This is a genomic window from Bradyrhizobium sp. CCBAU 51753 (genome assembly GCF_015291565.1).
In the GTDB taxonomy this organism is placed as follows: Bacteria; Pseudomonadota; Alphaproteobacteria; order Rhizobiales; family Xanthobacteraceae; genus Bradyrhizobium; species Bradyrhizobium ivorense.
Genome location: NZ_CP030037.1, coordinates 2,167,601 through 2,225,271, shown reverse-complemented (window position 1 = coordinate 2,225,271; position 57,671 = coordinate 2,167,601). Strand labels below are relative to the sequence as shown.

Genomic DNA, 57,671 nt, shown 5'->3' with positions numbered 1-57,671 from the left:
CGCAGGACCAATGCAGTGACCGATGCGCCTCGATCGCCTCGATCGCCCCAGTGACTATCGCCGGATGATTATCGAGCCCCAGGTAGGAACATCGCACAAAATCGATCATCTGCGGTCGATTATCAATGGAGCCGGCGCCCAAAGCAAAGGCACGTCCGGCCGTTGAGCGTCCTTGGATGCCCATGAGACCAGCCGCGTGAGCTGCATCAAAATGCGGCCTACTCTCGTTGATCACGTAGGCGGTGTTCCGAAAGTGACCAGTCGGCCGTCCATCATCCGAAAGAGCGATCTGCTGTTGCATTTCATTCTCCATTCTGACCTGGAAAAAATTACGCACGCGACCGCAGGGACGAGCCCCGGCCGACTGGACGCTTTGTACAAAGATTGCGGGCAGCTTGATCCCTGGTTCGACGAGCTAAACCATTGTTCTCGCTTGCGCAGCTACCAAATCGGAGAGGGATAGAGCGGGCCGGCGTCCGCAGTAACAAAGCCGCCCAGGCGGCAGCAGCCACCCGGCAGATAGCCGTCCGATTCGCGGCGGCCGCTGTTCTCAAGTATGCTCGTGGACAACTGCCTCGATCGAGTCGTTTGGCGACGCCGCGATGATACGGTCTGCAGCGGAGCGCGCGTATCTGGCTCGCCCGGCGGCGGCCAAATGTCCGCTGATCCACGCCAGCAGACCACCATTGTTATGTTTGGTCCCGGCATTTGCTGGAGCGGATTGAGCTTGAATCGTTCTGGCTGGGAAGTCTAGCATTTGCAGATGTATTTGTAAGGCGTGAGGCCCTTCAGGGTCTTCAGCCGCCGGGCGTAATTGTAGGCGGTGATGAAGTCGGCAGGTGAGCTTCGAGCTGATCGTGTCGATCGTAATGGTAGCGTTGGACGGTCGCTTCCTTGATCGTGCGGTTCATGCGCTCGAGCTGGCCATTGATCCAGGGATGCTTGATCTTGGTCAGCCGATGTTCGATCCCGTTCTCTTGGCAGCGCATATCGAACATATGTGTCACATATCTTGCCGTCGGGCCGTCCGCATAGCGCGGCGGGAACGTGAACAGGATCCCATTGTCGCTGAGAACCGTGTGGATCTTGTAGGGGACAGCCGCGGTCAGAGCTTCGAGGAAGGCCGACGCGGAGGTCCTTCCCATCTTCCTGACCAGTTGCACGATGGCGAACTTGCTGGTGCGATCGATGGCGACGTAGAGGTGGAGCTCGCCTTGAACTTTTTCTTCGAAGGCTTGCCGCCTTTGACCTCCGGCAATCGGCTGATGCCGTGGCGCTGGAGGCTGCGATGCAGGGATGACCGCGTCAGATGCGGGATGGTCGGCTGCAGCGCATAGAGGCAATCGTCGAGTGGCAGCAGCGTATGTCGCCGGAAAGCGACGATGATCGCATCTCCTCGATGGAAGGATGGTCGACTTGGCTTCCTTGGGGCCTGTCGAACGATCGGCGACGGTCTCGCACACCTTCCACTTCGCGACGGTCTTCTGGTTGATCCTCTAGGTGGTGTGGACACTTACCGCAGCCAGAGAATGATGGCTGCGAGGGTGACGACCGCCCGATAATTTCGAGCGGTCTTTTCGAAGCGGGTTGCGACGCGGCGGAATTGCTTGAGCTTTGAGAAGCAGCATTCGACGAGGTGGCGCTGGGCATAGAGATACTTGTCGAGCGGATGCTTGAGCGCTCGTGACGGGTTGTTGGGGATGACGGCGAGCGCGCCCTTGGCAGCGATGGCTTGGCGCAAGTGATCGGCGTCATAGGCCGTGTCGCCCATGACCACCTCGGCAGGCAACCCCTCGATCAATTCGGCAGCTTGCGGTGCATCGCCCTTCTGACCCGCGGTGATGGTGAACCGTACGGGACATCCCAAGCCGCGAACGGCCATATGTATCTTGGTGCTCAGACCGCCGCGCGAACGGCCAATCGCCTGATCTTCAGACCCCCTTTTTTGGCCCCGGCAGCATGCTGATGGGCTCGGACGATGGTGGAATCGACAATCAGATATTCGAAGTCCGGATCGTCGGACATCGCCTCGAAGATGCGGCACCAGACCCCTTTGGCGCTCCATCGACTGAAGCGCCGGAACACACTGTTCCAGTCTCCGAACGCCTCCGGAAGATCACGCCAGGGAGCGCCCGTACGCACAATCCAAAGCACACCCTCCACGAACATCCGATTGTCGCGGCCGGTCGAGCCCTTCTGGTCAGGCCGCCCTATGATCAGCGGCGCCATCCGCTCCCACGCCGCGTCGCTCAACACCAGCCGATCCATCACACCCAAGACTGCCTCCCCAAAAGCAGTCTTGAATCTGATTTGCCCCTAAAAGGGAATCCCTAGAGTCCACGCCACCTAGTGCTTGGCGAGCGTTCTCAGGCTCTCTTGACTATTTCGTATTGCTCGACGGACTGCCTCGGTCGTGGTGGCGCAGCCGTGTAAAACTTGTCCCATAGCGCATCCTTCGAATCGTGCGACAAGAATGCACCATCAAAGCTCGGGACTAAACGCCTAGACCAGGTCCTCATTTTGGACCGAATAGCGAACTGCAGGACATGACGACATAGGCGTCGCGCTGGGAAGTACATTGACGTGTTGCGCCTTGTCCATCGCCTAAAGCCGGATCGTCATGCCTTCATCGAGGATGGCAAGGCAGGCACGCGAAAAGTTGCGATGGTCGGCGGCAGTAGTCACGGCCGTCGGGGACCATGCAGAAAGAAAGGAGGCCGCTTTACCGTGATGCCGCCTTGCGTTTCACCCGCTTGATAGTGCCTGAGAAAGTAAACAATGTGCGCTCTCCGTCGGTCAATTGACCTCGTACGAAGATCAGCGAACCGCCGGCTCGGGTAATTTCGCCTGTTCCTACAATCAGATCGCCTTCGCGCCCGGTATCAATAAACTCGCCGGCGAAACTGACAGTCACGGCGGCCCCTTCCAGCACCGGCGAGGCGATCGCAAACAGGCAGTAGTCGGCAAAAGTCATTAAGCAGCCGCCATGGACGTTTCGGGAGCCATTGAGGTGCCTTTTCTGGATCCGGAAGGCGCAGCGGATACTGCCGTCCGGCTCCTGTCGGTGCCAGAAGGGACCGGTATGAGTAAAGAAGAATTCATGGCTCCAGGTCCGCCACCCCATGAACTCGCCCTCGGCGCCAACACGCAGGTGGGGGCGGTGAGAAGCTGCTGTTTTCGTAGCGTCGTGCAAGGAAAAAGGCCTTCAATTGCCGATCATTTTGCTCTCAAATCTGACATCGCGAAGGACAGCATCAACGGGTCTGGATCCAGTGTACCCCTAACCAGCTAAACGCACGCAAACTGCGATTTAGACTTCGGCCAGATAGCAGGATCGGCACCTATGCTACCTCGCCCTCATTTGATACCGCGTTTTGGGATTTGATGCAACAAAAATCAATGACCGGCGAGTGCCCGCTTCGTGCTGTCGGGACACAATGGACTTGCTAGACGACGCTATGCATGGAGTAGGTTATTTTCGATCGCCGCCGTACGGTTTGTAGCGTGCCGGTCCTTCGGTCTGCTAATAGCCCGTCGGTGGTTCGCGCCGATTAACTGCAAAACTTGGGATTGAGGTCGTCAAGCGGTGGTCCGATGCACAACCAGAGCAATTCGATGAGGGATCAGGCGAGGCGCTTCGGACGCCGGATAGAGCTGGAAGTGGGAGGCTTTGTTAAGGCGAGCGCCATGTCCATCGCCTGATCGATACGACTTTGCGTCTCCTCAAGAAATCCAGATGTCCCATTCCCAATATGCGTCGTAGCTTCGAAGGCCGCCTTCCAGTGCAACTTCATCTAGAATCGAAATCGTGAGTACTGAGACGACCACCGCTTTCAATCCCAGATTGACCAAGCCGCTCTTGCCGATCGGACGATGGCGTCTCGGATAGGCGTGGTATTCAGACCGAGTTCCTGCGCCACCGATCGCACGGTCAGTTTGCCCCCTGGCACCGTAGTCTCCCTCATCCCAAACGAATGTTCGGCTCCCACTTCCGCGCGCCCGACATATGCCGCGACCACGCGAAACTCGCGCCTTCGGCATCGCCAGCGCATTTCATGTCTGTGACTTTCAGGTCTGTGAATGTGACGGGATAGAGCGCGGACTCGCTCTGACAATCCGAAGCGATGGGCAGACCGAGTCGAGTCTCTGGAACGCATGGGCGTTAGATCTGGTCCCGCGAGACCTGTCGAAAGCAGCTCTTCAGGTCTTTCGCAAGCAATTAGCGGAGGCCCCAGCGCCAAACGGTTTTATCGTGAGCCCTCAGGCTCCGTGAACGCACCTACCAATTCTCATAATAGATGTCGTCATCGTTGACAAGTTCTCCAAATAGATGCAGACACTTATCCTCGAATTCCAGGTGTCGAGGCAGTGAGCGAGCCGCGACTTGGCAATGCGAGCGACTGATTGGAAACTGGATGGCCATTCTACAAACGGAAGCTCGAGGCGCGGTTCTAGTCGCGCAGTTCAATCACGCTAACACTCATAATCCAATGAGCATGGAACTGGAGAACGCGATTCGCTCCATATGTGGAGAGACAGAGGATAATCCTGCCATACGAGCTTTGGTATTGACAGGAGGGAATGACCGATCTTTTTGTGCCGGTGGTGATTTTAATGAGGTGGCCCAGATTTCCGGAGGCGGGGCGATCGAAGCATTAATCGACAGGTTGATTGATTTCTATTCTGCTATACTCAAAGTCACAAAGCCGACTGTTGCCGCAGTCGGCGGATACGCCATAGGCGTTGGCTTTCAGGTCGCGCTATCCTGCGATTGGCGCGTCGGATCGCCAGCAACCAAGCTACTCATGTGGGAACTGAAGCATGGGATCGCCTGTACAATCGGCGGCTATATGCTCGAGAGTTTCGTGGGCCGAGCGGCGATGTCTGATCTCATTTATGGGTGCGAGGCTGCTCCGATTTCGTGGGCGGCCGACCAAAAATTGCTTCACGAGGTGGTCGACTCGAGTAACCTTGTGGAGAAGGCTATCACGCGAGCGCAGATCCTCAGTGAATTTCCCGAAATCACTTTTCGGCGAACGAAGGAGACGGTAAATAGGCGGTTTGTCGCTGGTTTGCACGCTATCGCGCCTGAGGCGAAGGAAGCACATGTTGCGAGCACCGCGACTAGCGCCGTCCAACAACACTTAAAGCGCGTGCTAAGGCATTAACCAAAGCAGCACAACACGGTCGCAACGCATGTTGTTGGCATTCGGGTCGGAAGCTGACCGCGGCTCTACCGCCTAGCGTTCAACTTCGATAGTTTTGCGACCAACGAGACAATATCCGCTCGAGCATCCTCGTCCTTGATCTTTGTGAAAGCCGCGACAAGCTCGAGCACTTGCTTTGCCAGCTTACCCTTTTGCGCACCCACTATTGCAGAAACGCCCGAGAGTGGCGACGCTCGCCCGAGTGGTTTGTGTTGGTCGACATCGAAGAAATGTGAAATGGGCGTGTTCAGCGCCCGGGCAATTTCGTAAAGCCGACTGGCCGGCACTCTACTTGTTCCATTCTCGTGCTTCTGCAACTGCTGAAAAACTATGTCCAGTCGATTCGCGAGTTCCTTCTGGCTGAGGCCGACCCGCTTTCGCTGGCTTCGAATGCGCTCACCAATTCTCGCATCAAGATCGTTGTACGTCACGTTTAAGTCCGACCTTTGGTTTGATACATATTATCACATTTTCACGTAGGTCATTCAACTGAGCCTTTTCTGTTGCTTTATGCTGCGATGGGGAAGCATTCGCCGGACCAACTTCGGCAACACCCCGCAGATGCCACCTGCTTTCTGTCGCGAGTGACGAACCTGACGGGACCATCCTTGAAACGCCGTGGCCTCTGACAGAGCAGCCCGAAGCGTGCGAGACTGAAGGGCGCGAATATGTCTTCAGCGCCGAAAACTTTGGTGCACTACCCGCTTCAAGGCGAACACGACAGGCTACACACCAAAATGCCCGGCCTCCGAGAGTGATGCGGGCCTGGACAAGTGACGTGAACAGCCCTCTTCAACATTTCATCCCAGCCGACAATTGATGGGGAAGACGGCCCCGCTCCCTCGGCGCCGGCGATATACCGGCGATGTACGGAACCGCGAACAGGATCAGTGGATCAGTTACCAGCTGTTCTTGTGAACCAACTGAAGGGATTGGACCGGCAGGTCGATGCCATCGAGTGGGAACTGGCTCACATCCAGAGAGCAAATCCGACGGCGAAGTCGCTTTCCTCGATTCCCGGAATACTGGAGGGTTCAAATAGGTCCCACGTCGCAGATTTCGCCGCAAGCCCAGCGGGGGGAGCTATTTGAAGCCGGATTGAACGAAGCGGTGTCTTGTGAGCGCGGACCTATGGAGGCTCGATCCAGGCGCCGGTAGGTGCAATTGACCCGATATCGGGCCCGCGAGCGAGTGTGGCCACAGACGGTCGCTGGTGTTGGCAGCAAAGGATGTCGCCGTCGATAGCGTCGAACGGAGCGTCAAGCCCAGGCGGTTGACTATCGCCCGTTCGCCGGGCGTTGTGAGCGTGGGAACGTCGGTATGGCGATGCGTGCAATGGGAGCGAACAAGTCGAGGTCGTCGGTCATGATGTATCGCAGTGAGGTGCTGCGCGTCGCTGCGTTGGCGCATGCGGCACAGGCCCAATCTCGACCATGCGGCCTCCGCAGATGGGACACAAGTCGAGGCGGTGACCAAAGAGGATGGCGCAGCGTTCACGATAGTCGACAGCTTCGGCAGGCGGAGGTGGCTGCGGCGCCTCAAGCGCCGCTCGGATGCGCGTGAGTTTGGCGGCGCGGCAGGCGCTCGCCAGGAAGCTGAAATGACGGATGCGGCGGAACCCCTTCCGCAATATGTGGAGCAGAAAGCGACGAATGAACTCCTCAGTCTTGAGCGTCATTACTTTGGGTTTGTTGCCGGCGCGATAATCGTTCCACCGGAAGCGGACGCGGCCGTGCTCACAGCTAAGGAGCCGGCCGTTGACGATCGCAACGCGCTGGGTGTACAGCCCGAGATAGGCCAGAACCTGTTCTGGTCCGCCGAAGGGACACTTGGCGTAGACGACCCCCTCGATCTTGCGGAGGGCGTTCGGATGGCAGCCGAATGCTGCCGGTTCGACGAAGTGCGCGAGGTGGCCGAAGAACCGGAGCTTGCCGCTATCGAACGCCGCCTGCAGGCGCTCCAGGAATAGCCGACGGTACAGCCGTGAAGGACGCGAACGGGAAGAGGAAGAAGCCAGGGCGACGATGAACCCGGCTTCCATCAGGGGTGATCCCGCCGCCCGGCACGAGGCAATTGGCATGCGGGTGATGCGCCAGGGCCTGATCCCATATGTGGAACGGCCTGCGTGGCAAGAGTTTTTTCAGTCGATTTCACACATTGGAACGGTGCGGTCGTATGTCCGGCCTTTGCGCGCGGCACATGGCCGCGGGCCTCGATGAGATCCGCGACACGAGAAGCCAAATCAGGTATGCGCGCTTGATCGCATTGGGGCCAGCAGCTTCACTCGTCTCGGGATTTCGTCCCATGGGTTCATCGCCTGTTGTTGCACCTTGCCCTCTGCCGGCCTGCGCCGGTCAGCTCGTTTTGGCGGTCACTGCATCCATCAGACGGCGACCGCGGTGATCACCAGTGGGTCGGGACGCTGGTACGTGCCGCACTTGTTCAGAAGCGCCCAGATGATCCGCGCTGTCTTGTTGGCCTGCGCGACCGCTGCAACCTTGAACGGCCGCCTGGCGAGAAGCGCCTTCAACCACGGCCGCGTCCGAGCGTCGTTTCGGGCAACCCGCAAGACGGCTGTTGCCCCGACGACCAGGAGAGTGCCGAGTTCCGGATTTCCCATCTTCGATATTCGTCCCAGCCGGTGCTTGCCTCCGCTTGAATGAGACCGCGGCATCAATCCCAGCCAGCAGCAAAGTGGCGAGTTGACTTGAACCCGCCCGGATCCGGCCCAAGCGCCTTGATGGTTGCCGCCGTAATGGCGCCGACACCGGGGATCGTGGTCAACCGATGCATGTCCCCGTCGCGCTTGACCTCCACGACGATGGCGCGCTCGAGCCTGTCAATCTGGTCGGCTGACTCTTCGATCTCATCGGCAATAGCCATCAGGGCGAAGCGCGCTGCTGCGGGCAGGCGAGCATCTGTCTCGTCCCGCACGACCGCGACGAGCGCCTCAATCTTTACCAGGCCGCGTCGTTCGGTACCCAAAGGCACGCTCACGGATTGGAGGCGGGCTGAATCGAGGCCCTGCTCGAACGACGTCGCTATCGCCGTTGCAAACAAATTGGCTCGGATCATCTGGGCATCGTGACGATGGGAGATTTCTATCGCCCTAAGCTCGCGCTTGAGCTGCCGTTCATACTAGCCACCTTAAGGTGTGAGGCAACTGACAGCATAATGGAAACTGGCAGAGCCGGGGATCGAGCAAGCCCGACGAGCTTTAAGCGCAACTGCGCGCCACGTCGATGAGGCCTCGGTCCGCGATCTCCATCAGGGCCAGCACCATGGCTTCGGCCGCACGGAGCCGGAAGAGCCCCTTCTGATTGATCAGATGACACTGCGGCTTGAGCGGAACATGCAGGCGCCGATGGCCGAAGCGACGACGCTTCCGGGCGATCTCGGTCATCGTCTAAGCAGGCGGCAGCGTTAGCCCATCTCTGATGGTCATGCGACATTAGCCGCTGGGCTTTACACGCCGGCCGATCGCTCATCCCGAGAGCATCAACATGCTCAGGCTCTTGTCTTGGGAGAGCAAGTGTCAACCTGGGTTAGCTGCGCGTGGCACGGCCATCCTCCACGAGCCGAGGAGTCGCCGGACGTGACGAGTTTGACTGTCAGGACGAGATAGGCTTGCTCAAGTTTCTAACGAACGGAGCGCTTCGCGTTTTGTAACTGACTTACCCGATCTGGAAACGAGCATTAAACCAGGTGAAAAAATGCACTCACCCACAGCTAAATGCGCTCACCCACAACTACTGAGGGCGCGCTCACTCAGTCGAGCAATATGATTGCGCGCAGCAATCGAGATGGCGGAGCGCCTTGACACGTCATGCCATCGCACTCAACGACCAAGAGCTGTTATGAGCCCGGGTCTCCAAGACTCTGCGTCGTGATTCTTTGGATGTAGGATCGAGCGAATATGTACAGCGAGAGCGATGAGTCTCCTTCCAGAATTGGTAGGGGACTCTCTTTCTCGGTTACTGTATTCTTCGCCATTGAGCCTGACAAACGGCTCCCGATTAGAGCGCCGCAATTTGTAGCTGGCGGTGAAACCCGGAATAGGATGGTTCGAGACATGAGAGGTACTGCGAGTTCTCTGGAAGCCTACGTTAACGCGGGGACCCGAATATTGGAAATTCGCATGGAGAGCGGGGTAGGAAATGATACGACCGAGAATCAATTCACGCCGGTCAAAAGCGTTCCGAGAACCGCGGCCCATTACTACCCGGCGGCTCAGTTTCCGTTGACCGTCATTTGTCGGCAGAACACCGAATGCCGGTGGCACTAGTAGTTGCCGCAAAACTCTACTTGAGAGATTTGTGGCAAGCCCTCGATCAATCCGGGATTCATGTTGTTGCGGCGGAATTCGAGCGCAGCGTGTCTTTGGCCATCGAACATCAGCCGGATATCATCCTCGTAGCATCGCCGCCTATCGGAGACGCAGTGAACGCCTGCCAACGTCTTCTCGAGAACCCCTCAACAATAAACATTCCAATTTTTCTTAGCTCGCTGGGCGACAAGATAATCAATGATGCTTGTTCAATTTTTTTCAATACACCTACTCAAGCGAGACTTGACGACTTCCCGTCTCGGCAAACCGCAAGAGGCAAAAAAGGCGGGACTGCAGGGGACGCCGAATCTGCAGTTGACGTCAAAAGGCGCAGGCAACTGCTGAGCATGCTTGACCTGCTTCGCTACGCTGAAACTGAGATATCAAAGCTGGGTCTTGAAACATCGAGCGTGCTTTTGGGAGCGACCATCGCCGATGTCGCTGAGAATTTGGAATAGTGCACGGCAGATGTAGGGCTCTGCATGCGATTCTAGCTGCGGTTTGCCGCCAGCAGCTCATTCTGGACGATTTGGTAAAGCTCATGGCAAAGCAATGCAGATACAATTTCGAGCCTGGGCGGCCGAGGTACGAAACTAAGTATATGGGTTGCCGGCCTCATTAGCTGAGAGCAGGCACGCACGAGCTTAGCTGCTTTTCGCGATTCAATTTTGCCGAACTGATGGGTTTCATCGGGGTCCTGCACACTACATAGCTGTGCAAGTCATCATTTCGAATGTGAAACGCCCCGCGCGGCCGCTGCTCTTCTAGAACACTTGAAGCTATCGGATTCTCGAATTCTTATAATGAATGTTTTCTTTGATTGACCGATCTTATTATGGATGTACAGTCCCCGACCGTAGGCTCAAGTCGCTCACTTCGATCTGATCATACAAAGCTTCATGAGACTGCAAAGGAGCATGCGATGCCACCCAAAATCGGAGAAAGGAGGTTCCGGATGCCCGAAGAAATACTCAGAGTCGCACCGTTAGGCGCTTGGAAGCGCTCGGCAAGAAGAGAGCTTGGCTCACATTGCACGCGTCGCCGATCGCCTCAGGCTCAAGATCGGTTGCTGCGGTCTTTCGCCGATAATGCTGGACTTTGGAGTCCTATCGATGCTCATTGAGCAACTGCCACCCGAGCTGTGAAATATGCTCCGGCGAGCACCGCGCCGCTGTCTTCACCTCCCGAGCTAAAGTAAAGCGATCTCACTAAGAGACTGCAAGTGCTCCGGGGAACTGGCCTGATCATATAACCATCGCGTAGCGCCGGAGGCGCACGCCTGATGTCCGCACGACGAAGACCGTCATTGGCCCGACTCGTCGGTGCGATCCTTCCGATTTACATCGAGGTACACATGATTGCATTCAATCACCCGGGCGGCCACCATCCTTCCGTAGCGAAGCAGGGTCAGGCTGTTGCGAAGGATCTTTATGAGATCGGGGAAATGCCGCCAGTGGGTCATGTACCAAAGCATATGTACGCTTGGGTGATACGCCGGGAACGGCATGGTGATCCAGAGTGTGCGATGCAAGTGGAGGTCGTTGAGATCCCCTCAATAGGACCGCAGGACGCCTTGGTCATGATCATGGCGACTGGGATCGGCTACAATTCTATTTGGGCATCCCTTGGGAAGCCAATCTCACCCTTGGACATGCATCGGCACTCCTATCACATCTGCGGCGGAGAAGCCGCGGGAATCGTGTGGGCGGTCGGAGATCGCGTGAAGAAATGGAAGGTGGGTGACGAGGTGGTCATTCATTCCCATCAGGACGACGGCGATGATATCGAGTGCAATGGCGGAGACCCCATGTTCTCGCCTTCTCAGAGAATTTGGGGTTATGAGACTCCGGACGGATCGTTTGCGCAATTCGCGCGCGTTCAGCCGCGTCAGCTACTACCACGCCCAACACACCTGAGCTGGGAGGAGAGCGCGTGCTATACGGGCACGCTGTCGCCCGCGTATAGGATGTTGTTTGGTCATCCCCCACACGCCGTGCGACCAGGTCAGAACGTTCTAGTGTGGGGTGCGGCTGGCGGGCTTGGCTCGATGGCAGTCCAACTCGTAGCTGTGACCGGAGCGAACGCTATTGGCATCATATCTGACGAGTCGAAGCGTGACTATGTGATGTCATTGGGAGCCAAGGGCGTAATAAACCGAAAGGAATTCAACTGTTGGGGCCGGCTTCCGGATGTCCATGACACCGCTTACAGCGACTACATGAAGGAGGCGCGCCGTTTCGGCAGAGCCATTTGGGAGATTACAGGAAAGGGCACCGACGTCGACATCGTCTTCGAACACCCGGGAGAAATGACGTTCCCAGTCAGCTGCTACGTCGTGAAACGAGGCGGAATGGTTGTCTTCTGTGGTGGGACCTCAGGTTACAATTTGACGATGGACGCGCGGTTTGTCTGGATGCGACAGAAAAGAGTCCAGGGCAGCCACTTCGCCAATCCACATCAGGTATGGGAAGCCAATCGGCTTGTTGTGGAACAGCGGATAGATCCCTGTCTGTCCGAAGCCTTCCCATGGGCCGAGCTTCCGCGCGCGCACATGAAAATGTGGAGAAATCAGCATCAGCCTGGAAACATGGCGGTACTCGTCCAAGCAAGCGCGGCGCAGTCTATTGGCTGAATGAAGCAGGTTGGAACTAGCTAGGGGGACAGAGATGGCATGACTTCGAGATGTTCCAGCCGCTGGATTGGAGCCTCAGTAGGTCCAAGCGCCGGCCCCAGCGCACCGATTCAATTCGCTAAGAATTTCCGGCTAAACGTGGCCAGCGCCGTCTCCACCACGAGCGCGGTGAGTCCAACTTGCGGTTGGCACGGTCTGTAAGCCTGCCGGCAACAGAAGCTGTGCTTGGTTTGCATCTCACCGCCCGAGAGATCGCGGCCGAGCGCCAGTTGGTCGGCGACAATTACTGCAAGCCGCTCCGAGCGCTTCCCGAAGATTATATCCTTCAGCGTCTGCATCGCCACGCGCAGCTTCTCGTTCTCGGCGCAAGTGCGAGCAGCATCTCGGTCAAAGCCGTCGGATCGGTCGGGAGAGCATCACGGCGAATCGGCATATTCAGACGATGCATGCGCGCTCCATGCTCCAGCGAAATCCTCACCTCTCAGCCAACAACAACCGGCTGCTCCACGCAGCTTCGGCGAGAACCGCGTCCACTCAAGACCGCCTGAGCAGCATCGCGAGCTGCGTCGCACTGAGATGCACAACGCCATCGCGGCGCCACCTCGGAGATGTTCGCACCTCTCTCAAAGCTCTCCGCGACGATCCGAGCCTTCTCCTCGCCCGTCCATCGCCGTCGCCGGCGCTGCCCGGTGATCACCTCGACGCGACGATAGGAATCGCCGTCCTGCCCGGTATCAAACATGGCATTTACCATGGTCGTACCTCCACCGATCCGCTCATGCCAGGCTGTATCGCACCTAGCCGAGGGATAGCTAGTGGCGGCCTAACGTCGGTTACGATCATCGGGCGTCGCGATCTCATTTAGGCTCAAGTAGGTTCATGGTTCTGTTGGATGTTGCGGAGGTCGTGAGCGAATTGGGAGCGTTTAATCAAGACTCTTTGCATCGGGCTATGTGGCTCGCAAATCCGGTTCCGACGGTTGTCGGCTACGTAACGTCCATCTTTCGTACAACGACCGCTGATCCTTGTCGGGTTTCTGACAGCGGTAGAACGCCTGTCGAGTCCGCCCCGGCAGGCGCTTGAGTCCTGCTTTTTTCAAAGCACAATTATAGGCTTGAAGCACTTGAACGGCGGTGGCACGGCCGTTGCTATAAGGCAGCAACAACGAGTGAACGCAGCGCTTTCGGACTTTCAAGACGAGCGATGCTTTCCCGCCCCTAAATCCGTGAGAGCCGCCATGCCTGAGGCCTATATCTACGATCACCTTCGCACCCCACGCGGTCGCGGCAAGCCGGACGGCGCGCTGCACGAAGTGACCGCTTTGCGGCTCGCCACCGTGCCGCTAGAGGCGTTGAAGGAGCGCAACAATTTGCCGGAAGACTCTGTCGACGACGTCGTTCTCGGGATCGTCGATCCCGTCGGGGAAGCCGGGTCCGACATCGCGCGCTTCGCCGCGTTGAAGGCCGGCTTAGGCGCGGCCGTGCCGGGCGTACAGATCAGCCGTTTCTGCGCCTCCGGCCTTGATGCGGTGAATTTCGCTGCCGCCCAGATCATGAGCGGCCAGCACGAGCTCGTGATTGGCGGCGGCGCCGAATCCATGAGCCGGGTGGGCATCGGCGCCTCCGGTGGGGCCTTGCCGATGGATCCCTCTATCGCGGTGCCCGCATATTTCATGCCGCAGGGCGTCTCAGCGGACCTGATCGCCACCAAGTACGGTTTCTCCCGCGACGATGTCGATGCCTATGCCGTCCAGAGCCAACAGCGCGCCGGCAGGGCCTGGGGCGAAGGCCGCTTCAACAAATCGGTGGTGCCGGTGAAGGACGTCAATGGCCTCACGATCTTGGCCAAGGACGAGCACATGCGCCCGAACACGACCATGCAGTCGCTGGCGCAGCTGAAACCCTCCTTTGTCGAGGTCGCGCAGATAGGCGGCTTCGATGCGGTCGCGATCCAGTCGCATCCCGAGGTCGAGCGAATCAACTACGTGCACCATGCCGGCAATTCGTCTGGCATCGTTGACGGCGCGGGCGCGGTGCTGCTCGGCAGCAAGGACGCGGGCGCGAAATACGGCCTGAGAGCGCGCGCGAAAATCCGTGCCTTCGCCAATACCGGCTCCGAGCCGGCAATGATGCTTACCGGACCGGTCGACGTCACCAACAAGCTGTTCGAACGCGCCGGCATGAAGAAGTCGGACATCGACCTGTTCGAGCTTAACGAAGCCTTCGCCGCGGTGGTGCTGCGCTATATCCAGGCGTTCGAGATCGACAACGACAAGATCAACGTCAACGGCGGCGCGATCGCACTCGGCCATCCGTTAGGGGCGACCGGCGCGATGATCTTGGGCACCGTGCTCGATGAGCTCGAACGCACCAACAAGGCGACCGCGCTGGTGACGCTGTGCATCGGCGGCGGCATGGGCACCGCGACGATCATCGAGCGGGTGTTAGAATCGTAGGTACGCGCACCATTTTTTCGGAACCGCTTGTTGGTGGGCACGCTTCGCGTTGCCCACCTACCATCCAATTATTCGCCGCGCCTTATGGCTGCCGGCACCGAGGGAGCAACACATGGCCTTCAAGAACTTCAAAATCGACGCCGATGACGACGGCATCGCGCTGGTCACGTGGGACATTCCGGGACGTTCGATGAACGTGCTGGACGAGACGACGGTGGGCGAGCTTGAGCAAATCGTGAAGGAGACCTCGGCCGAGGCCGCGGTGAAGGGCGTCGTCATCACCTCCGGCAAGGAGGCGCTGTCCGCCGGCGCTGACTTCTCGATGCTGGACGGAATGAACCGCGCTTACGCGCAAGTGCTAAAGGAGAAGGGCGAGGTTGCAGCTAACCAGGTGCTGTTCGACCAGAGCCGCCGCTTCTCGTTGGTGTTTCGCGCCATCGAAACGTCAGGCAAGCCCTGGGTCGCCGCGATCAACGGGCTCGCGCTCGGCGGCGGCTTCGAGCTGACGCTTTGCTGCCATTACCGCGTCGCCGCCGAGAATCCACAGACGCGGCTCGGCCTGCCCGACATCAAGTTCGGCCTGTTGCCCGGCGCCGGAGGCACCCAGCGCGTGCCGCGCATCCTCTCCCCGCAGGATGCAATGCAGATCCTGCGGAAGGGCGAGACGATGGATCTTGCTCGCGCGAAGGCGCTGCAGCTGGTCGATTCCATCGTGCCGCGCGCCGAACTCATTAGGGCGGCCAAGAACTGGATTAAGGACGGCGGTAAGGCGGTGGCCCCCTGGGATGAAAAGGGATTCAAGCTGCCCGGCGGCCCAGTTTATTCCAAGGCTGGCATGATGATGTTCCCAGCCAGCAATGCGATCTACCGCCGCGAGACTTTCGACAATTATCCGGCTGCGCGCGCGGTGATGAGCTGCGTCTATGAGGGCCTGCAGCTGCCGATGGATGCGGCGTTGCGCGTGGAATCGCGCTACTTCGCGCAAATCCTGCGCTCGAAGGAAGCGCAGGCGATGATCCGCAGCCTCTTCGTGTCGATGCAGGGATTAAACAAGGGAGCGCGGCGTCCTCAGAACGTGCCGCCGATCAAGGTGAAGAAACTCGCCGTGATCGGCGCCGGTTTCGTCGGCGCGAGCGTTGGCTATGTGTCGGCGCGCGCCGGCATCGAGGTCATTCTGATCAGCCGCCACCAAGAGAGCGCGAACAAGGCTAAGATGCATGCCAAAGCAGTGTACGACGATCTAATCACGAAAGGCCGCGCCACGGAACGCGATCGCGACGCGGCCCTCTCTCGCATTACCGCCACCACTGATTATGCAGCCATTAAGGATTGCGACCTCGTGATCGAGTCGGTGTTCGAGGATCGCAGGGTTAAGTCCGACAGCTATGCAAAGGCGCAGCCGCTCCTGAAAGAGGGCGCGATCTTCGCCTCTAATACCTCGACTTTGCCAATCAGTTCGCTCGCCGAAGAATTCAACGATCAGACACAATTCATCGGGATCCACTTCTTCTCTCCGGTAGAAAAGATGATGCTGGTCGAGATCGTTCTCGGCAAGAACACCAGCGAAGTCACACTCGCGACCGCGCTCGACTATGTCGGGCAGATCGGCAAGACGCCCATCGTCGTAAACGATTCCCGCGGCTTCTTCGCCAACCGTTGCGTGGCGCGCTATATCTCCGAAGGCAACGAGATGTTCTTGGAGGGCGTGCCGCCAGCGATGATTGAGAATTGCGCTAAGATGGCGGGTATGCCGGTAGGGCCACTCTCATTGTCCGACGAAACCGCGCTTGATCTCCGCTTGAAGATCATGAAGGCGACGGAAGCCGATCTCGGTCCGAGCGCGATCGACCAGTCGGATAAAAAGCTGATGGTCGAGCTGGTCGAGAAGCAGGGCCGCTTCGGCCGCAAGAATGGCAAAGGCTTCTATGATTACCCTGAGAAGGGCAAGGGCCGGAAGAGCTTGTGGCCAGGGCTTGCCGACCTGCAGCCCAAGCATCTTGATCCCGATACGCTCGACGTCGAGGAGCTGAAGCAGCGCTTTCTGGTGGTGCAGGCCGTGGAAGCCGCGCGTACGGTCGAGGATCATGTGATAGTCGATCCGCGCGAGGCCGATGTCGGTTCGATCCTGGGCTTTGGCTTTGCGCCCTTCACTGGCGGCACGCTTTCCTATATTGACTTCATGGGAACGAAGAAGTTTGTGGAGCTCTGTAACAAGCTCGAGGTCAAATACGGCCCTCGCTTCACGCCGCCGAAACTCTTGGAGGAGATGGCCGCAAAAGGCGAGACTTTCTATGGCCGCTTCCCGCCGCAGCCGGTTGCCACGTAGTTTCGATAAGGATACGGCTAAGGGCCAGACGAATAGGTACGGTCCACGCTATCGTTCCCCCGCCCCTTGTTTCTAAGAAGACTCTCGGTAGATTGAACCACGCCTGCTTGGGTCCCAGAGTCGAAATGCAGCGCATCTGACTAACGCGATGCTACGCTACACCTATGCCGTTCCGGAGTTATTCTGTTCTAGTGTCCTAAGTCATAAGTCCGCATGCCCTGCTAAGACAACAGCGATGGAGCATTGAACAGCGCCGCAACTAGCCCCCTGATCCCAAGCGATGAGGAGCGCGCTGAGTTGAAGGCGTTGCCGGGTCGCCGCAAGACGGTCCACGCCCTGGCGTCGGGGCCCGGATCTTTCTGGCCTGTGCGCAAGGTAGCCAGAACAAGGAGGTGGCGGCGAAGCTCAGTGTAGTCGAGATGACGGTCGGCAAGTGGCGTCAGCGCTTTGTACAGAAACGCCTGGAGGGCTTGCGCGACCAGCCAAGGCTCGGAGCCCGCTGGAGATCAATGATGTCGTGCATCGAAGCCACCATCGTAAGGACCTTGGAAAGCCTTCCAAAGGAGGCTCCCCACTGGAGTTCGCGCGGCATGGCCAAGGAAAGTGGACTGTCGGTCCCAGGCGTGCAGTGCACCTGGCGAGCCATCGGTTTGCAGCGTCATCGCATGGAGACTTTCAAGCTCTCGACCGACCCGGATTTCGTGCCAAGGTGCGCGATATGGTCGGCCTCTACGTCTGCCTGCCCCGGCATGTCGTCGTCCTGCGTGTGGACGAGAAGTCCCAAATCCAGGCGCTCGACCGTAGCTAGCCCATGTTGCCGATGCGCCCTGGTCAGTCCGCGCGCGTCGCAGCCACGACTACACGCGTCACGGCAGACCTCACCCTTCGCAGCGCTCGATATTGCGAGGGGCAAGGTCATCGGCAAATGCTATGCCCGTCACCGTACCGCAGAGTTCCGTAAGTTCCTCGACGAGATCGAGGCCGCTGTCCCGCGCGGTCTCGATGTCCATCTCGTCATGGACAACTACGCCAAGGCCCACTGATCCGCAACTGGCTCACCAGACGGTCGCGCTGGCATGTCCATCTCACCCCCATCAGCTCGTCCTGGCTCAATAAAGTCAAGCGCTTCTTCGCACGCCCATCACTGAAGAAGACCCGGCGGCATCTATCGCAGCGTCTGAACTCTGCCCGCAGAAATTGTGGACTTCATCAGTCACCACAATGCCGATCCCAAGCCATTCAAATAGACCCACTCTACCGACGACATCCTCGCTTTCATCGAGCGCTTCTGCCGATACAATTTCTCAAACCCAGGCATCTAGTATCACGAATTTCTGGTTGATGACACTAGAGGGCACGACGCGTTCGGACATCGTTGTTCACAGCCACGACCTGATAAATTGGATATCCTGTCACCGAGCGCTGGGTCCACGACCCGTATTTCCAGTGTATTCACCCGCGAAGAGTTCTTCCAACATGCGTTCCCGCACGAGCGCTCAGACCTGAGCCACTGGCGCAAGCGGCTCGGCGACAAGCTGAATCGGCATTGGCCGAGAGCCCGCGGGTGGCGCACGGGGCCGGCGCGTAGCGTGACAAAGACCTGGCGCGGTGGCGGTTGATACCACGATGCAGCGAATCACCGTCCGACCGATGCCAAGCTACTGCATGCGGCGATCAAGGGTCTGCCCCGACTGGCGACGAAGCATGAGGTTAGGTTGCGGCAATCCTATGCTCGGATTGCCAAGAACGTGGCGACGATGGCTTCGGGCTACGCCCATGGCAAACAGCTTAAGCGGCAGCTGCGCAGTCGGCTCGGCCGGATCATCCGCGGCATCCGTCGCAAGGTCGAAGGTCGGCCAGTCCTCGAGGAGGCATTCGTCCTGCCGCTGGGACGGGACTCCAGATCCGGTCGCAGCAACAGCGCGGGCGCGGCTGGAAATTCTATTTCTTCCACGCCCCCGAGGTCGCATGCATCGACAATGCAAGGCCGCCCGCGCCCCTACGAGTTCGGAGTCAAAGCCTCCATCTCTCCAATAATCGGCCTGCCGCAAGCGGCCAGTTTGTGCTGCACGCCAAGGCGCTGGCGGACAACCGATACGACGGTCAGTGTGCCAAGTCATCGACGATACCGAGACACTGACCAGATGTGCGATCGAGCGAGCCCAACGTCGACACAGGATACCGTGGCCATGACGAAATCCACGCCGCGTCTTCATCTCAGAAACGCGGCGTCTTCGGCGCATCAAACGCGAGCTGCGACGCCGATCTGCCATCGAGCCCGTGATCGGCCACCCGAAGGTCGAAGGCCACCTCGCCCCCCCTGCTATCTCAAGGGCCGCGCCGGCAATGCCGCCAACGTCCGCCTGTCAGCCGCAACTTCCGCCGCATCTTCACATGGCTGAGCAATCTTTTGCGTTTCATGCTCTACGACGCAACTCCAGCCGAAAAACAATCCGGCTTGTTAACGGACGACTTAGATAGCCGGTCGCGGGTTCTAATACAGGTTGACGACGCAGGCAGGGATACGGGCGCACCACCTGATCCACGGCGCAAAGCCACAATTCGGCAAGGGCAAACGGATTCACTTAGCTTCTAATCGGACATTAGCTCATTCGGAAAGTGTCAGATCATCCTTGTGAACGATCTGCTCAAGCTTACGACAAGAAAATGGGGGGCGCGCTTCTATTCCGAAGCGCCAAGTGATGCAGCGCAGCTCTGTACTGGAATAGATTGAAAGACCTCGAGCAACTTCTAGGCCGTGAACGTCGCGTATGACAACAGCATCGCCGCGGGCAAAATCTCCATGAGATGATATTACTCCTACGACATAAAGGCTCCTGCCTAGTCGTAGCTGTGTCACTGCCGAATTGTTAATGACGAGAACGCCGGCTGGTTTCAATGTGCCCGCGATCCAGGTTTTTCGGGCGATACGTGCAGCAGTGGAGGGATGAAACCAGGTACAAGCCTTACCGGCGTCAATAGCTGAGAGAGGATGCGCATCCCGACCATCCGCAATTATCACCGTGCATCCAGAGGCAAGGGCCATACGCGCGGCGACCAGCTTTGTTACCATGCCGCCAGAGCTGTAGCCAGACCGCGCGCCAGTGGCCATGCGTTCAATTTCCGGCGTCAAATCATGTATCTCTTTTATCAAAATGGCAGTCGATGACGTATTTGGATCTGCCGAGTAAAGGCCAGCCACGTTGGACAGAAGCACCAACGCGTCGCTTCCAATCAACCGTGCAGCGCGGGCGGCAAGCCGATCATTGTCACCGAAGCTCGCTGTGCTCCCCGTTATAGCGTCGTTTTCGTTGACCACAGGGACTGCTCGTAAACTCAGTAGCTTGATTAGGGTTGCGCGGACGCTGAGCAGACGCTGCCGTTCGGTAGTGTCATCTAGAGTGAGTAGAAGCTGTGCTGTCGTCAACCGAGATCGCCCAAATGTTTCCTTGTACATTCTGGCAAGGTGCATTTGCCCGACCGCAGCGGCAGCCTGCCGGTCTGCTCTCGACAGCGTTTTCTGATGTAGATCAAGAGCATATCTTCCAATAGCGACTGCGCCCGACGAAACCACAGCGACATCTTGGCCACGCCCACGGAGCCGCGCGACATCTTCGGCTAACATCTCAAGCCATGACTCTCTAATTTTGCCGCTGGCTGAGTCGACGATGAGAGCCGAGCCGACCTTCACGACAATGCGCCGCGCGGAAGCAAGGAGTGGTGGGAGCTCGGTGGGATACATGCGAGTTGGTTCCTTCGCTTGAGAGTTCGAATCCCATCACAGGCGTGGATCGATTAAGATCCTCATTAGGCATGGCTTACCCAGTTTAGGTTGCAACAAGCGAGCGATAGTCACCGTCATGGCCAGTTCTTGACGAGGTGTTTCTCTCCTGCACTTCCGCCATTCTCATCACACAACTCGTGCAAAATAAGCCTCGGCGAACTTGCTAAGGAACTTCTTTGAGGGCGCGGCCGCGGCTCGCCCCCTAGATCGGCCCCCAGCTCTCCGCCAGCACCCAGCAACGACCGTGCCAAAACTCAGAAAGAATGAGCCGGCTTGAAGGCGGATACTGCGCTCGGCTCCCCGGACTGTTAGCCTAGACTTGACAGCGCAATACAGATGCTCGCGTCAGGATCCTATTGGAAAAGAACAATGCCGCACCATCCGCAGCTGCTCGAAACCTCGAATTTAGTTCGTGCGGAGTCGCCCGGAGTCTGCCGGCGGCAGTGAGCCGGGCCATAACGGCAAAACTATCCAGTTCGACTGGATTTACTCGAGCCGCGTTTGGTATCCTTTTGCTATCTCGACGTTTCTCGCCTAGGGCCAGCTGCTTTCGCGGGACGCCCAAGAAACTAGTCTTAGGCGACTAGGATGATTCTGCTCCATCTTCGTCGTGCCAACTTGTCTACCAGACCCCTGATGTCGTAAATCGGACGAGAGCAACACGGCCATCCCACAGAGGCGCTGAGACTTGCAGATCAGTGCGGCGCTTGGCCTCAGTTGCACCACTGCGCTGAGGACGGAGAAGGCATTCCACCTCTTAGTCTACGAAAGCGCACAGAGCCGACTACGATATCCCGCGGCCTCACTCGTCGCCGAAGTACCTGATCCCCGCGGCCTATGCCGCACACTTCTCCGCAACGGACGATCGGCTGCGCAACCCCGACCAGCTCCGCCGATCGTCCGTTGCTCCACTCGAGCCACTTGGCGTACAAACTGCGAGACTCGAACTGCTGCTGGATGAAACCTCAGTGGCAGGTCATTGCAGTCCCACACTTCGATGAGAAGGCACCAAATCAAAATCTAGATTTGCACCCTTCGCAAAATGGGCTACCGCCAGCCACGAAGGTTGGGAGACAACCGAAGTGAAAGGCATGCAATGCCACGATCCAAGTTCTTCCCGAATACATCTAGGAGCCGGTGATCTTCCCCCGAAAAAATGGACAGGGTTAAGCTTCTTTTAGCTCTATCTCGATCGGGCTGATAAAGCCGATGGCGGAGTGACGACGAGTTCGATTGTAGAAGCCCTCAATATAGGCAAAGATATCTCGTGTGCTTCTGCCCGTGTTGCATAGTGCCTTTGGTGGACGAGCTCCGTCTTGAGCGTGTGAAAGAAGCTCTCCATCGGAGCATTGTCATAGCAGTCGTCCTTGTGGCTCATCGACGGCCTGAGGCCGGCGGATTGCATCAGCTTGGGGTACTCCGCTGAGGCATATTGAACGCCACGATCGGCATGGTGGATCAGGCCGGCACTTGGCCGCTGCGCCGAGATCGCCATCCGCAAGGCTGCCAAGGGCAGGTCGGCGCGCAAATGATCCGCCATTGCCCGGCCGAAAATCCTCCGGCTGTACAGGTCCATGACAGCGGCCCGATAGAGGTAAGCGCTTCACCGATCCCCTATGGGGTTGGGCTTGACGCCTTTCGGAGCCTCCATGGCATGAGGTCCTCGATTGCGCTGTGCGGGTGACCGTCGAGGATGGCCGTGAGCGTCTCGGCGATGTATGCAACTGGGTTGACGTCGTTCAGTTTGAAGGTTGCGACGATGGACGAGAGCAGTGCCCAATCTTCGGCACAACTTCATTGCCGGCGAAGAGCGCGTTTTTTCTGGTCAGGCAAATCGGCCTGATGGCGTTTTCAACCGAGTTGGTGTCCAACTCGAGACGGGCGGAGGAAGCGGGTGATGCTCTGCCAATGGGCGAGCCCGTAACGGATGTCTTCAGCCCGTGTCGAGCCTGAGGAGATCATCGACAGTTGTTTTTCGAGCCACGGTTTCAGGGCGGCGATAATCGGCGCCGAGTGCTCCCGTCGAGCAGCGAGCCAGACTTCCGGCGACGAGCCGCGCACGGTCGCCTCCACAGAGTAAAAGGCTGCGATCTGCCGCACGGCGACCTCAGCGATCGGGGACTTGGTGTTGCGCGTCAGCTTGACAAAGCGTCGACGCAGATGGCTCCAGCAATGCACGAGCGCCGATGGTCCTTGGGGCCGCTCGATGCGCGTCAGCCGATCGTGGCCCTCATAGCCGTCGCATTGCAGGAACCGCCCGCGGAAGTTCTGCAGGAATCGCTTGGCATGCTCACCGCTCCGGCCCGGCGCATAGCCGAACAGCACGATCGGACCTTGGCCAGCATGGCCGCGATCATCGCACGCCATCGCCCAGAAGAAACCCTTCTTGGTTGTGCGTCGTCCCGGATTGAGCACCGGGCGCCGTGGTTTCGTCCATGAACCGACGATCCGCCGCGGCCAGGTGCTTTCGCATGTGATCGGCGATCGCCGTAAGGTGGAAGCAGGCCAGGCCAGCCCAATTGCCCAGCGTCGCGCGACCCAGTCGGCCCCCGTTGACGGCCATCGATCTCTGCTTTGCCGATAGAACGGCAAGTGATTGCCGAACCTGGCGACGATCACCTGGGCAATCAGTGCCTCGGTCGGCAGTCCGCCTGGCACCACGCGCTCCGGTGCGTACGCCTGCACAACGGAGTTCGCGCAGCGCCGCCAGGCGTATTTCGGGCGGCACGTGACCAGGACACGCAATTGCGCCGGAATCAGATCAAGCCGTTTGCTGATGTTCTCACCGATCTTCGCCATCTCGCCGCAGCCGCACTGGCACAGCCTGCTCTTCGGCTCGATGATCTGTTCCACCCGCGTCAGGTGCGCCGGCAGCCGCCTGCGGTTGCGCTGAGGCGCACCAGATCGGCCGTCCGAACGGCCCTTGGCCGACGATGACTTCCAGCCGGCGCCGCGCCTCCTCGGACGCGGCCAAAGCCATTTTCGTCTCGACCAGGAGAGCCTGCAAACGCTCGCTTTCTTTCTGGAGAGCAGTAAGGTCCACGCGCCAAGTCGAACACATAAGCGCGACAAATTCCACTTGCTGCGACGCTCATGAGCCACTCTGCCGCAGTCACCCCGCAAGCTGCGGACGTCGCGCATGCTCAGGCCGGACCAATTGCCAATCCAACCGCTCAAACAAGGCGGCGAGCATCGCCGGTGAGATTCACATCACGCCGTCGCAAATCTGAGGCCATGCAAACCTTGGCGCCCTTGAGCCGCTTGTGCACCAGCACCAGTGCGATCCCAGATCAAAATCTTGATTCTGTCGGCGCGTTTGGCGCGGAACACAAACGCTGCGCCACTGTACGCATCAAAGCCGTGCATCTCCTGCACTGCAGCCGCGACCCCGTCGAGACCGCGGCGGAAATCAACGGGTCGTGTCGCCACGTAGATCTTCAGATCGCGCCCGGTGCCAACCATCGCGATGCCCGGACCGCTCTGATCATTTCCGACAGCTGCTCGACATCAACCGCCGTTTGGGATCACTATGTCGCCGATTACGATTTCCCCCCTCGCTGGACAGCCTTCAAGGCTCGCGCTGGCGCCGATGTGGCATCAACCATCAGGGGCGCGAACGATGCCGCCTCGCTCTCTGGCAGCGCCAGTTGACTGTGCCGGAGCCGCCGACGCCAATCGTAAGCCTGCCAGTGTGTTGCGCCATGCTTGCGCGCCAGCGACGCCGCCTCAGCTCCCGGCAGCTGGCTCTCCGCAGCTATCCGCGCCTTCTTCGCGTCCGAGCTAACTCGCCCCGCGGCCCTGAGCCTTCAACTCGAGATGGATACGCGGGCTGCCATAACGCCCGCGGGTGTCGCGGTGGACCCGCCTGATGTGGTCGACGAGGTCACGATTGGCAGCAGATCGTCGGCTCTCTCGGCGCGAGCGCCAGGCATAATAGCCGGCCGGCGAGACGCCAAGCACGTCACACAGGAGCGTCACCGGATAATCGGCGCGGCGATCTTCGATGAAGCGGACTCTCATGTCCGTGTTCCAGCAAAGATCGCGATCGACTTCCTAAGAAACAGCCGGATCGGGGGCGCCTGGAATGGCCTGTAACACGAAGCCCAGAGATTTGGCTCGGCGCCGAAGGTGAGCGAAGACACGGCCGCGATATTGCTGCTCATTGTGATCCGCGCCGGGGTCTCTGCATGCCGGGCCGGAGGGTGTTGTAGAATAAAACTGCGATCTTGCGGGCAATCGCTGTCACCGCCTTTGACTTACCCGCACGTGAGGGCAGTCGGCGGTAGAATGCACCGAGCGCCGTATAGCTCCGCCCGACGGTTGTTGCTGCCAACCGCAACAGTGCGGCTGCGCGACTGGACGATCTCCGTGTGCGCGAGGACAACACCTTGCCGCCAGAGATTTTGTTGCCTGGTGCAAGGCACAGCCAGGAGGTAAAGTACTTGGCGCTCGGTCATGCTTGCAGAGCGGTGCCACACTCACCGACGAGCTTCAATGCCAGCGATGGACCCAATCCATGGATCTCGGTCAGATCGACGCCGAGCACGCCGTACAGCGTGGTCCTGCCATCGAAGGTAGGCGCGTTGATCTGTTTCGGTCTTGATGTGTGGCTTGAATAACTCCGACCGACTTTGCGCTTTTATTGTTCAGCGCCGCGATCAGGACCTGCGGTCGCAGTCCAGCATTTTCGCCTGGTAGACGTCGTAGAGTTCAAGCGATTAGGTCAGCGCGAAGACATGTTCGTGCCGGTCGTTGCCCACCAGTGCCGCACGGACCGTCGCGATGGATGAATGGCATCGCGCGTCCCGATAGGTTGCCAAGACGTCAGGATTCCGCTCGCCTACAACAATCGCTCAGATAATACGCACGCCGGTTGCGCCCGTGATATTCGTGACCACATGATGGAGTTGATTCATCTCCATCAGGGCCTTCTGCATATGCTGGATATGGGCGGCGGCATATTCCACCGGCCGCTCCCGTTAGCGCAGATACGCGCGCAGGGTTGCGATCTCGGCATCAGGTCGTAAGCCGCCGCGGCGTAACAGGCCACAGGAGTGAAGCTGGCGCAACCACGCGGCATCGCTGACATCGGTCTTGCGCCCGAGGACGTTCTTGGCGAACGCGCATTGACCAGAATCACCTCAAACCCGCTGCTTCAGGATCTCGTAGACCGGGATCCAATAGACCCCGGTGGATTCCATCGCGACACTCGTAACGCCGCACGTTTTGAACCAGTACGGCAGCTCATGCAGGTCTCGCGTGAATGTGCCGAAAGTGCGCACAGGCACGTTGGTGCAAGTGGGGTTCACCGCGGCCATGTGCATCTTTGATCCGATGTCGATGGCGCCGGCCCCGACGTTGACCACCCTAAGTTCCGGGCAGTCGCCGGCCGTCCTCTTCCTGAGCATGGCAATCCTCCGTTCAATGATGAGCAGGAGGGTCTGGGCTATCCCAATCGTCATCTTCCTAATCGGGATCGTCGCCAAGACGACGTCACCACTCTCAAGTTCGCATGCACCCATGGACCATGTTTTTTTACGGGGATTGTGTCCAATAATCGAGCGGCCGCTACCCTCCCAGCCGTCCAGGATAGCGCGAGGCTGTTTCTACGCCGCACAGGTGCGCGACGGTGCTAGACCGTTTTTAAAATGTCGCGCTCTATGCGCAGCCGTTCGTTCTCTCGCTGCAAACGCGGCGTCTCTGCCGCGTGGTCCGCCGACGGCAGCGTCGCCTGCGTTGTGAGTGCCGCGTCGCCGCCGTCGGCTCCAGCCGGGCCCCTCGCTGCTCCACCCACCGCCGCAGCACGGAATCGCGCAGGCCAAGCTCCTTGGCGACATCCGATCGAGCGCCCGCTCGACGCTACGAGATCAATCGCTTGCCGCTTGTAGCCGTCCGTAAAACGACCGACGTTGACGTCCTTCCGTTCCACACTTCATGGCTCTTCGAGCCTACTACAGGTGTCCATCCATTCCGAGGAAGTTCACCGGAAAGCTCCTAGATGCAAGACAACCTAAGGGTTGAACGCTCATCACGGGGCGCGCCGCGATGGGGTGCAAGCGAGTTATATCAATTCTCTCACAGGGTACAAAATTGCGTCGCCGGTCAACTACTAACCTTACCAATTGATGAAAAAAGCACGTCAACTATTTGTTGACTTGTGTCGCGCGGATCAATTGTCAACTGAAAGCACTCCAGCATGCAAATCACACTCGGTTCTTGCCTGGGACCTGATCGATACGCTGATGCGGCGCCACTGGTTCTTCAGCAATTTCCACCATCGCCGTTACGAGATTAAGGCGAGATGTACGAGCGAAATAGCGTGTCGTGGTACGGCGCCCTGCTATGGAGGACGCGCAACAGCTATCCAGACGACTTATTCGTATTATTGGTTCGGGTTTGGAGTCCCGCGACAGCAGTCGTGCATTCGATTTTGGTGCCGCCACGGGACAGATGGCATTCCCTTGGTGCGTCCGGTTGCCGACGTGGTTTCCTTCGATCCAAGCGACAAAATGGTTCATCCAAATTGACCACGTCTTCGAGCGATCTCTAACAACAAAGGAGCAGAGCTATGATCACCGTCGGGGTCATTGTCCTACCATCAAAGTCGTTCCGTCGTCCCGCGGGGGACGCGGGTAGTTCAGATTCCTATCCTTGCCGGACCATTCTACACGTCCTTTGCGGTGTAACCACTAGGGACGTGGTGCACCCCGTTCCAAATCCGGCTTTGCTGGCTCCGTATCTAGAGGGTGCGCTAAAATTGCAGGAAATGGGCGCCAATCTTGTCACAACGACGTGCGGATTTGTTATCCCTCTGCAAGATACGATTGCAAAGCAGCTGCGGGTCCCGTTTATCGCGTCATCACTGCTGCAGATTCCGCTTGTGCACCGTCTGGTCCAGGGCCGAGTAGGCGTAATTACCGCAAACGATGAAGCGCTCACAAAGAACTATTTGCAATCAGCAGGCGTTTCCGACGCTGTGCCAACGGCAGTTCTTGGATTGCAGCGCCACAAGGAGTTTGCTGAACCATACCTGAATGGCAATGGCGGACTAGATTTCGAACGAATAGAAGCTTGCGTCGCCGGCACCTCAGCAGAGCTGCTGGAGCGCTTTCCCGATATCAAGGCGTTTGTCTGCGAGTGCCACAACTTGCCGCCATTTGCAGCGGCAATTCAGCGAAAAACTGGTAGACCGGTGTTTGACGTTCAAAGCCTCGTCAACTTTGTGCTGCACGGGACCAACAAACCCGCTTTCGTATAGGTACAATTTCAATCAGGGACATGAGTGGCGCGCTAACTAGCGTATCTATCCGCCAGGGCATTGCCAAATGCGGCTTGCAAGGACACCAGCGAAGATTTCTCAGTAGCCCTTAGCCATACATGCAGATTCTCAGGTGTTCGCAGCTCGGGCTGTCTCACTTTGGCCTATATTGGCGAGCTGCTCGATCTGCACAAGCCCGCGGCCTCTCCTTTGCTAAGGGACTCCGGCCTGCCAAGTGCGGCAGAACTCGTCCTTACGACCTTGGCGGCGCCTGATGAGACTGATTCACTTCGCGGTTGGGCCGAAGACGGCGGCTGCCATTACCTGTACAACCTCAATCTTCGCGCATTGATGGTCCCGCACTGGAACCGGCTTCCGTAGGCCTGATCGATGAGCACGTACGTCGGCATATCAAATGCAAGATAGTAGCTCATAGAGAGAGGGAAGTGATCGAACAAGCGCTCTCACACGACTTGCCCATACTCGCGGCTAATACACGAAACAGTCGTGATCAAACAACAAGCTGCTGAAATGCGCGGGAATGCGCAACCAGCATCGGATCGATCAAGGACTCGCCGAGCTCGCCGTACCGGGACGGTTTCGAGCGCCATTGTTTGCACTCGACGGCCATCACGGCCATCTGCAACGCATCATGAATGATCAACTCCTTAAGAGGCCGGCAGCTTGCGCGCTCCATCCGACTGCCTAGCCACCCTCCGCATCAGTGTCATCCTACCGGCGTACCAGCCGGTCGGTCGCTCGAGCATGCGGTGGACGCGCACCGGGACGGAACGGACATAAAGGGCCATCGCCTGCTGATCCATTACGCGCTCCGACTGCGTCGAGCGGTTGCGCCGGCGCAAGCAGTCGACCCAGGTCGGGCAGTTATAGCGCTCGGTCCATGGTTCGGGAGCTGCGATGTTGTATGCGATCGACCCATAGGCGCCGTTGCGCTGGCGTAACAGCTGCACCTCCTGCATGATGTAGTGAAACATCCGCGCATTTTCCTTCGAAACCTGATACTGGATCTCGACTGCCAAGGAGCTGTTGCGCCTGGTCGAGGCCAGCCCGCACCTCGGGATCCCTAAGGACCACGGGCTCCGCGCCCCGCGCGCCAATGCGCGGCAATGGGCAGCCACATGCCAATGAACGGCGAGGCCAGCATCAGAGCGGCGGAGACGAGAAGGGCCATTTCGATACCGGCGGCATTGGTCAGATGGCCCCAGCCCCAGCTGCCAACGGCAACCGCGCCTGCTCCCGCCCCTTGGTAGGCTGCGAGCGAGCGCCCCGCCACCCAACGCGGCGCCGATAATTGCACGCAGACATTGAGCAGCACTGCAGCCATCATCCAAGCGGCCCCCGCTACGACCAGCGCCGCCCCTGTCAACACCGGTGCGCGACTCAGCGCCACGGTGGCGATCGCCCCACCCATGGACAGTGCGCAGGCGCGGATCGCGGCCTCACCACTCATCCGCTTGCGGATCTCGGTGATCTTGAGCGCGCCGACGACTGCGCCCATGCCCAAGCTGCCGAGCATGAGGCCATAGGTCTGAGCGCTGCCATGCAGGAGATCGCGCACCACCAGCGGCATCAGCGCGATGATCGCGCTGCCGACGGCCCAGATCACCATAACGCGGACCAGTACGATGTTGATTACTGGCGAATTGCTGATGTGGCGCACGCCCGAAACAATCGCGCGGCTAAGGCTTTCAGGCGGCAGACTCGAGGGTTCAGCGTTGCGTTTCCACAGGAACAGCACGACAATCAGAGGCAGATAAAGTAGCGCGCTGAGCGCGAATGCGACCTCTGCGCCGGCGGACGCCACCACGATGCCGCCGATCGCTGGGCCAACGCTGCGCGCGATGTTGTAGCTAATGCCGTTCAGCGCTACCGCCGCAGGCACTGTTTCCGAGGGCACCTGCTCGCTGACCGAGGATTGCCAGGCCGGCCACATCAGTGCCACGCCACTGCCGACGATAAAGCAGAGCGCCAGCAGGAGATTCGGCGTGATCAGGCCGAGCCAGGCGAGCGTCGTCAGTGCGGTCGCGCCGACCAGCGATATCAAGAGCGACACTAGCACCACGATACGCCGGTCATGCATGTCGGCAATTGCACCGGCTGGCATCGCGATCAGTATGAGAGGCAGCATCGCCGCAGTCTGCACTAGCGCGACCTTGTCGGCCGAGGCGGTCATCTGCGTCATTGTCCAGGCCGCGCCGACATCCTGGATCATGCTGCCGATGTTGGAGAGGAGGCTCGCGAGCCAGATGCGCCGGAAGGTGACATGGCTCAGCGGCGCGGTGATGCCGTCGGTCTTCAACGTCTTGGGCTTAGGTGAATCGGTCATTTCGGCTCGTTCGTGGCCTGCTCTGGCTGTTCGATCTTTTGTTGTCGGTTCGTTAGACGCAAAGCGGCGTAGAGTCTTTCACCTCAAGACCAAAGCGCTCTGAATTGAGCCGCCTCGCATAGGGAGACGCGTTGCCTGTCACGAGATCGGCAACGATTCGTGCCGTGACCGCACCCAAGCTGAGTCCCCCATGTCCGTGACCTGTGACCACAAATATGCGACGATGGCCCGGCACCTGCTCGACGATGGGCACCGAGTCCGGTGTCGCCGGACGTTCGCCGCTCCAAACCTGGCAACCGGGTCGGGGTTTGAGCGTCGGTAGCAGTTTGCGTACTCGCCCCAGCGCTGATGAGAGCAACTGGGGTCGGGGTTTTAAACCTGGCCAGCCAAAGTGACTCAAGCCGGCAATCCGCGCCCCTCGTTCGCTGGGCGTAAGGACCGCACCCAGGCTTGGCAGACTAAGCGGCCGGCTGATGAATCCAGGCTCGACATCCAGTTCAAGATGGTAGCCTCGCTCGGCAATGAGCGGGATTCTGTGGCCACAATGCGCAAGGAGCTGCTTCGCGTTGGCGCCGGTTGCGAGAACCACCGTCTCGGGCGAGTAGCTTTCGCGAGCTCCCCTAACTAGCACCTCTCCACTTCCTTTGCATTCCAGATTCTGGACGCGTTCGCAGCGCAAGACGCCGCCGCGTTGGACGAATACCTCCGCGAGCTTGACGACGAACGCCGCTGGATTTGTCACGTGAGCCGCTCGTTCGATAAACGTAGCACAACGCGTCAACCCGCCAATGACGGGCTCCATCTTAACGAGATCTGCGTCGGACAGCATCCTAACAGCCGCGCCGAGCGAGGTGCGAATCGAGTTCAAACTGGTTGCTGCCTGCGCCTCAGAAGTTGAAAGGTGGACAACGAGGTAGCCACGCCTATTGATCGGCGGGAGGTCAGTCCGGAGTAGCAGCTCGTAGGATCGAAGTGCCTCGCGCCCTAAGTCATGAAGCAAGCTTGTGTTACGTTTGACCCTGTCCGGTCGAGTGGCCTTCGCGTACTCCACGGCCCAAGGCAAGAGTCTTGGCACTGATGCCCAATCGAGGGCAGCGGGTGAACTCGCTTTCAGGAATTGAGCTGGAAGCTCGGAAACACGAAACTGAGCGTTGAGAGGAAATCCTGTTGGAGCGATGACGCCGGCATTGCCAAAACTGCAGCCCTGCCCTGGGGCGTGCTGGTCCAGTATCAGCACCTTCAGGCCGCGCTGCTGGAGAGCCAAGGCTGCGGTGACACCGACCACACCGGCACCCACAATAAGGGCATCGATCTTTTCCACGTCCACCACCACCAAAAAGATTCAAATCTTAAGAGTTGGATAGGATGGCTATCAGATAGAAAACAGCATTCCGCAACCAGCTCACACTCGACCAGGCTCAAGCGCACCGCCGGCGCCTTGGGCCTCACATCGACAATCCCGCGAGCCACCAAAGTAACCTCAAGCACGCCAATCCCGCGAGGGTGCCCGCGAATTGGCAAGTCGCATGCCAGCGCCCACGCGCTTGACAATACTCACCTTTTTGGATCCCGCCTGTTGCCTATGCGACGCGTCTTGTCGGGTAGCTGACAGCGCTCTTCAAGGGAGCGCGGCTCGCATGCGCGCGCTCTTTAGCGATTACACCAATGAACTCTAACGCACGCGGCGGCAAGCAAATTGCATTGCTGCGTCGCGCCGGCTGAGGTGTCCGGCGATGGCTTTTGAATCATGGAGGATTCTCATGGCTGCAATCGAGAACACGACGCCCGATCGGCTTGCCAAAGAGGCGCGGTTGCGGTGCGCACTCGTCTCGAGCCGACTGGATTTGCGCCTTTGTCTTGGAGCCGAGATTTCGCGCATCGCCGATCAGGTTGAAGTGGTCGATCATAATGAACATAATGACACCGATGTTCGCCTCGCTCTGGCATGGCATCCGGCGGACGAAGCGTTTTCGGGTTACCCAAATTTGCAGGCGGTATGTTCGATCGGAGCTGGCGTAGACAATATTGTCCGCTGTCCGAGCCTAAAGCCTGACGTCGATGTAGTTCGCGTCGTCGATCCCGGACAGGCGCAGATGATGTCAGGCTTTGTCGCCTGGCACGTGATCGGCCATCAACGCGGCTTTGCTACCTATCAAACGCAACAGCGCGATCGCGTCTGGCAGCCTCGCCCGCAGCGCAACGTCGACAGCGTCCAGGTTGGCATCCTGGGCTACGGCGAGATTGGGCGCAAGGTCGCCGCCGATCTCGCATACCTCGGGTTTCCCGTGTTGTGCTGGAGCCGGACGGCCAAGCCGATGTCTGGTACGACGCGCAGCTACCATGGGTCGGCCGGACTTGGGGAGATGCTCAATGAAACCGAGGTGCTCGTCAACCTCCTGCCGCTCACGCGTGCAACCTGCGGCATCCTCGACGCGCAAGTGTTCACCAAAATGCAGCGCGGCGGTTACCTAGTCCAAATCGGCCGCGGTGAACACCTAATGGAAGCGGACCTGCTTGCGGCGCTCGACAGCGGTCAGTTGGCGGGCGCGGCGCTCGACGTCTTCGCGACCGAACCCTTGCCGCCGTCCCATCCCTTCTGGGAGCATCCCAAAATCACCATTACGCCGCATGACGCGAGCGACGTTAGCATGCACGCGGTCGCGAGCACGCTGATTGAGACCGCCAAGGCCATCTGCGTTGGCCGCCGGCCGCCGCGTGCCATTAACCGCGCCCTCGGCTACTAGACATAGACCTGGGCGCCGTTCACACTGCTCGTGGAAAAAGAGACGCAATCTCACCTTAACACAGCCCGGTCCGCGCGATTGAATTGCCGGCCTTGGTCATGCCACACGGCCTTATGGTGCCGCCGCTGCTGTGCTCACATGGAGCAAGGCCGAAGTCGGCGATGAGTTGCGTGGATCAGCGAAGCGGGAAAAATACCCAACCTCGGTGAGCATCCTAGCAGCGACAGTCGGACCGCTCCCCTTCGGCGCTTGCAGTGCCTGCATCGGTTTGGCCCACGGGAAGCCCTCGATCAATTCGCGGATTTGCTCCTCGATTAAAGTCTTGCGAGTCGCGTCTTGCTCAAACGCATTGAGGTAGGTTTGGAAATGCAATCTGCTGCGCCGAACGGCGCAAACGTTTCTGTTACAGAGCCGCATCCGGTTCCGACGTCTTAACGCAACTCGCAACGGAGCAAGACCAGCGCGAATGGCTTTTAAAGCGGTAGCGTTGTAAGACGAACTGACCCGATGGCTCTAATCGTTTGAGCTGAACATTGCTTCACTTGGTGGGAGTCCCGAGACAAAGTTGCCAATCTGTTTGTCAATCGTCTATGGCCGCTGGCCGTGAGACCGCACCATGAGAGGGTGTTTAAGACGAATGCGCGCGAGCTCATCGTCATGCATGCCGTCGTGCGCCAGCGCACCTTTGCGCTCTACCACCTCCTGGTGCCGCAGTAAGCCACCACCGCGGTAACCAGTAGTGTGACTAGAAGCTCGGTGGTTGCGCCACCGCGCCACACGATGCGCACCTCGGCTTTGTCCCGGGCCGCATGACGCACCTGTTCGATCGGACAGCGTACGGGCTTGCGATGATCTCTGAGGGACGCCGGGTTGTCCCACAGCGCCGGAAGCTGACTTCAAAAGGAAGCATCTTGGCATGCAGATCGTGAGAGACGTCCAAGGGTCCATTTGGCCTTGGGCCTCATGCGCTGAGCCAGCGCCTCTTTCGAACTCAGGACTGGATAAAACTTTGGAGCAAGGTCAAATACCAAGCTGCGGCCAACAAAGGCCCGCACCACTTGCGCGATCGTCCGTTAATTTCAACAATGTCTCGAAGATCAGCAACCCTTTAGTCCGACCCGCATGCGGCAATCGGCTATTCCAGGATCGTAGATCCCATCCCGGTCGGCGATCAAACAACGGCGGTGGAGTGCCAAGCTCGATTTACGGCCCGGCGAAGTCGCGTCCCTCACCCACGATGATATCGCAGGTCGCGGCGGCTCGCAGTTTTGCCAGGCAAGCATTCAATCGAGGCTTCCCGATTGCTGTCCGTACATATGAACGACAAACGCCCCCGTTGTTGCTCCCGGCTATGACTCACGCACCGCGCCGCGCAAAAGACTCACACTACGTCGTAGGACAGTGCGGCGCAGACAGGCGATAGGCTGGCACCCAACTCTGCTACCATTACAGTCTCAATCACGGGATCAGCGATCGAGCTTGGTAGGTTCGTGACACTCCGAAACTTCTCGACGATATCATCGTCACTGAAACGAGTTTCGTCGGACCACGGATCGCCCCACGCAAAGTCCACTTCAGCTTGGACTGTCTTCCCCCGAAACCTAACTTCGGCAAAAGTTGGAACCTGACGAAACTGACCCCGCACAAAATACTGTGCATATGTTGCCGCTCTAGGATTATCTACGATCTTAACTTTCGATCGGAGGTCTCTCGCTCTCCAATCTGACGCCCATCGCTCCAAGGTCCACTCAGGCCCTGGCGGTACGTCAAGTAGAAACATTGCAATTGCATGTGCAAAGCTGAATTGCCTAGCTACGAAGTTTGGAGGCTCCGGATTTAGAAACCTGTCTGAGAGCGCAGCAGTGTTGACACCTACAACGATCTCCTCGATTTCATCGATGTTAAAGTGTCCAGCTTTGCGCACTTTGTTCAGTGCGCAGAGCGCGTAATGATGCCAACGGCAGCTCGGCCAGGGTTTATACCCGATGTTTTCGAACGCCCACCTAGATCCTAGCTCTCCGACGATCCCGTTTGGCTCAATGCGTCGTGCTCCGACCATCTTAAAGATGCTCGACGTCCCGTCAAAAATTGATGCTAAGCCTGTCGATCCTCGCTCCACTGACTTTGCTGCAAAACCACCTGCCATCGCCGCCCAACCGCTATCGTAGTATTTCGTGTTTGGCAGCGCGATTTGTCTAGACCAAATCGGACCGATCGGAGTTGCTGCGTTTGAAGCGGCCACCCCGAACGTTTGCTCCAGTGCAGCGGCGCTCTGGTTGAGCAACCGTCCGGCCGCAGCAGATGCTCCAACTGTCGGTGCAAGGGATATCCCCCAAACCTCGGGCATCGAGGTAATTCTGCCTCCTTCAATCTCGATTTGAGTTCCGATATCGGAGATGCGGCCCGCCACCTCATAACCGCAGGTTGCAGCCAGGATAAGTTCCTTCGAAGTCAGGTTCATTTGTTCACAAGACGCCAGGGCCTCTCCGAATACGCTCGCTCCAAAATGCAGGCCCGCGATTGGCCCGCCGGGATATGTTTCGTCGAGATCAAGACAATTAGCTAGTCTGCCATTTCCGTAACTTGCAGCAGGCGACGTGAATCGTTTTCCTCCACCGGCGATTGTTGCGTCTTTGCTCTTTCCGAACAACTTCGCTGTGGAGAGAACCACTGGACCGATTTCACTGCGTGCTCCTGCGATCGTGCAGCCTAGAGTATCCAGAATAAAGCGTCGCGCCTCGTGCTTGATAGAGTCTGGCACACGTTCCAAAGTCAGCTCAGATACAAACTTTGCCAGCGGCGCAGTAATTTCCACCATCTGCATTTATCCCGTCCTATTTCCACTGCAAAGGTTCACTTCGTCACCCCATGCTTTGGAATCGTTGAACCGCCCTACTGTCCCGGCCGAAGCAATTCGCTATGGACGGAACCATTGGATCGACTCCGTCGGTGCATCCGCATCGCGCAGCCTCACACTATCGAAGAACGCGCCGCGCCTCTGCTTGATAGATTCCGGCACGCGTTCCAGTTTGCCGCCGTTTCGGCAGACTCTCACCAGCAAAGAACCGTCGAGGATTGTCCTCCAAGATGGAGGCGATGTCCGTTTGGTGGACGCCGCGAGCACGCAGCATCGGGATGAAATCGGTGAACATGTAGGTGTGCGCTTGCCAGAGTCCCTGTGACTTGAGGTGTTCGATCTTGGCGATCTCCTCGGTGGTTAGCTGGCGCGTCGCTGGCTTGCCGAGATAGCCGCACAGGCGGTCCATACTCATCATGATCTGCGCACGAAATCCATCGTGCACGAGCTTCGCCAGGGTGTCGGCGCGCACGTCGTCCCGCTGTACGTAGTCCATCCCGATTTGATCGAATCCGACGTAAGAGCCACTGTCCACGATCCGCCGATGGTAGCCATAGTCGGGGTTGGCGCAGCAATGGCCAATCAGGCAGCGATGGGCGGCAATGCCACCGGCCGCGAACAGGTGCTGCTGTTCTGGCCCAGCGCAGCCCTCCGTAGTGTGGGTGATGATCGGCACCCCCGTCACCTTCTGCGCGATGCAGACAGCGGCAATAAACTTCTTCTCTTGATCAGTGACAACAGGCGCGCTCGTCGAAACCTTAAGGGCGCCGGCCTTCACACCGCTGTCACCGATGCCGGTGGTGATCTCGCGGATATAAAGCTCGGCGATCTCGTCGACGGTGCGGGCGCGCCAGTAGAACGGCAACCCCCTTTGCTCGTAATAAAATCCAGTGGTGCAAATGATCTGCATGCCGGACTTTTCGGAAACCTTCTTCATTAGGGTGACGTCGCGACCGAGTTCGATTGGACAGGGGTCGACGAAGGTGCGTACGTTATGCTCTTCACGCAGTTGCGCTAGCCGCCGGGCCGCCTCCTCGATCAGTTCCTCACGGCTGAATTTAGCGAGTGGATCGAACCAAGCGCCAGGAAAGGCTATGAACAGATGCTCATGCATTAATGTGCGTCCGAGGCTCTCAACCGGGATCGGCCCTGTTACCGTCTGAACCATCATGCGCGGCTTCTCCTCACGATGTACGCATTGGCAGGGTGGAGGAACGCGTACCCAGGACAACGTAGGGGCACGGGCAAGAATTCGTCTTCGAACAATAGGCGTCCTAGCTCAACCATTGCTTGCGATCCAACAACCTGATCAATCGGATAAAGTTACTTGCCGTAACATTGTACCAAACAAGACAAGCTCCAACGTCTTACCAACGCCAGCGCTAAGGGCTACAGGGAAGTCCTTGAAGTCCGAAAGCTGAAGGTTGTTCACCGGGTTTTCGTTTGGCTTGGGTAATATGCGATACCGCTCGTGTCGACAAACGTGGCCACAGCAAGAGTAGATGCCTTCCGAACAAATCGCGAGGGATCGACTCGAGGGCTCATACCCCAACTTGCCCACACTGCATTTAACTACAATGGTCACGCAATCGACAGACCGGCAACCACCAATCCTTGCAGTTGCAGTATTGATTGCAGGTGCAGGCGCGTGTGTCTTCGGAGCTCGAGTCCTGAGCGGTTTTTGCGGTCTTCTTCTTTGTAGATCTTGACGAGCTTCATCAAGTTTTCCGTTCAAAGTCGGTGACGGAAGACGCCGTCTTCCACGCGATAGCCCCAGATCACCTCACTTCCATTTCATTGACGACGTCAGCGGGCTTTAGAGCGGCCCGAACTGTGGCGAGCATAGTCGATGAAGGCATCGCACAGCACATAGTGCTTATCAGTGTCACGCCCATTGAGAAGCCCGCCCTTGCCGCGCCCGATCGCCCACACCTCCGTAGTGTTCCGACTTCTTGCAGTAGGGTAGCACGTCCTCGTTGACCATCCGCGATTGCCTTGTTGGCTCCAGGCGTCGTAAGCGAGCGGCTGACCGCGCAGCATGCCGTTGATCGAACAACTGCCGCCCCGTCCGAGACTGCGCGGAAAAGGAATGCGCCGGCCGGCCATGCCTTCTCCGGCTTCCATCTCGAAGTTCCAGTTGAATTTCTTGTGGTTCGGGAGCTTGGCGTCCCCTGCGGAGATGTCGATCCAAATCGACTTGTCGCGCGCCCCTCGAGCAGCAGGACTTCACGTTCGCTTCCTCGCTCAGGCGATTGGCCATCACGCAGCCCGCCGAGCCACCACCAACGATAATGCAGTTCCACATCGCCTGTGATTACCTCGCTTTCGTCCACCAATTTTCTTCGATCGGTCGTCGACGATTCCAAATCCGTTCATCACAGAGCAGCACCACCCGAGAGCTCCCACTGCCGGGACGTGGCTGATTGTGATCTGGGGATTCGAGTAAGCCCATTGAAGACTGGGTCCGAACCCATTTAGCAGAAAAAGCGTTCCCTTACCCTCGGATTGGCTCGCCAATGATCGAGATTGGGGAAGGAGGGAAACCCAAGGTCAGCAAGCGCGGGCCCTCCTGCGTTACCACGAACAGATCCTCAAGATGATACACCGCGCCGGCGTGACACCCGCCTCAATGTTGAACACCATCCCAACTTCTAGCTTCGTCTTTTCGCCAGGCCGGATCAGGGGGAACTCGTGAGGTTCAATGCTAAAGCTATGATCAATCCACGGCGTTCTAAAGTCCAGCCCGAGCTGCTTAGCCCGTTCCCTGCAGAAGAAAAAGGGCTCTTCCGCCGCTGACCTGCCACTGCGTATTTCCTCCAGATCGAGTTAGAGCCCGGCCTGAAGAAGGACGGACAGATGAAACGAGCAAGGTTCACGGAAGAGCAGATTATCGCGGTGCTGAAGGAGCATGAGGCTGGGGCAAAGACGGCCGACCTGGCTCGCAAGCACGGAATCTCCGAAGCGACGATCTACAATTGGAAGGCCAAATTCGGCGGCATGGATGTCTCTGAAGCCAAGCGGTTGAAGGCGCTGGAAGAGGAGAACACGAAGCTGAAGAAGCTCCTGGCTGAGCAGATGCTCGATGCGGCCGCCCTTCGCGAGCTGCTTTCAAAAAATGGTAGGGCCCGCCGCCAAGCGCGCTGCGGTCGCGCATCTGCAGGCCGTCATGAGCCTGTCGGAACGGCGGGCCTGTTCGATCGTCGGCGCGGATCGGAAGATGATCCGCTATCACTCCAGCCGCCCTCCGGATGCGGCTCTGGGCGGCCGATTGCGCGATCTCGCCAACGCGCGGCGGCGGTTCGGCTACCGCCGGCTGTTCGTTTTGCTGCGGCGGGAGGGCGAGCCATCGGGAATCAACCGGATTAACCGGCTTTATCGGGAGGAAGGGCTCACCGTCCGCAAGCGAGGGGCCCGCCGCAAGGCCGTGGGGACCCGGGCCCCGATCCTGGTGGAGGCCAAGCCCAACGCCCGCTGGACTTCGTCCACGACCAGTTCGCCAACGGGCGGCGCTTCCGCATCCTCAACATCGTCGATGACGTGACCAAGGAATGCCTGGTCGCCATTCCGGATACGTCGATCTCGGGACGGCGCGTCGCCCGCGAACTGACAGCGATCGTCGCACGACGTGGCAAACCAGGAATGATCGTGTCCGACCATGGCACCAAGTTCACCTGCAACGCCATGCTGGCCTGGAGCAAGGACACGGTCATCGACTGGCACTTCATCGCGCCAGGAACGCCGATGCAGAACGGCTTCATCGAGAGTTTCAATGGCCGCATGCGCGATGAGCTGCTCAACGAGACCCTGTTCTTCGATCTGGATGATGCCCGCACCAAAATCGCCAACTGGGTTGCCGATTACAATATCCGGCGGCCTCACTCGTCGCTGAAATACCTCACCCCTGCGGCCTATGCCGCCCACCTTAGTGGCAGGTCAATCGATACCAATTGTGCCGTGATCCTTTCCGACATCAATGAGCACGTCTGCGAGCGCGTCCGCCGGGTCGTCCACAAATTCGGTATAATGCGAACGTTTTTGATCCAGCTCTGATTAATCAGCCGCTTCCGCTCGCCTGTAGCGACCAGCAAAACCGGCTCCGCGGCCGCAGGCAGGATAGCAATCGTCTGACGCCTCAGATACGAGACGCTCATTATGAAACTACCGACCGCATACACGAGGTTTTCCGGACTCGTGGCGACAACTGCATCAATGCCAAGTTCGTTCACCAAACTCCTAAGAGCTGATGTATTAGGAAGCGGATGGGGCATTGACTTCAAACAGATCAGTTCATGAACATCGGGCTCCTGCTTGATTAAACTGTGGACGAACCGTCTCCGGCGACGCCAATACCAATTTCGACGCAATCAGCACCAGATTGGAATCACTGTTGAAATAGGCGCTCCGATCCGACTGCGGAAAGGAAACGCCGTTTGCTGCAGAGCCACGCGCTGCGTACCCGCTTTTGCGACTCGCTGTCCCCATTTTCGGGTCGAGTGCTAGCAATGATGCCCGTCGTAGCAGGTGAGCGTATCGCAGTCGACTACAAACTTTCGCCGACTCTGCACAGGCACCAGCTACGAATCCTCGCTGCCTGGTCCTCGTTAGTGAGACTCAAAATGGCCTGTTTAGCCATCGCTGATCCTATATAGGGGAGCGCATGGTCAAGAGCCCGATCCGGATCCATCAGTTGATCCACGAAACGCCGTCCGTTGGTCGACCAGCGCCATGGTCTTTGAGCGACATGATGAAAACCACCTATTCTGAGCCTGAACATCACAAGGCAGTTTGCTCCGATATCCTTGCCGTTCGCTACCGAGCGCATCTCGGTTTCGAACGTTGACACCCTGGATAAAGACTTGCTGATGACCCTGACCATCTTGGCTTGTGATCGACGACGCGCGCGTGCAAGTATTTTCTTGGCGAGCTCGCCTATGAGGTAATCGTTCGAGGCAGATCTTCGGCGGACCCGAAGCTCACCGCATTTGAGATCGGCCCACGCTGGGGGACCCGGCAAAGTTTAAGGAGCAACCCGGCGCTCTGCTCCCGTAATGATGATCGACGAACATGATTGGAGGTATGATGGCAGTGCTCGGTCACCTTATTGATGGTAACAGCAGGGTCTACGGAATCATCGCCGATCCGATAGCGCAAGTTCGCGCACCTGACGCGATGAACGAAATCATCGCGGCGCGAAAAAGCAATGCTGTCTTCGTGCCTTTCCACGTCCATGCGGGTGACCTGTCCGTCTTTGTTGCTGGGCTGAAGGCGTGGCGGAACCTTCCCGGCTTCACGCTCACCGTGCCTCACAAGGAAACGGCCCGCGCTCTATGCGATCGCGTTGGGCCAATGGCCGCGATTACGGGATCGGTTAATGTTGTTCGCAAAGGCTCGGACGGCGCGTGGGAGGGTGAAACTTACGATGGCCTTGGTTTCGTGTCAGGACTTAAATCCGAAGGTATTGATCCTGCAGGCGCCTCCATCTATGTTCAAGGTGCCGGTGGGGCCTCCAAGGCTATCGTCGCGGCACTTGCCGATGCCGGTGCTCGGCGCATCGCCGTGGCGAACCGCTCGACGATCAGAGCCACTATCCTGATTGAACGCTTAGAAACGGTATACCCGGGTCGCTGCGTTATCGCTGGGCCCGCCGATTTGGTTGGCGCAGACATCGTCATCAATACAACTTCGCTAGGGTTGAATGAGAACGATCCTTCCCCAATCGACACATCGGCACTTCACTCAAGACAGATTATTGCCGAGGTAATTATGCGCCCCGATACCACAGCGCTCCTCGAGGTGGCACAGGCACGCGGCTGCCGCGTCCACAAAGGCGTCCACATGCTTACCGGCCAAGTTCGCGAGATTGCCAACTTTCTTGGCATTTAGTCCGAGCGCACGGACGGATTGTCGAGTTAGTGGTGGGGCTGTGCACGATCTGGTCCGCTCGTGCGCGGCAGCAGAGTGAGAGTAGTAGCAGCCCAATATTGCACTCCACCGTTTATTACCGTGTCAAACGCGTGATCCCGCCGCTGGCTACCAAGGCACGCAAGTGGGGACTATTCGCGGGGGAGTGATAGGTCACACGGACCTAGCTCAGCGGCCGGAGCGTGCCCGTCATTCGTCGCGTATGGAGCATAAGCCGGAAAGTCTCCGGTAGTAGGCCCTCTGGCGCGACCGCTCTGCGGCGAGGGGCGCTCGATGAGCGTCGACTGCGAGTCACGACCCACCAGGATGAGATTGCCTCTATGATACGGCGCCCCTCTCGTGCACTTGCAAATCGGCCTCGCCAAGACTCATGCTGGCCGGACAAAGTAAATGCTTCAGCACCGGCCTCCTAGATTTAATTGCGCAAGATGCGATCTTTAATTGCGCAAGATGGGATTTTGTCGGTCAACCAGCACAATACGCGGACTGAACGTTGTGGTCTTCGCGCGACGCCTCTCAAGACAGGAGACCTAGATGGCTACGATGAGCCCGGCAGCGCATGATCGAGGACATGACTGTCCGCAATCTGTCGCCGTCGACCTATATCTATGCGATCGCAAAGTTTAGCCGCCATTTCGGCTACACTCCGGACCGGTTGAGTTTCGAGTAGGTCCGCGCCTACCAACTGCATCTCATCGGCCAAAAGCGTTCATGGTCCCACATCGATCAGGTGGCCTGCGCGCTACGGTTTTTCTACGGCGTTACGCTCGGGGAGACTCGGGATTCCCCCAAAAGTCGTGATTCCCTGTGCTCATCGGAGGAGTGATACGACCGAAGAAGCACAAGACGACGGGATCGGACGATCTGTTCCGGGCCGGGCTGGACCAGATCATCAATCTGAAGCACGAACTGGTTCAGCTCGCCGGCAAGGTCGATTGGCACTGGATCGATGGGGAGATCGCGCCGCGCTACAGCGAGAACGGCCAGCATGGCATCGAGATCCCGCTTCATGATCGGCGTGTTGCTAGCATATCTACGGGCTGTCCAGGTGCGCCCCCTTGAACTCGCCCTTGGTCTCTTCATGCAAGTCAGGACGCTCGAACAGGGCTGACTTGCTGATGTCGTTCAAGTCGTGCATTTGAGCTCCGAGTGTAAACTCTGCGCCCGGTATTAACTCCCTGACATGGAGGCACGCGCTACCAGCTGCGCGCTCCATGTCCGGCCCATCCGAAAGTGATAGGATTGTTTATGGCTTGCGTTCAAGCTTCCTGAGCTCTTGACGGCGCGCTCGCGTTTCCTCCTCGTCGACTTGCAGATCCTTGCCGGTCAGAATCACTCCGTAGTCTGTCTCTGCCTGTTCAGGACTGACCATCCCATCGAGAACATCGTTGAGAACCTCTTCGGGAGGTCGTTCAAATGGTGATCCGAAACCGCCACCGCCAGCGGCCTTGATCGTGAGTGTCAATGGAGGTAGCCGTTCAACCCCGAAACGAGGTGGAACGTACGACGAGCCATCTTTGAACCGGATTGAACAGCTACCGATGCCCGCAGCATGTCCGCCCAGCACGCCAAACGAGGTCGGGTTTCCGTTGCCTTCGCCGCGGAATGAGTACTCCGCAGGATACTTCACATGGATCGTCGCCTCGGCGCCGGTGCCGCCTCGATAGCGACCGGGACCTCCACCATCGGTGAGGAACTCCTGACGTTCAACAAGGAATGGATAGCTCGTTTCGAAGTCCTCGACTTCTGGTAACGCGAGACCGCCAAGTGTCGTCATCTGTCCCATCACATTGAAACCATCTCGACCTTTGACCGCGCCGGCTCCAGGTTGCGCCAACCATTGATATGCAACGTAATACCGTCCGCTATCATCGGTCCCCGAAGTGTTGCAGTGCGAAATTCGGCTCCAGCCTGCACAGCTCAAGTCGGGAGCCGGGGGACTGAGCGCCTGCCAGATTGCGTGTATAATTTGGTGCGCTGGATAGGTGGTCGCCGAGGTAACGGGGGCTGGCGGTTTCGCGTTTACGAGCGATCCTTCAGGGGCCTCGATGCGAATGCGGCGGAAGACGCCGTCATTGCGCGGGATGTGAGCGCCAAGAAACGAGATTAGCCCAAACAGCACGGCTGATCGCGTGTTCGCAAGGGAGCTGTTCTTGAAGCCACGCATCTGCGGGCTCGTGCCCGCGAAATCAACGAGAACTTCGTCTGCACTCACAGTGATCGCGGCTTTAATGTGCGCGTCAATGGCCTCGAAGCAATCATGATCGAAAAAGTCTTCGCCAGTGTATGTTCCTGGCGTCAGCTTGCGGATCGCGGAGAGGAAACTCTCCTCTGCCCAATCGAGAAGTGACCCAAACAACTGGTCTAGCCCTTGGGCCCCCATCGGGGTCGCCATGTCTTGAAGGCGGTTGCCGCCGATCTCGGTCGAGCCCAGCATCGCGCGGAGGTCGCCATCGAGCAGGTCGGAAGTTCTAGAGTTGAGGAGGATCAGCCGCCAAATATCATCCTGCACCTCTCCTTGCGAGACCAGCTTTACGACTGGAATACGCAGGCCCTCGTGAAAAATCTCCTCGGCTCTGGGATTATAGGTCCCTGCGGCGCCGCCACCGATGTCCGACTGATGTGCACGGTTGCAGGTGAATGCAATCAGCGCTCCATTCAAGAACACTGGTCGCATGATCGTGAAGTCTGGCAGGTGATTACCGCCGGCAACATACGGATCGTTCGCCAGGAAGCAATCGCCGGGGTTGATACGACCCTTGAAGGTTTCAAGCAGCCGCGCCAACGCAATCCCACCCCCGCCGGTATGAATCGGAATACCGTCAGCCTGGGACACAACCTGGCCGGAACTGCTTCCGATGAAGCACGAGAAGTCGTGCGACTGGCTGAAGATTGGGCTTCGTGCCGTGCGCGCCATGACCCAGCCCATCGTGCGGCAAATATGATCAAGCTGCTTTTGGCCTAGCGCCAAGCTGATTGGATCTATCTCTTTCATACCGCGCCTCCTTGAACAGGGACAGCCACGCTAACAACAAGGTTATTCGATCCGTCCACTTCCAACTTATCGCCTTTCCCGATGAATATCGTCGTGGTCGCATCATTAATGACTGCTGGTCCGACAAGGCGCGCGCCAGGCCGTAGATTGGTGCCATCGTAAACATTCACGTCGAGAGCTCCAATGTCGCGACTAATGACGATGCGCCGCTGGCCCGAGGCCGAAGGAACGTAATCGCGGCCGCCAATTGCCTGAATCGAAACGCCGGGGAATCGGCGAGAACCACTCACCCGCAGCGCGCATGTCATGAGAGGCGAATGCTTGTGAGCATGGCCGTACAGAAGACTGTAGCGCTCTTCGTAAGTTGCGATAGTGCTTTCGATATCGTTATCCGTCCATTCGACAGACAGCTGAGATTGTTGATCCAAATAATTGAGATCAATATGGCGGCTGAAGAGCGGATGGCTTCCAGTCTCGCCGTATGCCATCAGACGTGCGCGCAGCCCGATCTCCAGCTCGTGGGCGACCCGTTCCAAGTCATCGAGAGCGCCCTGATTGAAGGGGCGCCGGATGGTTCGGACCTCGTCCAGGCGAACGTCTGAATTGAGCATACCGAACGCGCAGAACACGCCGGCAAGTCGCGGTATGTAAACCGTCGAACATCCGAGGCTTCGGGCCACCGAACTTGCATGCAAAGCGCCCGCGCCCCCAACGGCGACGAGCGTAAAGTTACGCAGGTCAAAGCCGCGCTCCGCGCTCACATGTTCGACGGCATGACGCAAGTTCTGGTCCATCAACTCGATAATGCCGAGGGCAGCCGCCTCGGGTGCAAGTCCAATAGTGTCGCCATAGACGCGTTGCAGCGCCTGTCGGGCCGCCTGATCGTCAAGATCGAGCGTGCCGCCAGCAAATGGCCCTGGCGCAAGACGGCCCAGAACGAGATGGGCGTCGGTGTTTGTTGGATTCTGTCCTCCGCGCCGGTAGCACACCGGTCCTGGCGTCGATCCGGCGCCATCGGGGCCCAGTGTCACCATTCCGCCGGCATCCAGCCGCGCGATACTGCCGCCGCCGGCGCTCACAGAATGAATGTCAACACTGGGCACAAGGGCGAGATATCCCGCGATATCAATCCGGTCTGTCGAATGGACGCGTCCCCCCTCCATCAATGCGAGGTCGCAGCTCGTCCCCCCCATTTCCAGAGAGATCAAATTGTCGGTTCCCGCCGTCGCCGCAACATATTTCAAGGCACCAACTTGCGCCGCAGGACCTGAAAGGAGAAGGCAGGCGGGGTTACGGGCGATCTCATCGACCGACGCGATACCCCCGTTGCTTTGAATGAGGAGCAGTGGGCCGAAGAGTCCGTTCTGGCGGAGAATACCTTCGAGAGACCGCAAGTAGGGAACGACGCGCTTCGAGACGTAGGCCGCAAGAACAGTAGAGGACGTGCGTCCGTACTCGCCGGCGTAAGGCGAGATTTCATGCGAGCAGAAAATCGCATCCGGATCCCAATCCGCCAGGAGAATTTCCATTGCCCGACGCTCGTGTGCGCCGTTTGCGTAGCTGTGAAGAAAAGACACTGCGACGCACTCGACGCCCGCAGCCCTGAATGCTGCTGACCCCGCCTTTATGTCGCCTTCGTCCAGAGCGGCGAGCTCCAGGCCATTCTTGTCGAGTCGCCCGCCTACCGGCAGACGCCAGCGGCGTGGCACAAGCACATGGGGGAAAGGCGGACGATGATTCCAAGGCTCCTCGCGGATGCCACGACGAATCTCCAGCGTGTCTCGAAATCCCTTGGTGGTGAGGAGGCCAACCCTGGCGCCCTTCCCTTCGAGCACTGTGTTCGTCGCAATGGTCGAGCCATGCACAAGCATCGAGCAACCGCCAAGCAGCTGCTTCTTCGGCACATCAAGCCGCCGCGCCAGCACATCGAGTGCCGCCATGACGCCAGCGGTGGGATCGTCCGGCCTGGAAGGCGACTTGAGGGCTTCGATCCGGCCATTCGGGTCTATTGCCACGACATCAGTAAAGGTGCCTCCGATGTCGATTCCGATCCGCCAAGGGGCAACAAGCATTCGTCACTCCGGTTTGGTGCTATGTGTCGTCACAACTATCATTTACGGGAAAAGGCCTCGGGTGTGCTTGGCCGATTGTACCACGCTCACGCCGATCGCCATGGCTGCCATGCGATGAGAAATGCCGGCGCGTTTCGCGCGAGCTATCACCTGTTGAAATGAGCGCTCCAGAATTCGATAAAGGCGATCGAATACTTCGGCCTCTTCCCAGAATAACCGCTGTAAATCCTGCACCCATTCGAAATAGCTCACGATAACGCCCCCTGCGTTACAGAGGATATCGGGTAGCACGAAGATTTCGTCGCGTCGTTGATCGAGGATGGAATCTGCTTCGGGCGTTGTTGGACCATTGGCGCCCTCGGCGAGAACGCGACATTTGAGCTCGGAGGCATTTTGGCCCGTAATGACCTGCTCGATCGCAGCTGGTACCAGGATATCGCACTTTCGGACCAACAGTTGCGCAGGTTCAATGAGGCTTTCGGCAGAGAACCCAGCAAGTTGTCCCCGTTTAGCAACGTATCGTTGTAGCTTCGCTACATCTAAGCCGGCGGGGTCGTAGTATGAGGCGGTGTGATCGCTGACGCCGATGATCTTGACGCCTCTTTCCGCGAGGGAATAGGCTGTTACTGACCCAACATTGCCGTAGCCTTGGACAATGGCTGTCGCGCCTGCCGCGCGAATCCCAAGGTGGTCAAGCGCGCGACCGACGAGATAGGCGACCCCGCGGCCGGTCGCTTCGCGACGGCCGAGCGTTCCTCCCGCCGATACGGGCTTACCGGTGACGATCTCGTTGATGGTCTGCCCCTGGTACATGGAATAAGTATCCATAAACCAAGCCATGACCTGCTCGTTAGTACCCATATCGGGCGCCATGACGTCGGTGTGCGGGCCCACGAAAGGTATCATCTCTTGCATATAGCGTCGGGATAGTGCTTCGAGCTCGCGCGGCGACAACGCGTAAGGATTGATGGCAATGCCTCCTTTTGCTCCACCATAGGGGAGTCCCGCCAGCGCACATTTCCAGCTCATCCAGATGGCCAAGGCGGCGACCTCGCCGACGTCAACTGATGGCGCGAACCGCGTTCCGCCCTTCGTTGGTCCGAGAGTAAGGTGATGTTGCACCCGGTAGCCTTGAAAGACTTCCGTGCGTCCGTCGTCCCTGTGAATTGGACATGATACGGCGATTGTCCGTTTTGGATAGAGTAGTCGGTCCCGGTCTAGCTCGGGAATTTGCAGATGATCTGCGACTTGCTCGAATTGTCGCCTCGCCATCTCGAACACGGGGCCGCTATAGATTGATCCGGTCATCGTCAGTCATCCAACTCAATTTTGAGCCGATTGAAGGGCTCAGCTCGGAAGAGGAAAAACGGCTGCCCCACGCAGGGGCGGCCCAGTGAGCGTCCATCGCGGGAGGAAGATGACGACGAACGACTTGAACACGACGCGACTCGTCGGGGCCGTGGCCGCGCTATCAAAGTTCGTGCCGGATTGTCACGGTCTTCAGGACGCCAAAGCCGTACAGCGCTTCAAATCCCTTCTCTCGGCCAAAGCCTGATCCTTTCACGCCACCAAACGGAAGCTCAACGCCACCGCCAGCACCGTAATTGTTCACAAACACCTGCCCTGCCTCGATACTGCGCGATAGGCGCATCGATCGGCCGAGGTTCGACGTCCACACGCCGGCGACTAGCCCATAGGGCGTGTCGTTTGCGATGCGTACCGCGTCTTCCTCATCACGAAAGCGCAGCGCAGCCAGCACGGGTCCGAAGATTTCCTCTTGTGCCAGGACATGATTTGCAGGGACATTGCCGATTAGCGTCGGTTTGACGTAGTAACCACCCGAAGGCAGGTTGATGCCAAATGAGCCTTCTGCGAGAATTTGCAATTTGTCTCGCCGCGCGATGTCCAGATAGCTCTCGATGCGGGTCCGTTGCGCTGCATTGACAACAGGTCCGAGATCAAGGTCCTGGTTTGCAGAGCCGACTCGAAGCTCCTTGAAGCGCTTGGCTAGCTGTCCTGTGAATTCATCGTAGACGTTGTCTTGGATCAAAACGCGCGAACCTGCACTGCAGGTCTGGCCGGCGTTGCGTACGATGCCTGTGACAATCGTGGCACCCGCCTCTTCCAGAGGTGCGTCCGAGAAGACGATTTGAGGTGATTTTCCACCCAATTCGAGTGTGACGGGAATGGTGCTCTTAGCGGCCGCGGTCTGGACCAGCCGGCCGACCTCGCGGGATCCGGTAAAGCTGATATGGCCAATGCCTGGATGTGCCGAAAGCGCGGCGCCGGCTTCTTCACCGAGGCCGGTGACGACGTTGAATACGCCCGGCGGAAAGCCCGCCTCCTGGGCAAGCGTCGCCAACGCAAGCGCCGTGAGCGACGTGTCTTCCGCCGGCTTAAGAACGATCGCATTACCCATGGCGAGTGACGGTGCGACCGAGCGGCCTGTCATCTGCAGCGGATAGTTCCAGGGCACGATGTGCGCGGTCACCCCGTGTGGTTCATAGAACGTCATCACGGTGAAACCGCTCTGAAACGGGATCGTCTCTCCATGCACCTTGTCGGCGGCTGTCCCATAATATTCGAAATATCGCGCGCAGACGACGACATCTGCGAGCGCTAGCGCCGTCGGCTTACCGACGTCATCGCTCTCGAGCCTTGCAAGCTTCTCGGCGTCGCGACGAATGAGCTCAGCCATTCTGAGCAGGAGACGACCTCGCGAGACCGCGTCCATTTTTCCCCAGGGCCCTTTTCGGGCGGCATGTCCGGCCAAAACCGCAGCGTCAATTTCGGCCGCTCCGCCACGAGATATCTCCGCCATTTTCGTGCCGTCAGAAGGGTTGATCACGTCCAGGGTCTTGGCCGAAGCAACCCAGCGTCCGGCAATGTAGTTTTCATAGGTGTCCATCAGAGTCTCAGTTGTTTGAGGCGAAAGCGCCAAGCTTTCTAAAACTAGACGCGGCGACCAATCAACGAAGTTTGCAAGATCGATGGACGACAAGCGGTCGGCGTGACATGCAACTAATTGTGTCCGCCAGCGCGCAAGCCGCTTCTCCTTCGATCCGAACTAGCAAAGCTCTCAAACTGCCGTGAGCGCACGATCAAGCGTGCCGTCAAAAAGTGAAATTGGCGGATGAGCCGATGGGTCCGTCATGACTTCGATGAGCCATGGTCGTTGCTCTGCAAGCGCAAGGTCGAGCGTCTTCCCCAGATCGCCGGGCGCTCTGACCACCGTGCCACCGCATCCGCACGCCCGCGCGATCGCAGCATGATCGACTGGTGAGAAATGGCAGGCCGATGTATAGCCCCCGAACTTCACCGTTTCTGCATCTTTCTGAAATCCGAGGACACCATTGTTGAGCACGATAATGACGACGGGCACCTTGCTGCGGACCATCGTTTCAAGCTCCGCCCAACTGTGCGCAAAGCCGCCGTCTCCGACCAGGGCTACGACAGGGCTAGACGGACGTGCCACCTTGGCGCCGATGGCAAGCGGCAATCCCCAGCCAAGCCCAGCCAGACCGCGCGGCGTGAGGAAGCGCTGGCCTGTTGTTCGGCCGCGGAGCTGGCCGACTACCCACATTGAGGAGTAGCTTGCGTCGGCGACCACGATAGTATCGGGCGTCAGACGCGCCTGCAGTTCCTGCATGACCCGCTCCGGGCGGACCGGAGACCCATTGCTACCTGAGAACACGGATCGATCGTTTTCGAAGCTCTTCCAGGCCGCCGCGATACGCCCCTCCACCCCTTTGCGCATGTCGCGACGCAACGACAAATCGAGCTGTTGGAGCGCGTCACAAAGGGCCTGCAGTGTTGCAGCGGCATCGCCAACCAGGCGCGACGCCTCATAGTTGCGCCCAATTTCCTGGGGATCGACGTCGATGTGGATGACGCGAGCGTTCGCAGGAACTTGTCGCCAGCTGTCGGTTCCGTTCTGGTTGGTGCGCGTCGCGACCAGAATAACGAGATCCGCCTCTTTGAGAATCGGCAACGTATGCCTGCCAAGCGATCGAGGGCCGACCAGAGCGCCGAGGACCCCAGCTGAGAGTGGGTGCGTTTCGTCCACAGCGCCTTTGCCCATATTCGTGGTGAAGACCGGCAGATGCGCGAGATCTTGCAGCTTGGCGAGCGCGGCGGCTGCAGTGGGAGACGTCACACCGCCGCCTGCAAGAACGACGGGAGCCTTTGCCGCCGCAATCGCTATCGCCGCCGCGTGGATCTCCGCCTCGCTCGGCCGCGGGCGATCAATTGGCCATTCACCAAAGTTCGACCGGCGTTCACGACTTGGCACGGCCGCTTTCTCGCGCAACAGATCGGCCGGCAACAACAAGACCGCAGGACCCGGCCGGCCGCTGCCGGCGGCGACGAAGGCTGCGTCAACATAGTCGTCAATGCGATCCGCAGTGATGACTCGCCGCACCCATTTGGCGCATGAAGAAAAAATCGCGAAATGGTCGAGCTCCTGGAAAGCATTGCGATCAAGTTGGTTGCGTTCGACCTCCTGCACTAATGCAACAATGGGGACGCTCGCCTTGAATGCCTCAGCAAGAGGCGGAACGAGCAAGGTTGCAGCGGGCCCATTCTGGGCTGCAACCACCGCAATCCGGCCGGACACACGCGCAAAGCCGTCCGCCATAGCGCCGCCCATGTTCTCCTGTCGGTAGGCAAGCTGCCGAATGCCCATCGCTTCGCAAGCCAAAATCACCGCCGACGGCAGGCTCTGGCCGAAAATCACGTTAACCCCATGACGATACAAAGCGAGGGCGATACGTTGCGCAACGGTTGCTTCGGTCACGTCTGCACCTCAATGACGTCCATCTTGCCTTGATTACTGTCGAGAAAGCCCGCGAATACCTCGACGATGATTTCGGCGTCGGCGCGAGTCATCGGTGTCGAGAGAGCAGAGGCAGCGCCATACGGCAGAATGATGCCGTTTGCCGCAAAGAAGCGCGTGAGCTCCTTCATGACTGATGCCCCGCCGGGCGAAAGATAGGCTTCGCGATAGTCATTTGGGGGTAGTTTCATAGGATGAATGCGGAAAAGCGAGGCGGCGCCCGTCACACATAGCGAGACCCCTCTTTTCTCAATAGCTTGAGCAATCCCGTCCCGGACAATATTGCCAAGCGTCTCAAGGTGATCAAAGGCCGCATGATCGAGGTGCCGCATCGAGACAAGCCCCGCTGTCATCGATAGAGGGTTGGCCGAAAATGTGCCGCCTTGCGGAAGAAGAGGTGGGCCCGCCGAGGCATTGAACACCTCCATCACATCTTCGCGGCCGCCGATTGCTCCAATCGGCAAACCGCCGCCGATGATCTTGCCCATCGTAACAAGATCCGGAACAAGGCCATAGCGAGCCGCGGAGCCCTGAAAACCTTGCCTCAGATTCAGGACCTCATCAGCAATCACCAGAATGCCATTGCTACGGGCCGCCTCCTGAATCGCAGCAACGAATTCAGACTTCGGCGCCGTCAGACCGCCGCGACTTGGCATTGGATCCAGGACGACGGCAGCGAGATCGCGCGCGTGCAATGTCAATAATCGGCGCGCACCCTCAACATCGTTGAAGCGTAGCACAAGCACTTCTTCAAGTACGCCATCCGGCATTCCGCGGTAGGTCGCGATAGACTTGGGCGCAGCGAAATCACCCCAATTGTCTGGCCTCGCCGCCTGGCTCACCTCGACCCAATCGTAGGCGCCATGATAGGCGCCCTCGATCTTGGCGATTTTCGAACGGCCGGTGAACGCCCGAGCGGCCTTGACCGCGAAAAGTACGGCCTCAGTTCCCGTATTGACGAAGCGAACACGATGAACTTGCGGAATTCGGCCACAAAGCAGCTCCGCAAGCTCGATCTCTCCCTTTGTCGGATTGGCGAAACAGCTGCCGCGCTGAAGCTGATGGCTTAGCGCTTCCACCACGGGCGGGAAGGCGTGGCCATGGATCAATGTTGTGAAATTGCAATTGAGGTCGAGGAACCGGCGCCCGTCCACATCGAAGACATAGCTACCCGCTCCGCGCTCGAGGTAGAGCGGCTCCGGATTCCGTTCGATGGTCACTCGCGAGGTGCCGTCAGGGAAGACCAGCCGCGCGCGGGCAAAGCTGTCCTTAGATCTCTGTCCAACAACCTCAAATCCGGTCGTCGTATTCGAAGATGTACCCCCCCGATCCACGGGCATTCCTCACTTGTTGTTACTCTAAAAATCATATCGGATTTTGATATTTGATGCAACGATATTCTGAGAGAGGCGAAGTTCCGGCCCGGTAGAATGAGACTCGTATTCGGGTTTCCCCTCAGGAGACCGGTGCCAGCGACATGCGACGGGTGAAAAGGCGTCATTGCCGACTGACGGCCGAGACGCGCAGAGAAGGAAGGGCAACAGAATTCTGGGCTTGGGTGCGGAGCCACCTTCTGCTTCACCCGATTGATGCTTGCGCAGGGACTAAATGTCGCTCGGTTTCCGGCCCCTAGGAGCCCGTCCAGACAACGCTGGTATCGGCCTTGTTGATGAACGATAGCTTGCTCAAGCGGCTCTTACGAGCTTTGTGAGGTTGTGGGCGGTGCAGATCACCAACCCGGCCTTCTCAGCAGGCTTCAACACCTGAACAAACAGACCCGCCAGGCCTCAAGGTGCCGCTTGCGGAATTCCGAGATCGTGCGGAAGTCCGGCGGGTCGCCCGCCACAATGATCATAAAGTCCGCCCGCTCCACGGCCGCCTTGGCGTTCCGGCGCGACGAGTAGATGCCGCTCGCATAACCGTGCAGAAGTAGCGCCGTCATCATCCGCGAATCAAACGGCGGCTGTCCAAGCCCGCGTCGGTAGCTGGCGGTGACCGCAGATAGGTCGAGGCTCTCTCGCACCAGCGACACCATCAGCCGCGACAGGTGGTCCTTCGGCACATAGTCCTGCACGCTCGGCGGCAGAAGCTGCGCCTCATCGATCTTCCAGGGGCGAAAATCCTTGTTCACCGGCGCAACTCGAGTGCCGCGAGCGATAATGCCGCTCGGCCCGAGCATCACGGCGCCAGGCGAACAGCTGCGACGGGTGAATGCCGATCCGGCGGGCGATCGCCGAGACGTCGCGCCAGGCTTCAGCGCCTCTGTCACGACTTGCGCTTTGAACTCGTCCGACCAGCGTCGGCGAAGCTGCCGCGGCGCTCCCTCAGGACGGTCGGCGACCGCTTCGATCATATGGAAGGTTCTAGTTCCAGAACTAGGCTCAGACATAGAAGCTCACATCGGCTCACAAACTTAGCAGCCGATAGCCGATCGCTCACCCACTCCGCCAGACGGGGTCTCTTTGCCGCTTACGGTCAAGAGGGTGCGAGTCCGATTCTTTGCGTGGGCATGTGGTGGCGTCTGCGGCAGGCGCGGTGATCGAGATCGCCATTGGCGAGGTCGTCGTGCGCGCCGGCGTGGATGTCGACGAGGCGCACTTGCAGGTGATCCGGGCGGTCCGTTCGGCATGATCCCCTCCGGCGTGAAGGTGTACGCCGCACTCACGATCAGATCGCCTTCGGTGCGATCGACAAATGTTCGAAATTGAAAGTGACGGCAGGCTGCTGCGTACCGGCGAGGAGATCGCGAATTGGGAATAGTTGTCGGAAGCCATCACGTAGCTGGCCTGCCCGTTCCGGAACTCGTTGACGTGCTTCTTATTGACCGGTCCGGCTCCCCGCCGATCCACTCTGCCTGCAGGAAGCGGGGCCGAGCGCGATTTGGACAACCTTTTGCAGCTTTTGAAGTAAGGCGCTAACGGCGAGCGAACCGTGGGACCGGCAAAGATCGAGCGAAGATTTACGGGCTAGCTGCTTCCTGTCGCCGGGACAGAACAAGTTTGCTCAGACGTTGGTACCCATCGTGCACGTCCTTTTCGATCGCGGTTCGTACGACTGTACCGTCGCGGCGCTTCAGTCCGCTAATAACTCGTTGGTGGTTCGTAACCCCCCGCCGATGAATTGCAAACTCGGGATACAGATCGTTCATCGACGGCCCAATCCGCAACCACTGGGATTCGATCAGCGTTACTAGGCGAGGCATTTCGGACGCCGCGTAGAGCCGGAAGTGGAAGGCCTTGTTCGCGCGAAGCACATCAGTGTATTGCGCCTTGTCCATCGCGTCCGTGAGGCGGTTTTGTGCCTCCTCAAGAAACGAGATGTCCCTGTCTTTGATATGCGCAGCGCCTTCGAAGGCAGCCAAGCCTTCGAGTGCAAGCCGGATTTTCGTAACTTCATCGAGCGTGGCAATCGTGAGAACCGGTACAACGACCGTTTTTGGTCCCAGATTGACCAGCGCGCCCTCGGCGACCAGACGAACGATAGCGTCTCGGACAGGCGTGGTACTAACACCGAGCGCCTGCGCCACCGATCGCACGGTCAGCTTGCGGCCTGGCACAAACTGTCCGCTAATTATCGAGTCCTTCAGCGATGAATAGGCAAGCTCACCTAAACTGGCCTGCCGATCGATCGGGATGAGGGGAGTTGCAATGTCAGTATCGTTCAGCATTAATCGCATCCTTGTCGGCTTTGGTATATCAAACGCCACAATACAAAACTAGCCCCATTCTCCGGAATCTCTTACCTCGTCAAATGGGTCTCCCAATGGGAGCGTGCCCGGCGGAATGCGCTCGCCACCCAAGTAGAGCCCACGTTGGCATGCTTGCGCCCTGGCAATTCCTTGCGCTGGCTGGTGGCTTACCTGTCCCGACGCTCAATAAGCACAGGAAACTTGCCCAATGAGAGCCGAAACAGTTCTCTCGAGGCCGGTCAGGTTTGAAGGCCAATCGACAATGACGATTTGGTGAGAAGCGGAGCATGCACCGCAATGGTGGAGCAACAAGAGCAGGCTACTTGTTTGAGACGATCCCGATCTCGAACACGAAGAGCTCCGCGCGTCTTCGCGATCAGCCCTTCCCGCTCAAATCGAATTAGCGATTCAGTTACGCTTGCTCGGCGCAATCCTAGCATGGAGGCGATGTACTCATGACTAACAGGTATTTCCATGCCGCCCACGGAGTCCGATGCGTGACAGAGCCATCCAGCCACGCGCTGTGCGAGGCTATGACTGAGAGCACAGAGCGCAACTTGAGAGGTATGAAGTAGCAGCGCCTGTAGGCCACAAAGGAGATGTTTTCTGATGTCAGGCTGCGTTTCCATGATGCTCAGCAGATCGCTCACTCGCATACAGAGCATCATGCCGGAAGTCACCGCAATCGATTGGTGACCCGCCATATGCATTCCCAGCAGGCCAGAAATTCCCAGTATCCCTCGGCTATCAATCAGCGCAATTTCGACTGAACTCGTACTGGATTTTCGACGCAGAGATACCAAGCCGGCCTCGATGAAGCAAATGTTCTCAATCGGCCTGGATTGTTCCTCGAGAACGCTGTTCCGTTTAAAAAGGACGGGACGCAGGCAAGGACGTAAGCGCTCGAAGTCTACCGGAGGCAGAGCGTTGAGAACCGCATTTTTCACATTGAGGCGTTGCACGAGCATTATGATCCCCGCCCCGAGAAACCCCGCACTTGCTTATATCTTACACCATTTTGAAATTTGATGCAACAAACATTCAACAGTCGAACTTCCGCTTTACGTCAAGATGAGGCCGTTCGGCGGCTGCGCCCAGAGTCTAGGTTACGCGGTCCTGGTGGTGTCTCGCGCGTCCGACAAGCGCCTGACAAGGTGTCATGGCATTTGAACCATGTCTCTGGTCAAAAGAGCATCAATGTTTGCTTCACGATCCTAGGCTGCCCATTCGCTTTACCGCTTGATTCTCCTTGAGCATCCGGTCTTTAGCCATTAGTTGACCTCGAGCGACCCACCGTTGCCGATGATTTCGCCCGAATGTGCTCACGACGCATCTGGACCTCGCGCGAGATGATAAAGTTGCTGGCGAGGTCCACCGTGATGACAGGTTTCTTGTAACACCGCGACGAAAATCAGTTAGGCTGACACTAGGGAGAGCGCGCGGCACAATCACCCCAGCGGTGGGTGTGCGCGAACTGCTGCGGGGACTTGATGATATTTCTCTTCGGCTGCCGAGTGGTCCGGCGTATTGTCCTTCCAACGCACCGATCCGAACGGACGCTCTAGCATGCGGCGAACGCGCACCGGGTCCGGACCGAAATGGAAAGCAAACGCCTGACGCTCGATGGCAAGCTCGGACGCGGTCGAACGGTTGCGCTGGCGCAAGTAGTCGAACCACGTCGGGCAGTGATAGCGTTCGGTCCACGATTCTGGGTCGGCGATGTCGCGTGCAATCGACCAGCTGTAGGCGCCATTGCGCTGCCGCATCAGCTGCACGTCCTGCATGGCTCTATGAAACGCACGCGCATTCTCTTGCGATACCCGATACTCGATTTCGACCACCAAGGGGCCGCTTCGCCCGGTTAAAGCCAGTCGCACTTCGGGATCCGCAAACACCACGGCCTCCTCGCCCCGCGCGCCAATGCGCGGCATTGGCAGCCACAGGCCGACCAGCGGCGAGGCCAGCATTAAAGCGGCGGAAACCAGAAGCGCCGTTCCGACACCGGCTGCATTGGTCAAATCGCCCCAAGCCCAGCTGCCAAGGGCAATCGCGCCTGATCCCGCAGCCTGATAGGCTGCAAGCGAGCGCCCGGCCACCCATCGCGGCGCCGATAGTTGCACGCCGATGTTGTTTAGCGTCGCCGCTATCATCCAGCCGGCTCCCGCTACGACCAGCGCGGCCGCGCTCAAAACCGGCTGGCGGCTCAGGGCGACCGCGGCGATG

The 57,671-nt window shown here is 58.6% G+C and carries 43 protein-coding genes and 12 pseudogenes (2 of these 55 running past the window's edge); 14 read left to right on the top strand and 41 right to left on the bottom strand.

From position 1 onward, the window contains the following. From XH93_RS10075 to XH93_RS10060, 4 genes and pseudogenes are all read right to left on the bottom strand, one after another. On the bottom strand, positions 1 to 301 hold the beginning of the coding sequence (locus XH93_RS10075; protein WP_246799551.1) for an aminotransferase class I/II-fold pyridoxal phosphate-dependent enzyme. Its footprint begins 977 nt before the window's first position; only the first 301 of its 1,278 coding nucleotides appear in the window; its start codon is at positions 299 to 301; its stop codon lies beyond the left edge, outside the window. Between the two features lie 389 nt (positions 302 to 690). After that, a pseudogene (locus tag XH93_RS10070) lies at positions 691 to 1,493 on the bottom strand (integrase core domain-containing protein); the annotation flags it as partial. A gap of 20 nt (positions 1,494 to 1,513) precedes the next feature. Continuing rightward, positions 1,514 to 2,277, bottom strand: a protein-coding gene (locus tag XH93_RS10065; protein WP_139860511.1) for an IS5 family transposase whose coding sequence is annotated in 2 segments (ribosomal slippage) — positions 1,514 to 1,939 and positions 1,942 to 2,277 — 762 coding nt in all. Because the reading frame shifts where the segments join, the coding sequence is not laid out codon by codon here. 445 nt (positions 2,278 to 2,722) lie between these two features. Continuing rightward, positions 2,723 to 3,193: a PaaI family thioesterase gene (locus XH93_RS10060; protein WP_246799550.1), complete on the bottom strand. Its 471-nt coding sequence runs from the start codon at positions 3,191 to 3,193 to the stop codon at positions 2,723 to 2,725. Between the two features lie 1,222 nt (positions 3,194 to 4,415). Here XH93_RS10060 and XH93_RS10050 point away from each other — a divergent pair. Then, positions 4,416 to 5,168 carry an enoyl-CoA hydratase/isomerase family protein gene (locus tag XH93_RS10050; RefSeq protein ID WP_194473367.1) on the top strand — a complete coding sequence of 251 codons (753 nt, stop codon included), beginning with the start codon at positions 4,416 to 4,418 and terminating at the stop codon, positions 5,166 to 5,168. Between the two features lie 65 nt (positions 5,169 to 5,233). On the opposite strand, the gene XH93_RS10045 is transcribed toward XH93_RS10050, so the two are convergent. The 5 genes and pseudogenes from XH93_RS10045 to XH93_RS10030 form a co-directional block, all read right to left on the bottom strand. Continuing rightward, positions 5,234 to 5,638 carry a helix-turn-helix domain-containing protein gene (locus XH93_RS10045; RefSeq protein WP_194473366.1) on the bottom strand — a complete coding sequence of 135 codons (405 nt, stop codon included), beginning with the start codon at positions 5,636 to 5,638 and terminating at the stop codon, positions 5,234 to 5,236. 932 nt (positions 5,639 to 6,570) lie between these two features. Beyond that, positions 6,571 to 7,248 carry a transposase gene (locus XH93_RS10040; protein ID WP_256436601.1) on the bottom strand — a complete coding sequence of 226 codons (678 nt, stop codon included), beginning with the start codon at positions 7,246 to 7,248 and terminating at the stop codon, positions 6,571 to 6,573. A gap of 342 nt (positions 7,249 to 7,590) precedes the next feature. After that, positions 7,591 to 7,737, bottom strand: a complete 147-nt coding sequence (locus XH93_RS42190; protein WP_246799777.1) for a hypothetical protein — start codon at positions 7,735 to 7,737, stop codon at positions 7,591 to 7,593. A gap of 75 nt (positions 7,738 to 7,812) precedes the next feature. Then, positions 7,813 to 8,000 (bottom strand): annotated as a pseudogene (locus XH93_RS42185) (transposase); the annotation flags it as partial. A 424-nt stretch (positions 8,001 to 8,424) separates the two neighbouring features. Further along, entirely contained in the window at positions 8,425 to 8,610 is a 186-nt protein-coding gene (locus XH93_RS10030; protein WP_194473365.1) for a hypothetical protein, read from the bottom strand. A gap of 866 nt (positions 8,611 to 9,476) precedes the next feature. Between XH93_RS10030 and XH93_RS10025 the strand changes: the two genes are divergently transcribed. Further along, on the top strand, positions 9,477 to 9,992 hold the full coding sequence (locus tag XH93_RS10025) for a hypothetical protein (RefSeq protein WP_194473364.1): 516 nt from the start codon (positions 9,477 to 9,479) through the stop codon (positions 9,990 to 9,992). A gap of 896 nt (positions 9,993 to 10,888) precedes the next feature. Continuing rightward, positions 10,889 to 12,166 carry a crotonyl-CoA carboxylase/reductase gene (gene ccrA, locus XH93_RS10020; protein WP_194473363.1) on the top strand — a complete coding sequence of 426 codons (1,278 nt, stop codon included), beginning with the start codon at positions 10,889 to 10,891 and terminating at the stop codon, positions 12,164 to 12,166. A 110-nt stretch (positions 12,167 to 12,276) separates the two neighbouring features. Here the strand turns inward: ccrA and XH93_RS42180 are convergent, their stop codons facing one another. Continuing rightward, positions 12,277 to 12,510 carry a hypothetical protein gene (locus XH93_RS42180; protein WP_246799549.1) on the bottom strand — a complete coding sequence of 78 codons (234 nt, stop codon included), beginning with the start codon at positions 12,508 to 12,510 and terminating at the stop codon, positions 12,277 to 12,279. Positions 12,511 to 12,647: 137 nt separating this feature from the next. Continuing rightward, complete coding sequence (locus XH93_RS10010) at positions 12,648 to 12,908, bottom strand: transposase (RefSeq protein ID WP_246799698.1); 261 nt, start codon at positions 12,906 to 12,908, stop codon at positions 12,648 to 12,650. A gap of 495 nt (positions 12,909 to 13,403) precedes the next feature. Here XH93_RS10010 and XH93_RS10005 point away from each other — a divergent pair, with 495 nt between their 5' ends. The 4 genes and pseudogenes from XH93_RS10005 to XH93_RS09990 form a co-directional block, all read left to right on the top strand. Further along, on the top strand, positions 13,404 to 14,621 hold the full coding sequence (locus tag XH93_RS10005) for an acetyl-CoA C-acetyltransferase (protein ID WP_194475075.1): 1,218 nt from the start codon (positions 13,404 to 13,406) through the stop codon (positions 14,619 to 14,621). A 112-nt stretch (positions 14,622 to 14,733) separates the two neighbouring features. Continuing rightward, entirely contained in the window at positions 14,734 to 16,947 is a 2,214-nt protein-coding gene (locus XH93_RS10000) for a 3-hydroxyacyl-CoA dehydrogenase NAD-binding domain-containing protein (protein WP_194473361.1), read from the top strand. A gap of 243 nt (positions 16,948 to 17,190) precedes the next feature. After that, positions 17,191 to 18,194: pseudogene (locus XH93_RS09995) on the top strand (IS630 family transposase). Positions 18,195 to 18,358: 164 nt separating this feature from the next. After that, positions 18,359 to 19,372: pseudogene (locus tag XH93_RS09990) on the top strand (IS5/IS1182 family transposase); the annotation flags it as partial. Positions 19,373 to 19,555: 183 nt separating this feature from the next. Here XH93_RS09990 and proB read toward each other — a convergent pair. After that, complete coding sequence (gene proB / locus XH93_RS09985) at positions 19,556 to 20,689, bottom strand: glutamate 5-kinase (RefSeq protein ID WP_194473360.1); 1,134 nt, start codon at positions 20,687 to 20,689, stop codon at positions 19,556 to 19,558. A gap of 821 nt (positions 20,690 to 21,510) precedes the next feature. Between proB and XH93_RS42175 the strand changes: the two are divergent. After that, positions 21,511 to 21,732, top strand: a pseudogene (locus tag XH93_RS42175) (hypothetical protein); the annotation flags it as partial. Between the two features lie 165 nt (positions 21,733 to 21,897). On the opposite strand, the pseudogene XH93_RS09975 reads toward XH93_RS42175, so the two are convergent. The 8 genes and pseudogenes from XH93_RS09975 to XH93_RS43005 all read right to left on the bottom strand — a co-directional run. Beyond that, positions 21,898 to 22,328 (bottom strand): annotated as a pseudogene (locus XH93_RS09975) (IS3 family transposase); the annotation flags it as partial. 17 nt (positions 22,329 to 22,345) lie between these two features. After that, entirely contained in the window at positions 22,346 to 22,447 is a 102-nt protein-coding gene (locus tag XH93_RS42170; RefSeq protein ID WP_246799697.1) for a hypothetical protein, read from the bottom strand. Positions 22,448 to 22,470: 23 nt separating this feature from the next. After that, positions 22,471 to 23,089 (bottom strand): annotated as a pseudogene (locus tag XH93_RS42165) (IS66 family transposase); the annotation flags it as partial. Next, entirely contained in the window at positions 23,085 to 23,294 is a 210-nt protein-coding gene (locus XH93_RS42705) for a transposase (protein ID WP_256436640.1), read from the bottom strand. The gene XH93_RS42705 and the pseudogene XH93_RS42165, both read right to left, overlap by 5 nt. Positions 23,295 to 23,941: 647 nt before the next feature. Then, positions 23,942 to 24,193: an IS66 family insertion sequence element accessory protein TnpB gene (gene tnpB, locus XH93_RS43015; RefSeq protein WP_194473358.1), complete on the bottom strand. Its 252-nt coding sequence runs from the start codon at positions 24,191 to 24,193 to the stop codon at positions 23,942 to 23,944. Positions 24,194 to 24,270: 77 nt separating this feature from the next. After that, complete coding sequence (locus tag XH93_RS43010; RefSeq protein ID WP_371815111.1) at positions 24,271 to 24,471, bottom strand: hypothetical protein; 201 nt, start codon at positions 24,469 to 24,471, stop codon at positions 24,271 to 24,273. A gap of 40 nt (positions 24,472 to 24,511) precedes the next feature. Beyond that, complete coding sequence (locus XH93_RS09955; protein ID WP_194473357.1) at positions 24,512 to 24,751, bottom strand: transposase; 240 nt, start codon at positions 24,749 to 24,751, stop codon at positions 24,512 to 24,514. A gap of 33 nt (positions 24,752 to 24,784) precedes the next feature. After that, a pseudogene (locus XH93_RS43005) lies at positions 24,785 to 26,139 on the bottom strand (IS110 family transposase). Positions 26,140 to 27,497: 1,358 nt separating this feature from the next. Here XH93_RS43005 and XH93_RS09945 point away from each other — a divergent pair. After that, the gene (locus XH93_RS09945; RefSeq protein WP_194473356.1) at positions 27,498 to 27,989 is read left to right on the top strand and encodes a hypothetical protein; all 492 of its coding nucleotides are present in this window, start codon (positions 27,498 to 27,500) and stop codon (positions 27,987 to 27,989) included. Between the two features lie 511 nt (positions 27,990 to 28,500). Here XH93_RS09945 and XH93_RS42700 read toward each other — a convergent pair. The 3 genes and pseudogenes from XH93_RS42700 to XH93_RS09935 all read right to left on the bottom strand — a co-directional run bounded on the left by XH93_RS42700 (position 28,501) and on the right by XH93_RS09935 (position 31,657). Beyond that, positions 28,501 to 28,629, bottom strand: coding sequence for a hypothetical protein (locus XH93_RS42700; RefSeq protein ID WP_256436600.1), 129 nt, complete (start codon positions 28,627 to 28,629; stop codon positions 28,501 to 28,503). A 28-nt stretch (positions 28,630 to 28,657) separates the two neighbouring features. Continuing rightward, positions 28,658 to 30,336: pseudogene (locus tag XH93_RS09940) on the bottom strand (MFS transporter). 52 nt (positions 30,337 to 30,388) lie between these two features. Next, the gene (locus XH93_RS09935; protein WP_194473355.1) at positions 30,389 to 31,657 is read right to left on the bottom strand and encodes an FAD-binding oxidoreductase; all 1,269 of its coding nucleotides are present in this window, start codon (positions 31,655 to 31,657) and stop codon (positions 30,389 to 30,391) included. Between the two features lie 439 nt (positions 31,658 to 32,096). On the opposite strand from XH93_RS09935, the gene XH93_RS09930 reads away from it, so the two are divergent. After that, on the top strand, positions 32,097 to 33,080 hold the full coding sequence (locus tag XH93_RS09930) for a glyoxylate/hydroxypyruvate reductase A (RefSeq protein WP_246799546.1): 984 nt from the start codon (positions 32,097 to 32,099) through the stop codon (positions 33,078 to 33,080). A gap of 55 nt (positions 33,081 to 33,135) precedes the next feature. Here the strand turns inward: XH93_RS09930 and XH93_RS43000 are convergent, their stop codons facing one another. The 6 genes from XH93_RS43000 to XH93_RS42995 all read right to left on the bottom strand — a co-directional run bounded on the left by XH93_RS43000 (position 33,136) and on the right by XH93_RS42995 (position 38,748). Next, positions 33,136 to 33,243, bottom strand: coding sequence for a transposase (locus XH93_RS43000; protein ID WP_194475072.1), 108 nt, complete (start codon positions 33,241 to 33,243; stop codon positions 33,136 to 33,138). Between the two features lie 1,218 nt (positions 33,244 to 34,461). Next, complete coding sequence (locus XH93_RS09920) at positions 34,462 to 35,904, bottom strand: MmgE/PrpD family protein (protein WP_194473354.1); 1,443 nt, start codon at positions 35,902 to 35,904, stop codon at positions 34,462 to 34,464. A gap of 151 nt (positions 35,905 to 36,055) precedes the next feature. Then, positions 36,056 to 37,108 carry a phosphotriesterase gene (locus XH93_RS09915; protein WP_194473353.1) on the bottom strand — a complete coding sequence of 351 codons (1,053 nt, stop codon included), beginning with the start codon at positions 37,106 to 37,108 and terminating at the stop codon, positions 36,056 to 36,058. 410 nt (positions 37,109 to 37,518) lie between these two features. Continuing rightward, positions 37,519 to 37,656 carry a hypothetical protein gene (locus tag XH93_RS09910; protein ID WP_194473352.1) on the bottom strand — a complete coding sequence of 46 codons (138 nt, stop codon included), beginning with the start codon at positions 37,654 to 37,656 and terminating at the stop codon, positions 37,519 to 37,521. Positions 37,657 to 37,743: 87 nt separating this feature from the next. Then, positions 37,744 to 38,061: a hypothetical protein gene (locus XH93_RS09905; RefSeq protein ID WP_371814961.1), complete on the bottom strand. Its 318-nt coding sequence runs from the start codon at positions 38,059 to 38,061 to the stop codon at positions 37,744 to 37,746. Positions 38,062 to 38,511: 450 nt separating this feature from the next. Then, a complete protein-coding gene (locus XH93_RS42995; RefSeq protein ID WP_371815110.1) occupies positions 38,512 to 38,748 on the bottom strand; it encodes a M24 family metallopeptidase in 237 nt (78 codons plus the stop codon). A 45-nt stretch (positions 38,749 to 38,793) separates the two neighbouring features. Between XH93_RS42995 and XH93_RS09900 the strand changes: the two are divergent. Then, positions 38,794 to 39,864: pseudogene (locus XH93_RS09900) on the top strand (IS3 family transposase); the annotation flags it as partial. On the opposite strand, the gene XH93_RS42990 reads toward XH93_RS09900, so the two are convergent. Next, positions 39,846 to 40,205, bottom strand: a complete 360-nt coding sequence (locus XH93_RS42990; RefSeq protein WP_371814960.1) for an aminopeptidase P family N-terminal domain-containing protein — start codon at positions 40,203 to 40,205, stop codon at positions 39,846 to 39,848. The pseudogene XH93_RS09900 and the gene XH93_RS42990 sit on opposite strands and share 19 nt — an antisense overlap. 811 nt (positions 40,206 to 41,016) lie before the next feature. Between XH93_RS42990 and XH93_RS09890 the strand changes: the two genes are divergently transcribed. The 3 genes and pseudogenes from XH93_RS09890 to XH93_RS09885 all read left to right on the top strand — a co-directional run. Further along, entirely contained in the window at positions 41,017 to 41,820 is an 804-nt protein-coding gene (locus XH93_RS09890; protein ID WP_194473350.1) for a shikimate dehydrogenase, read from the top strand. Positions 41,821 to 42,418: 598 nt separating this feature from the next. Next, positions 42,419 to 42,631: pseudogene (locus XH93_RS42135) on the top strand (phage integrase N-terminal SAM-like domain-containing protein); the annotation flags it as partial. Positions 42,632 to 42,684: 53 nt separating this feature from the next. Next, positions 42,685 to 42,886 (top strand): annotated as a pseudogene (locus tag XH93_RS09885) (IS5/IS1182 family transposase); the annotation flags it as partial. A 219-nt stretch (positions 42,887 to 43,105) separates the two neighbouring features. On the opposite strand, the gene XH93_RS09880 reads toward XH93_RS09885, so the two are convergent. The 11 genes from XH93_RS09880 to XH93_RS09835 all read right to left on the bottom strand — a co-directional run. After that, a complete protein-coding gene (locus XH93_RS09880; RefSeq protein ID WP_194473349.1) occupies positions 43,106 to 44,854 on the bottom strand; it encodes a hydantoinase B/oxoprolinase family protein in 1,749 nt (582 codons plus the stop codon). Next, the gene (locus XH93_RS09875; RefSeq protein ID WP_194473348.1) at positions 44,851 to 46,926 is read right to left on the bottom strand and encodes a hydantoinase/oxoprolinase family protein; all 2,076 of its coding nucleotides are present in this window, start codon (positions 46,924 to 46,926) and stop codon (positions 44,851 to 44,853) included. The genes XH93_RS09880 and XH93_RS09875 overlap by 4 nt, the downstream gene beginning before the upstream one ends. Before the next feature lie 42 nt (positions 46,927 to 46,968). Next, entirely contained in the window at positions 46,969 to 48,234 is a 1,266-nt protein-coding gene (locus XH93_RS09870; protein WP_194473347.1) for a Glu/Leu/Phe/Val dehydrogenase, read from the bottom strand. A 163-nt stretch (positions 48,235 to 48,397) separates the two neighbouring features. After that, positions 48,398 to 49,834 (bottom strand): aldehyde dehydrogenase family protein, encoded by a 1,437-nt coding sequence (locus XH93_RS09865; RefSeq protein ID WP_194473346.1) that lies wholly within the window; start codon positions 49,832 to 49,834, stop codon positions 48,398 to 48,400. A 171-nt stretch (positions 49,835 to 50,005) separates the two neighbouring features. Next, positions 50,006 to 51,721 (bottom strand): acetolactate synthase catalytic subunit, encoded by a 1,716-nt coding sequence (locus XH93_RS09860; protein ID WP_194473345.1) that lies wholly within the window; start codon positions 51,719 to 51,721, stop codon positions 50,006 to 50,008. Further along, a complete protein-coding gene (locus XH93_RS09855) occupies positions 51,718 to 53,100 on the bottom strand; it encodes an aspartate aminotransferase family protein (protein WP_194473344.1) in 1,383 nt (460 codons plus the stop codon). Before XH93_RS09855 ends, XH93_RS09860 begins: the two co-directional genes overlap by 4 nt. Before the next feature lie 416 nt (positions 53,101 to 53,516). After that, positions 53,517 to 53,702, bottom strand: a complete 186-nt coding sequence (locus XH93_RS42985) for a transposase (protein ID WP_371815109.1) — start codon at positions 53,700 to 53,702, stop codon at positions 53,517 to 53,519. 154 nt (positions 53,703 to 53,856) lie between these two features. Beyond that, positions 53,857 to 53,973 (bottom strand): hypothetical protein, encoded by a 117-nt coding sequence (locus XH93_RS42980; RefSeq protein ID WP_371815108.1) that lies wholly within the window; start codon positions 53,971 to 53,973, stop codon positions 53,857 to 53,859. 746 nt (positions 53,974 to 54,719) lie between these two features. Further along, a complete protein-coding gene (locus tag XH93_RS09845) occupies positions 54,720 to 55,427 on the bottom strand; it encodes a GntR family transcriptional regulator (RefSeq protein ID WP_194473342.1) in 708 nt (235 codons plus the stop codon). A gap of 260 nt (positions 55,428 to 55,687) precedes the next feature. Beyond that, positions 55,688 to 56,416 (bottom strand): Crp/Fnr family transcriptional regulator, encoded by a 729-nt coding sequence (locus tag XH93_RS09840; protein ID WP_194473341.1) that lies wholly within the window; start codon positions 56,414 to 56,416, stop codon positions 55,688 to 55,690. Between the two features lie 480 nt (positions 56,417 to 56,896). Then, positions 56,897 to 57,671, bottom strand: the end of a protein-coding gene (locus XH93_RS09835) for an MFS transporter (RefSeq protein ID WP_194473340.1). The gene runs 911 nt beyond the window's last position; 775 of the gene's 1,686 nt are visible here — the last part of the coding sequence; its start codon lies off the right edge, out of view; its stop codon occupies positions 56,897 to 56,899.

Coding starts and splice junctions, on each gene's coding strand:
- XH93_RS10050 (WP_194473367.1), top strand. CDS start 4,416: ATGGCCATTCTACAAACGGAAGCTCGAGGCGCGGTTCTAGTCGCGCAG.
- XH93_RS10040 (WP_256436601.1), bottom strand. CDS start 7,248: ATGGAAGCCGGGTTCATCGTCGCCCTGGCTTCTTCCTCTTCCCGTTCG.
- XH93_RS10030 (WP_194473365.1), bottom strand. CDS start 8,610: ATGACCGAGATCGCCCGGAAGCGTCGTCGCTTCGGCCATCGGCGCCTG.
- XH93_RS10025 (WP_194473364.1), top strand. CDS start 9,477: ATGCCGGTGGCACTAGTAGTTGCCGCAAAACTCTACTTGAGAGATTTG.
- ccrA (WP_194473363.1), top strand. CDS start 10,889: ATGATTGCATTCAATCACCCGGGCGGCCACCATCCTTCCGTAGCGAAG.
- XH93_RS10010 (WP_246799698.1), bottom strand. CDS start 12,908: ATGTTTGATACCGGGCAGGACGGCGATTCCTATCGTCGCGTCGAGGTG.
- XH93_RS10005 (WP_194475075.1), top strand. CDS start 13,404: ATGCCTGAGGCCTATATCTACGATCACCTTCGCACCCCACGCGGTCGC.
- XH93_RS10000 (WP_194473361.1), top strand. CDS start 14,734: ATGGCCTTCAAGAACTTCAAAATCGACGCCGATGACGACGGCATCGCG.
- proB (WP_194473360.1), bottom strand. CDS start 20,689: ATGTATCCCACCGAGCTCCCACCACTCCTTGCTTCCGCGCGGCGCATT.
- XH93_RS42705 (WP_256436640.1), bottom strand. CDS start 23,294: ATGGCCGTCAACGGGGGCCGACTGGGTCGCGCGACGCTGGGCAATTGG.
- tnpB (WP_194473358.1), bottom strand. CDS start 24,193: ATGGTTGGCACCGGGCGCGATCTGAAGATCTACGTGGCGACACGACCC.
- XH93_RS09955 (WP_194473357.1), bottom strand. CDS start 24,751: ATGAGAGTCCGCTTCATCGAAGATCGCCGCGCCGATTATCCGGTGACG.
- XH93_RS09945 (WP_194473356.1), top strand. CDS start 27,498: ATGGGCGCCAATCTTGTCACAACGACGTGCGGATTTGTTATCCCTCTG.
- XH93_RS42700 (WP_256436600.1), bottom strand. CDS start 28,629: ATGGCCGTGATGGCCGTCGAGTGCAAACAATGGCGCTCGAAACCGTCC.
- XH93_RS09930 (WP_246799546.1), top strand. CDS start 32,097: ATGGCTGCAATCGAGAACACGACGCCCGATCGGCTTGCCAAAGAGGCG.
- XH93_RS09920 (WP_194473354.1), bottom strand. CDS start 35,904: ATGCAGATGGTGGAAATTACTGCGCCGCTGGCAAAGTTTGTATCTGAG.
- XH93_RS09915 (WP_194473353.1), bottom strand. CDS start 37,108: ATGATGGTTCAGACGGTAACAGGGCCGATCCCGGTTGAGAGCCTCGGA.
- XH93_RS09910 (WP_194473352.1), bottom strand. CDS start 37,656: ATGAAGCTCGTCAAGATCTACAAAGAAGAAGACCGCAAAAACCGCTCA.
- XH93_RS09905 (WP_371814961.1), bottom strand. CDS start 38,061: ATGGAAGCCGGAGAAGGCATGGCCGGCCGGCGCATTCCTTTTCCGCGC.
- XH93_RS42990 (WP_371814960.1), bottom strand. CDS start 40,205: ATGCCCCATCCGCTTCCTAATACATCAGCTCTTAGGAGTTTGGTGAAC.
- XH93_RS09890 (WP_194473350.1), top strand. CDS start 41,017: ATGGCAGTGCTCGGTCACCTTATTGATGGTAACAGCAGGGTCTACGGA.
- XH93_RS09880 (WP_194473349.1), bottom strand. CDS start 44,854: ATGAAAGAGATAGATCCAATCAGCTTGGCGCTAGGCCAAAAGCAGCTT.
- XH93_RS09875 (WP_194473348.1), bottom strand. CDS start 46,926: ATGCTTGTTGCCCCTTGGCGGATCGGAATCGACATCGGAGGCACCTTT.
- XH93_RS09870 (WP_194473347.1), bottom strand. CDS start 48,234: ATGACCGGATCAATCTATAGCGGCCCCGTGTTCGAGATGGCGAGGCGA.
- XH93_RS09865 (WP_194473346.1), bottom strand. CDS start 49,834: ATGGACACCTATGAAAACTACATTGCCGGACGCTGGGTTGCTTCGGCC.
- XH93_RS09855 (WP_194473344.1), bottom strand. CDS start 53,100: ATGCCCGTGGATCGGGGGGGTACATCTTCGAATACGACGACCGGATTT.
- XH93_RS42985 (WP_371815109.1), bottom strand. CDS start 53,702: ATGACGGCGCTACTTCTGCACGGTTATGCGAGCGGCATCTACTCGTCG.
- XH93_RS09845 (WP_194473342.1), bottom strand. CDS start 55,427: ATGCTGAACGATACTGACATTGCAACTCCCCTCATCCCGATCGATCGG.
- XH93_RS09840 (WP_194473341.1), bottom strand. CDS start 56,416: ATGCTCGTGCAACGCCTCAATGTGAAAAATGCGGTTCTCAACGCTCTG.